54 protein-coding genes and 1 tRNA gene are annotated in these 54957 nt (G+C 65.3%); 33 read left to right on the top strand and 22 right to left on the bottom strand.

Annotation, left to right across the window (positions count from 1 at the left end; translation table 11 throughout):
* The first annotated feature begins 104 nt into the window (after positions 1–104).
* The 6 genes from hemE (at position 105) to AC3A43_RS08325 (ending at position 4521) form a co-directional block, all read left to right on the top strand.
* Positions 105–1133, top strand: coding sequence for a uroporphyrinogen decarboxylase (gene hemE, locus AC3A43_RS08350; protein ID WP_487792094.1), 1029 nt, complete (start codon positions 105–107; stop codon positions 1131–1133).
* A gap of 3 nt (positions 1134–1136) precedes the next feature.
* A complete protein-coding gene (locus tag AC3A43_RS08345; protein WP_487792093.1) occupies positions 1137–1583 on the top strand; it encodes a CopD family protein in 447 nt (148 codons plus the stop codon).
* A gap of 195 nt (positions 1584–1778) precedes the next feature.
* The gene (gene rho / locus AC3A43_RS08340; protein ID WP_487792092.1) at positions 1779–3035 is read left to right on the top strand and encodes a transcription termination factor Rho; all 1257 of its coding nucleotides are present in this window, start codon (positions 1779–1781) and stop codon (positions 3033–3035) included.
* 9 nt (positions 3036–3044) lie between these two features.
* Complete coding sequence (locus tag AC3A43_RS08335) at positions 3045–3338, top strand: antibiotic biosynthesis monooxygenase family protein (protein WP_487792091.1); 294 nt, start codon at positions 3045–3047, stop codon at positions 3336–3338.
* Between the two features lie 59 nt (positions 3339–3397).
* Positions 3398–4060 (top strand): TerC family protein, encoded by a 663-nt coding sequence (locus tag AC3A43_RS08330; RefSeq protein ID WP_487793026.1) that lies wholly within the window; start codon positions 3398–3400, stop codon positions 4058–4060.
* Between the two features lie 74 nt (positions 4061–4134).
* Positions 4135–4521, top strand: coding sequence for a DUF1489 family protein (locus AC3A43_RS08325; RefSeq protein WP_487792090.1), 387 nt, complete (start codon positions 4135–4137; stop codon positions 4519–4521).
* Here the strand turns inward: AC3A43_RS08325 and AC3A43_RS08320 are convergent.
* The 3 genes from AC3A43_RS08320 to AC3A43_RS08310 are packed head-to-tail and all read right to left on the bottom strand — an operon-like array spanning position 4518 to position 7204.
* Positions 4518–6107, bottom strand: coding sequence for an FMN-binding glutamate synthase family protein (locus AC3A43_RS08320; protein ID WP_487792089.1), 1590 nt, complete (start codon positions 6105–6107; stop codon positions 4518–4520). The genes AC3A43_RS08325 and AC3A43_RS08320 overlap by 4 nt on opposite strands.
* A gap of 3 nt (positions 6108–6110) precedes the next feature.
* The gene (locus AC3A43_RS08315; protein WP_487792088.1) at positions 6111–6509 is read right to left on the bottom strand and encodes a nuclear transport factor 2 family protein; all 399 of its coding nucleotides are present in this window, start codon (positions 6507–6509) and stop codon (positions 6111–6113) included.
* A complete protein-coding gene (locus tag AC3A43_RS08310) occupies positions 6506–7204 on the bottom strand; it encodes a dienelactone hydrolase family protein (RefSeq protein ID WP_487792087.1) in 699 nt (232 codons plus the stop codon). The genes AC3A43_RS08315 and AC3A43_RS08310 overlap by 4 nt, the downstream gene beginning before the upstream one ends.
* Positions 7205–7309: 105 nt before the next feature.
* Between AC3A43_RS08310 and AC3A43_RS08305 the strand changes: the two genes are divergently transcribed.
* The 9 genes from AC3A43_RS08305 (at position 7310) to AC3A43_RS08265 (ending at position 17907) form a co-directional block, all read left to right on the top strand.
* A complete protein-coding gene (locus AC3A43_RS08305; RefSeq protein WP_487792086.1) occupies positions 7310–7609 on the top strand; it encodes a DUF6489 family protein in 300 nt (99 codons plus the stop codon).
* A gap of 8 nt (positions 7610–7617) precedes the next feature.
* On the top strand, positions 7618–8937 hold the full coding sequence (gene mnmE, locus AC3A43_RS08300; RefSeq protein ID WP_487793025.1) for a tRNA uridine-5-carboxymethylaminomethyl(34) synthesis GTPase MnmE: 1320 nt from the start codon (positions 7618–7620) through the stop codon (positions 8935–8937).
* Positions 8938–9013: 76 nt separating this feature from the next.
* A complete protein-coding gene (mnmG, locus tag AC3A43_RS08295) occupies positions 9014–10876 on the top strand; it encodes a tRNA uridine-5-carboxymethylaminomethyl(34) synthesis enzyme MnmG (protein WP_487792085.1) in 1863 nt (620 codons plus the stop codon).
* A 33-nt stretch (positions 10877–10909) separates the two neighbouring features.
* Entirely contained in the window at positions 10910–11569 is a 660-nt protein-coding gene (gene rsmG, locus AC3A43_RS08290) for a 16S rRNA (guanine(527)-N(7))-methyltransferase RsmG (RefSeq protein WP_487792084.1), read from the top strand.
* A complete protein-coding gene (locus tag AC3A43_RS08285; RefSeq protein WP_487792083.1) occupies positions 11566–12348 on the top strand; it encodes a ParA family protein in 783 nt (260 codons plus the stop codon). The genes rsmG and AC3A43_RS08285 overlap by 4 nt, the downstream gene beginning before the upstream one ends.
* Positions 12349–13308 carry a ParB/RepB/Spo0J family partition protein gene (locus AC3A43_RS08280; protein ID WP_487792082.1) on the top strand — a complete coding sequence of 320 codons (960 nt, stop codon included), beginning with the start codon at positions 12349–12351 and terminating at the stop codon, positions 13306–13308. It abuts the gene before it with no gap.
* Positions 13309–13592: 284 nt separating this feature from the next.
* Positions 13593–14090, top strand: a complete 498-nt coding sequence (locus AC3A43_RS08275) for a DUF4402 domain-containing protein (protein ID WP_487792081.1) — start codon at positions 13593–13595, stop codon at positions 14088–14090.
* A gap of 185 nt (positions 14091–14275) precedes the next feature.
* Entirely contained in the window at positions 14276–15103 is an 828-nt protein-coding gene (locus AC3A43_RS08270) for a fimbrial biogenesis chaperone (protein WP_487792080.1), read from the top strand.
* A 32-nt stretch (positions 15104–15135) separates the two neighbouring features.
* Positions 15136–17907, top strand: coding sequence for an MSCRAMM family protein (locus tag AC3A43_RS08265; RefSeq protein ID WP_487792079.1), 2772 nt, complete (start codon positions 15136–15138; stop codon positions 17905–17907).
* A 58-nt stretch (positions 17908–17965) separates the two neighbouring features.
* Here AC3A43_RS08265 and AC3A43_RS08260 read toward each other — a convergent pair whose 3' ends face one another.
* Positions 17966–18502 carry a hypothetical protein gene (locus AC3A43_RS08260; RefSeq protein ID WP_487792078.1) on the bottom strand — a complete coding sequence of 179 codons (537 nt, stop codon included), beginning with the start codon at positions 18500–18502 and terminating at the stop codon, positions 17966–17968.
* A 70-nt stretch (positions 18503–18572) separates the two neighbouring features.
* Positions 18573–19535 (bottom strand): patatin-like phospholipase family protein, encoded by a 963-nt coding sequence (locus tag AC3A43_RS08255; protein WP_487792077.1) that lies wholly within the window; start codon positions 19533–19535, stop codon positions 18573–18575.
* Positions 19536–19697: 162 nt separating this feature from the next.
* Between AC3A43_RS08255 and AC3A43_RS08250 the strand changes: the two genes are divergently transcribed.
* Genes AC3A43_RS08250 through AC3A43_RS08240 form a run of 3 tightly spaced genes read left to right on the top strand, consistent with a single transcriptional unit; the run spans position 19698 to position 23561 of the window.
* Positions 19698–21233, top strand: a complete 1536-nt coding sequence (locus AC3A43_RS08250) for an NAD(P)/FAD-dependent oxidoreductase (protein ID WP_487792076.1) — start codon at positions 19698–19700, stop codon at positions 21231–21233.
* A gap of 25 nt (positions 21234–21258) precedes the next feature.
* Positions 21259–21690, top strand: a complete 432-nt coding sequence (locus AC3A43_RS08245; protein ID WP_487792075.1) for a GtrA family protein — start codon at positions 21259–21261, stop codon at positions 21688–21690.
* Positions 21687–23561: a hypothetical protein gene (locus AC3A43_RS08240; RefSeq protein ID WP_487792074.1), complete on the top strand. Its 1875-nt coding sequence runs from the start codon at positions 21687–21689 to the stop codon at positions 23559–23561. The genes AC3A43_RS08245 and AC3A43_RS08240 overlap by 4 nt, the downstream gene beginning before the upstream one ends.
* 4 nt (positions 23562–23565) lie before the next feature.
* Here AC3A43_RS08240 and msrB read toward each other — a convergent pair whose 3' ends face one another.
* The 4 genes from msrB to AC3A43_RS08220 form a co-directional block, all read right to left on the bottom strand.
* Entirely contained in the window at positions 23566–24051 is a 486-nt protein-coding gene (gene msrB, locus AC3A43_RS08235; protein ID WP_487792073.1) for a peptide-methionine (R)-S-oxide reductase MsrB, read from the bottom strand.
* A 43-nt stretch (positions 24052–24094) separates the two neighbouring features.
* Entirely contained in the window at positions 24095–25351 is a 1257-nt protein-coding gene (locus AC3A43_RS08230; protein WP_487792072.1) for a cytochrome P450, read from the bottom strand.
* Positions 25352–25452: 101 nt separating this feature from the next.
* Positions 25453–26706 carry an ABC transporter permease gene (locus AC3A43_RS08225; RefSeq protein ID WP_487792071.1) on the bottom strand — a complete coding sequence of 418 codons (1254 nt, stop codon included), beginning with the start codon at positions 26704–26706 and terminating at the stop codon, positions 25453–25455.
* A complete protein-coding gene (locus AC3A43_RS08220; protein ID WP_487792070.1) occupies positions 26703–27677 on the bottom strand; it encodes an ABC transporter ATP-binding protein in 975 nt (324 codons plus the stop codon). Before AC3A43_RS08220 ends, AC3A43_RS08225 begins: the two co-directional genes overlap by 4 nt.
* Before the next feature lie 49 nt (positions 27678–27726).
* Here AC3A43_RS08220 and queG point away from each other — a divergent pair, with 49 nt between their 5' ends.
* Positions 27727–28779, top strand: coding sequence for a tRNA epoxyqueuosine(34) reductase QueG (gene queG / locus AC3A43_RS08215; protein ID WP_487792069.1), 1053 nt, complete (start codon positions 27727–27729; stop codon positions 28777–28779).
* Between the two features lie 16 nt (positions 28780–28795).
* On the opposite strand, the gene AC3A43_RS08210 is transcribed toward queG, so the two are convergent.
* Both AC3A43_RS08210 and AC3A43_RS08205 read right to left on the bottom strand, forming a co-directional pair.
* The gene (locus AC3A43_RS08210) at positions 28796–29170 is read right to left on the bottom strand and encodes a hypothetical protein (RefSeq protein ID WP_487792068.1); all 375 of its coding nucleotides are present in this window, start codon (positions 29168–29170) and stop codon (positions 28796–28798) included.
* The gene (locus AC3A43_RS08205; RefSeq protein WP_487792067.1) at positions 29167–29850 is read right to left on the bottom strand and encodes an EI24 domain-containing protein; all 684 of its coding nucleotides are present in this window, start codon (positions 29848–29850) and stop codon (positions 29167–29169) included. The genes AC3A43_RS08210 and AC3A43_RS08205 overlap by 4 nt, the downstream gene beginning before the upstream one ends.
* Positions 29851–29959: 109 nt before the next feature.
* Between AC3A43_RS08205 and AC3A43_RS08200 the strand changes: the two genes are divergently transcribed.
* Both AC3A43_RS08200 and AC3A43_RS08195 read left to right on the top strand, forming a co-directional pair.
* Positions 29960–30958 carry an adenosine kinase gene (locus AC3A43_RS08200; RefSeq protein WP_487792066.1) on the top strand — a complete coding sequence of 333 codons (999 nt, stop codon included), beginning with the start codon at positions 29960–29962 and terminating at the stop codon, positions 30956–30958.
* Positions 30959–31012: 54 nt separating this feature from the next.
* Positions 31013–31270 (top strand): hypothetical protein, encoded by a 258-nt coding sequence (locus AC3A43_RS08195; RefSeq protein ID WP_487792065.1) that lies wholly within the window; start codon positions 31013–31015, stop codon positions 31268–31270.
* A gap of 3 nt (positions 31271–31273) precedes the next feature.
* On the opposite strand, the gene AC3A43_RS08190 is transcribed toward AC3A43_RS08195, so the two are convergent.
* The 3 genes from AC3A43_RS08190 to tsaD form a co-directional block, all read right to left on the bottom strand.
* Entirely contained in the window at positions 31274–32812 is a 1539-nt protein-coding gene (locus AC3A43_RS08190; protein ID WP_487792064.1) for a lipopolysaccharide biosynthesis protein, read from the bottom strand.
* 76 nt (positions 32813–32888) lie between these two features.
* Complete coding sequence (locus tag AC3A43_RS08185; protein WP_487792063.1) at positions 32889–33899, bottom strand: NAD(P)H-dependent glycerol-3-phosphate dehydrogenase; 1011 nt, start codon at positions 33897–33899, stop codon at positions 32889–32891.
* Positions 33896–34930 (bottom strand): tRNA (adenosine(37)-N6)-threonylcarbamoyltransferase complex transferase subunit TsaD, encoded by a 1035-nt coding sequence (gene tsaD, locus AC3A43_RS08180; protein ID WP_487792062.1) that lies wholly within the window; start codon positions 34928–34930, stop codon positions 33896–33898. Before tsaD ends, AC3A43_RS08185 begins: the two co-directional genes overlap by 4 nt.
* Positions 34931–34994: 64 nt before the next feature.
* Between tsaD and hemC the strand changes: the two genes are divergently transcribed.
* Genes hemC through AC3A43_RS08155 form a run of 5 tightly spaced genes read left to right on the top strand, consistent with a single transcriptional unit; the run spans position 34995 to position 39938 of the window.
* Positions 34995–35942 carry a hydroxymethylbilane synthase gene (gene hemC / locus AC3A43_RS08175; RefSeq protein ID WP_487792061.1) on the top strand — a complete coding sequence of 316 codons (948 nt, stop codon included), beginning with the start codon at positions 34995–34997 and terminating at the stop codon, positions 35940–35942.
* Positions 35939–36628 (top strand): uroporphyrinogen-III synthase, encoded by a 690-nt coding sequence (locus AC3A43_RS08170; protein WP_487792060.1) that lies wholly within the window; start codon positions 35939–35941, stop codon positions 36626–36628. The genes hemC and AC3A43_RS08170 overlap by 4 nt, the downstream gene beginning before the upstream one ends.
* A 19-nt stretch (positions 36629–36647) precedes the next feature.
* Positions 36648–37556: a mitofilin family membrane protein gene (locus tag AC3A43_RS08165; protein WP_487792059.1), complete on the top strand. Its 909-nt coding sequence runs from the start codon at positions 36648–36650 to the stop codon at positions 37554–37556.
* A gap of 50 nt (positions 37557–37606) precedes the next feature.
* Positions 37607–38809: an acyl-CoA dehydrogenase gene (locus AC3A43_RS08160; RefSeq protein ID WP_058539307.1), complete on the top strand. Its 1203-nt coding sequence runs from the start codon at positions 37607–37609 to the stop codon at positions 38807–38809.
* Between the two features lie 19 nt (positions 38810–38828).
* Positions 38829–39938, top strand: coding sequence for a CaiB/BaiF CoA transferase family protein (locus AC3A43_RS08155; protein WP_487792058.1), 1110 nt, complete (start codon positions 38829–38831; stop codon positions 39936–39938).
* 48 nt (positions 39939–39986) lie between these two features.
* Here AC3A43_RS08155 and AC3A43_RS08150 read toward each other — a convergent pair whose 3' ends face one another.
* Positions 39987–42287, bottom strand: coding sequence for a TonB-dependent receptor (locus AC3A43_RS08150; protein ID WP_487793024.1), 2301 nt, complete (start codon positions 42285–42287; stop codon positions 39987–39989).
* Positions 42288–42570: 283 nt separating this feature from the next.
* On the opposite strand from AC3A43_RS08150, the gene AC3A43_RS08145 reads away from it, so the two are divergent.
* On the top strand, positions 42571–43173 hold the full coding sequence (locus AC3A43_RS08145; RefSeq protein WP_487792057.1) for a TetR/AcrR family transcriptional regulator: 603 nt from the start codon (positions 42571–42573) through the stop codon (positions 43171–43173).
* A 134-nt stretch (positions 43174–43307) separates the two neighbouring features.
* On the opposite strand, the gene metW is transcribed toward AC3A43_RS08145, so the two are convergent.
* Entirely contained in the window at positions 43308–43895 is a 588-nt protein-coding gene (metW, locus tag AC3A43_RS08140) for a methionine biosynthesis protein MetW (RefSeq protein WP_487792056.1), read from the bottom strand.
* Positions 43895–45016, bottom strand: coding sequence for a homoserine O-acetyltransferase MetX (gene metX / locus AC3A43_RS08135; protein ID WP_487792055.1), 1122 nt, complete (start codon positions 45014–45016; stop codon positions 43895–43897). Before metX ends, metW begins: the two co-directional genes overlap by 1 nt.
* A gap of 90 nt (positions 45017–45106) precedes the next feature.
* Here metX and hisC point away from each other — a divergent pair, with 90 nt between their 5' ends.
* Positions 45107–46222, top strand: a complete 1116-nt coding sequence (hisC, locus tag AC3A43_RS08130; RefSeq protein ID WP_487792054.1) for a histidinol-phosphate transaminase — start codon at positions 45107–45109, stop codon at positions 46220–46222.
* Positions 46219–47124: a prephenate/arogenate dehydrogenase family protein gene (locus tag AC3A43_RS08125; RefSeq protein ID WP_487793023.1), complete on the top strand. Its 906-nt coding sequence runs from the start codon at positions 46219–46221 to the stop codon at positions 47122–47124. The genes hisC and AC3A43_RS08125 overlap by 4 nt, the downstream gene beginning before the upstream one ends.
* On the opposite strand, the gene AC3A43_RS08120 is transcribed toward AC3A43_RS08125, so the two are convergent.
* The 4 genes from AC3A43_RS08120 to ftsE are packed head-to-tail and all read right to left on the bottom strand — an operon-like array spanning position 47121 to position 50023.
* Positions 47121–47843, bottom strand: a complete 723-nt coding sequence (locus AC3A43_RS08120; RefSeq protein WP_487792053.1) for a lysophospholipid acyltransferase family protein — start codon at positions 47841–47843, stop codon at positions 47121–47123. The genes AC3A43_RS08125 and AC3A43_RS08120 overlap by 4 nt on opposite strands.
* Positions 47844–47848: 5 nt before the next feature.
* Positions 47849–48379, bottom strand: a complete 531-nt coding sequence (locus tag AC3A43_RS08115) for a YdcF family protein (protein WP_487792052.1) — start codon at positions 48377–48379, stop codon at positions 47849–47851.
* Positions 48376–49281 carry a cell division protein FtsX gene (locus tag AC3A43_RS08110; RefSeq protein ID WP_487792051.1) on the bottom strand — a complete coding sequence of 302 codons (906 nt, stop codon included), beginning with the start codon at positions 49279–49281 and terminating at the stop codon, positions 48376–48378. The genes AC3A43_RS08115 and AC3A43_RS08110 overlap by 4 nt, the downstream gene beginning before the upstream one ends.
* Before the next feature lie 10 nt (positions 49282–49291).
* Positions 49292–50023 carry a cell division ATP-binding protein FtsE gene (ftsE, locus tag AC3A43_RS08105; protein WP_487792050.1) on the bottom strand — a complete coding sequence of 244 codons (732 nt, stop codon included), beginning with the start codon at positions 50021–50023 and terminating at the stop codon, positions 49292–49294.
* A gap of 171 nt (positions 50024–50194) precedes the next feature.
* Here ftsE and AC3A43_RS08100 point away from each other — a divergent pair, with 171 nt between their 5' ends.
* A complete protein-coding gene (locus AC3A43_RS08100; RefSeq protein ID WP_487792049.1) occupies positions 50195–50956 on the top strand; it encodes a zinc-ribbon domain-containing protein in 762 nt (253 codons plus the stop codon).
* A gap of 31 nt (positions 50957–50987) precedes the next feature.
* On the opposite strand, the gene AC3A43_RS08095 is transcribed toward AC3A43_RS08100, so the two are convergent.
* The gene (locus AC3A43_RS08095; RefSeq protein ID WP_487792048.1) at positions 50988–52067 is read right to left on the bottom strand and encodes a YeiH family protein; all 1080 of its coding nucleotides are present in this window, start codon (positions 52065–52067) and stop codon (positions 50988–50990) included.
* Between the two features lie 88 nt (positions 52068–52155).
* Here AC3A43_RS08095 and AC3A43_RS08090 point away from each other — a divergent pair.
* From AC3A43_RS08090 to AC3A43_RS08080, 3 genes are all read left to right on the top strand, one after another.
* Positions 52156–52232: transfer RNA gene (locus tag AC3A43_RS08090), tRNA-Arg, on the top strand.
* A 205-nt stretch (positions 52233–52437) separates the two neighbouring features.
* Positions 52438–53451: a formylglycine-generating enzyme family protein gene (locus AC3A43_RS08085; protein ID WP_487792047.1), complete on the top strand. Its 1014-nt coding sequence runs from the start codon at positions 52438–52440 to the stop codon at positions 53449–53451.
* A gap of 216 nt (positions 53452–53667) precedes the next feature.
* Positions 53668–54864 (top strand): CoA transferase, encoded by a 1197-nt coding sequence (locus AC3A43_RS08080; RefSeq protein ID WP_487792046.1) that lies wholly within the window; start codon positions 53668–53670, stop codon positions 54862–54864.
* Positions 54865–54957 lie beyond the last annotated feature (93 nt).

Below are 54957 nucleotides of genomic sequence, written 5' to 3'. Positions count from 1 at the left end.
GCTGTTGGCAAAAAGGACGCCGCCGCCTAAAGCGCGGTTGTCCGCCGACCAACAAACCACCACAATCATATTTAAATATATATGAAGAGAGAAAGAGGGGCCGCGTGAAGGCGTCACCGAAGAACCTGCTGGCAACGCTGCGCGGGGCGCGGCAGGAGCGCCCACCCCTCTGGCTGATGCGCCAGGCCGGACGCTATTTGCCCGAGTATCGCGCCCTTCGCGAAACCAAAGGGGGTTTCCTCGAGCTATGCTACGACCCCGAAGCCGCGGCCGAAGTGACGTTGCAGCCGATCCGGCGCTTCGGGTTCGACGGGTCGATCCTGTTTTCCGACATTCTCGTCATCCCGCACGCGCTCGGCCAGCATTTGTGGTTCGAAGCCGGCGAAGGGCCGCGGCTGGCACCGCCACTCGTCGATAGCGCGCTGGCGTCGCTCGAGGCGGCGCCGGAGCGGCTCGAGCCGATCTATAAGACCGTCGCGCGGGTCGCAGCCTCGTTGCCGACCCAAACGACCTTCCTGGGCTTTGCAGGGAGCCCGTGGACGGTCGCGACCTATATGGTGGCAGGGCAGGGGTCGAAGGATCAGGCCGCCGCCAGACGCCTCGCATATGGCGATCCTGCGGCATTCCAGGCGATCATCGACGCGATCGTCGACCTGACAATCACCTATCTGTCGGGTCAGATAGAACATGGCGTCGAGGCGGTGCAATTGTTCGACAGCTGGGCGGGCAGCCTGTCACCCGCACAATATGAGCAATGGGTGATCGCACCGAACGCCGCGATCGTGCGCCGATTGAAGGCGCTGCATCCCGATACGCCGATTATCGGCTTTCCAAAGGGGGCCGGCGGCAAGCTGCGCGCCTATGCCGACGAAACCGGCGTCGATGCGATCGGGCTCGACGAGACTGTCGATCCGGATTGGGCCGATGCCATCCTGCCATCGCATCTGCCGGTGCAGGGCAATCTCGATCCGCTCGCGCTCGTCGCCGGCGGCGCGGCGCTCGATGCTGCGATCGACCGCATCCTTGCGGCCTTCCCGACGCGTCCCCATATCTTCAACCTGGGCCATGGCATCGTGCCCGACACGCCGATTGCGCATGTCGAGCATCTGATCGGGCGCGTTCGCGGCGGATAATTTATGGAACTGGCAGGTTTTCTGGGGGCGACGATGCTTTGGGTCAAAGCGGCGCATATCATTTTCGTGATTTTCCTGATGGCCGGCCTGTTCATGATGCCGCGCTTTTTCGTCTATCACCACCAATGCCCGGTCGGGTCCGACGAGGACAAGAAATGGATCGAGCGCGAGGATCGGCTGCGGCGGATCATTCTGAATCCCGCACTGATCATCGTCTGGATCTTCGGGCTGATGCTCGCCTTCAACGGCGATTATTGGGGCGAGGGCTGGTTCATTGCCAAACTGATCCTTGTACTGGCGCTGTCGGGCTATCATGGCTGGATGATCGGCTATGCAAAAAAGCTCGCGCGCGGGCTTCGGCCGCTGACCGAAAAGCAGCTGCGGATGCTCAACGAGGTCCCCGGGGTCGCCGCGGCGATCATCGTCATCCTCGTCGTGGTTCGCCCCTGAATCCCCATCCTCCGGGCGCTGCCCGATTGACTTGACCCCGGCCCGGTTATAGGGGCCGGTCAACCCCGCCCCGTGCGGGCGGCGCTTTTGGGCGCCGAAGCTATCTGTAACGGTCGTCCCACGGCCGGATAGGCACCGCAGGGTGCATCGATATCGACTGTATTTTTCTCCCCAAATCTATCTTGGAATCCGTCCATGCATCTTAAAGAACTCAAGACCAAAGCCCCCGCCCAGCTTGTCGAAATGGCAGAAGAACTGGGCGTCGAGGGCGCATCGACGCTGCGCAAGCAGGACCTGATGTTCTCGATTCTGAAAGAACTCGCCGAAGAGGGCGAGGAAATCATCGGGTCGGGAACGATCGAGGTTCTCCCGGACTCGTTCGGTTTCCTGCGTTCGTCCGAAGCCAATTATCTGGCCGGTCCCGACGACATCTATGTCTCGCCGAACCAGGTCCGCAAACATGGCCTGCGCACCGGCGACACCGTCGAAGGCGAAATCCGCGCCCCGCGCGACGGCGAGCGTTATTTCGCGCTGACCAAGCTGATCAGCGTCAATTTCGACGATCCCGACGTCGTGCGTCACCGCGTCAATTTCGACAACCTCACGCCGCTCTATCCGAACCAGAAGCTGTCGCTCGACACGATCGACCCGACCGTCAAAGACAAGTCGGCGCGCGTGATCGATCTCGTCAGCCCGCAGGGCAAGGGCCAGCGCGCGCTGATCGTCGCGCCGCCGCGTACGGGTAAAACCGTGCTGCTGCAGAATATCGCCAAGGCGATCACCGACAATCACCCAGAGGTCTACCTCATCGTCCTCCTGGTCGACGAACGTCCCGAAGAAGTCACCGACATGCAGCGCAGCGTGAAGGGCGAGGTTGTCTCCTCGACCTTCGACGAACCCGCGACGCGCCACGTCCAGGTCGCCGAAATGGTGATCGAAAAGGCCAAGCGCCTCGTCGAGCACAAGAAGGATGTCGTCATCCTGCTCGACTCGATCACGCGCCTTGGCCGTGCCTACAACACTGTCGTTCCGTCGTCGGGCAAGGTGCTGACCGGCGGTGTCGACGCCAACGCGCTGCAGCGTCCGAAGCGTTTCTTCGGCGCCGCGCGCAACATCGAAGAAGGCGGTTCGCTGTCGATCATCGCCACCGCGCTGATCGATACCGGCAGCCGCATGGACGAAGTGATCTTCGAAGAATTCAAGGGCACGGGTAACTCGGAAATCGTGCTCGACCGCAAGGTCGCCGACAAGCGCATCTTCCCGTCGCTCGACGTCGGCAAGTCGGGCACGCGCAAGGAAGAATTGCTCGTCGAGAAGGACAAGCTGTCGAAAATGTGGGTGCTGCGCCGCATCCTCATGCAGATGGGCACGATCGACGCGATGGAATTCCTGCTCGACAAGATCAAGGATTCGAAGACCAACGAAGATTTCTTCGACAGCATGAATCAATAAGCCGCCGCGATGGCCGTGATCGAGCATGCGTTGCTTTCCGTGCGTGCGGGCAGCGAAGCGGCGTTCGAGGCGGCCGTCGCCGAGGCGCGGCCGCTGATCGCCGCCTCGCCCGGTTTTATTTCGCTGGAAATTCGTCGCCCGACAGGAACCGGACAGCCTTATCTGCTTTTAGCTGAGTGGCGGTCGGTCGAAGATCATCGCGATGGTTTTCGGCAGTCTGAACGGTATCAGCAGTGGCGGGCGTTGCTGCACCCCTTTTATGACCCTATGCCTGTGGTCAGCTATTTCGGAGAATCGCTGTGATCTTGGAATTTTTGGTGCAAGCCGGAGCCGCGACCGAGGGATTTGGCGGGCCCGCCGGCATGTGGGCGGCGATCGTCAAGGATTTCTCGAACATCACCGAGCCGGCTGCTCTCGCCGCGTTCCTGCAGGTGTTGATGATCGATCTCGTCCTTGCAGGCGACAATGCGATCGTCGTCGGCGCGCTGGCCGCGGGGCTTCCTGCCGATCAGCGCAAGAAAGTCATCCTGATCGGCGTGCTCGCCGCGCTGGTGCTGCGGATCGCCTTCGCGCTTGTCGTGCAGCAGTTGATGGGCATCGTCGGCCTGATCTTTATCGGCGGCATATTGCTCGCCTGGGTGGCGTGGAAAATGTGGCGCGAACTGCGTCACAGCGGCCAGTCGCATGGTTCGCCCGAAATCGAAGGCGACGAACATTCGGGGCTGAAGCCTGCGAAAAGCTTTGCGGGCGCGGCCTGGGCGGTCGCCGTTGCCGACGTGTCGATGAGCCTCGACAATGTGCTCGCTGTCGCCGGCGCGGCGCGCGAGCATCCGGGCATCATGATCGTCGGCCTGATCTTTGCCGTCGCGCTGATGGGCCTCGCGGCGAATATCATTGCCAAATATATCGAGCGTTACCGCTGGATCGCTTACTTCGGCCTTGCGGTGATCGTCTATGTCGCGGTCAAGATGATCTACGAAGGCTGGATCGATCCTGCCGTCGGGATCGGCACCCTGTTCGGCTAAAAGAAAGGCCAGTCCTTCGCGGGGCTGGCTTTTTTCTTTACCGTTCCCATCTCTCTCTCATGCCCGCTCTCCACATGACCCGCGTTGCCGTCGGCTGCGCCGACTATCCGGCGCTGCAGGCGCGGATCGCCAACTATGCGCAAGGCAGCGAGGTTCGTTTCACGACGCGGTTCAAGCCCAAGCGCGCCGACGAACTGATCGGCGGCAAGCTGCATTTCATCGTCAAGCACACGCTCGTCGCGCGCGTCGAGATCTTGCGCTTCGACGATCGCAGCGACGGGCGGATCGACATCGTCTGTGTGGCGGCGCTCGAGCGCATTCATCCGCAGCCGAAACGCGCGCATCAGGGGTGGCGTTATCTGGCAGAAAGCGACGCGCCCAAGGGTGTCGATGAGGGGGATGGTCTCGCCGATCTGCCACCCGAACTCTATCGCGAACTGGCCGAACTCAGCCTGATTTAGCTAGATCGCCGCATCGCCGCGCGGAAGCTGTCGGCGCGTGCCATCGCCCAATAGCGCGCGCCTGCGACCGAATCGGGGTCGTTGAGCAGCACGCCGCGCTCATAGAATTTATAGATGCGGTCGATCGAATCCGATCGCGCCGAGTTGAGGCGCTCGTGGAGGTGGTGCGGCTGGATCTGCCAGGGGGATTCAAGCCCCATCGCGCAGCTGATGTCCCACAGGGCGTTGACCGTTGCCGCCTGGAAACGGCGCACGCGCTCGGCCTTGTCCTCGACCACCAACCCGCGCTGGCGACCGGGATCCTGCGTTGCGACCCCGGTTGGACAATGATCGGTGTGGCATTTGAGCGATTGGACGCAGCCCAAGGTGAACATGAAAGCGCGCGCAGCGTTCGACCAGTCGGCGCCGAGCGCGCAGTTGATCGCGAGTCCCGCGCCCGAATGAACCTTGCCCGACGCCGCGACCTTGATCTCTTCCTTGAGCCCGCAGCCGACGAGCGCGTTGCGCACGAAGATGAGGCCTTCGCGCAATGGCATGCCGACGCTGTTCGAAAATTCGACCGGCGCGGCGCCGGTCCCGCCCTCGGCGCCGTCGACGACGATGAAGTCGAGGCGGATGCCGGTTTCGATCATCGCCTTCATGACGGCATAAATCTCATGCGGCTGGCCGACGCATAATTTGATCCCGACCGGCTTTCCGCCCGACAATTCGCGCAGTTTTGCAGCCCACAGGATCATCTCGATCGGGGTCGAAAAGGCCGAGTGCGATGCGGGCGAGATGCAGTCATGCCCTTCGCGGACGCCGCGCGTTGCGGCGATTTCGGCGCTGACCTTGGGTCCCGGCAGCACGCCGCCATGGCCGGGCTTGGCGCCCTGGCTGAGCTTGATTTCGACCATTTTGATCTGGTCGTCCTGCGCGGTGTCGCGGAAGCGTTCGGGATCGAAGCGCCCGGCGTCGTCGCGGCAGCCGAAATAGCCGCTGCCGAGTTCCCACACGATGTCGCCGCCATGGATGCGGTGATAGGGGCTGAAGCCGCCTTCGCCGGTGTCGTGATAGAAATTGCCCATCTGCGCGCCGCGGTTGAGCGCTTCGATCGCATTGGCGCCGAGCGAGCCGAAGCTCATCGCCGAAATATTGAGCGGCGCCGCGGCATAGGGCCGCGCGCACTGCGGGCCGCCGACCGTCACGCGCTGCGTCCGGTCGGGCTCGGCCGCCGGCGCGATGCTGTGGCTCATCCACTCATATTCGTCCGAATAGACGTCGAGTTCGGTGCCGAACGGATGGCTGTCGAGTTCGCCCTTGGCGCGCGCATAGACGAGATCGCGCTCGGTGCGCGCGAAGGGGCGTCCGTCGAGCGGGCTTTCGACGATATAGGCATGGAGAAAGGGGCGCAGCGCCTCGAACAGCCAGCGGATGCGCGCGATCAGCGGGAAGTTTCGGCGCAGGCTATGGTGGCTCTGGAGTGCGTCGTAGATCGCGAGCAGCAGCAGCGGTGCCCAGAGCAATAAAGTCCAGCGCGCGGGTCCCCACCAGACCGCGAACGCCGCCGCGGCGAGGAGGGTGGGGAAGGCGATCCAGCGAAGCATCGATCAGTTCGCTTGCGTCGCGAGCATTTCGCCCATCTTCTCCCAGACCTTGTTAATCGCCTTGAGCGGCCGAACCATCACTTTGAAATCACTTATCTTTCCGTCTTCGTTCCAGGTGATGATGTCGACGCCGTTGATCTGGATGCCGTCGAGGCTGCTCTGGAACTCGAGCATCGCCTGATCGCCGTCGACGATCTCGCGCAGATAGCGGAAATCGTCGCCGCCGAGGACATGGCTTGCGGCGTGGAGGTAGGCGAAGACCTTGTCACGCCCCGCCTGTGGTGTGTGGACGACGGGCGAATGGAACACCGCGTCGTCGGCAAGCAGGTCGCGCAGCGCGTGCGGGTCGCCGCCGCCCTCCATATAGGCATGCCAGGCGGCGACGCCGGGATGACCGCTCATGCGAGATGCTCGGCGAAGAAGGCGCGGGTGCGGCCGTCGGCAAGCTGGGCGCCTGTTTCGTTGCGGCGATTGCCCATCGTCGCGGCAAATCCATGGTCGAGCCCCTGATAATCGTGGAGGGTCACCTTGGGGTGCGGATCGAGGCCTTCGTGGATCTTCTTTTGTGCGGCATGATCGACCAGATGGTCCTCGGTCGGGATGTGGAGCATCAACGGATGCGCGATGGCGTGGCTTTCGTTCAGCATCTGGTCGATCATCACGCCATAATAGCCGACCGACGCATTCACGTCGGTACGCGCCGCCGCCATATAGGCGAGACGGCCGCCGAGGCAGAAGCCGACCGCGCCGACCTTGGTCGCGCCCTGGTCGTGGAGCCAGCGGATCGCTGCCTCGATATCCTTGACCCCGTCATCGGCGTCATATTGGCCGAAATAGCCGAAGGCCTCCTGAAGCTCCGATTCGATGTCGGGGTTCAGTTCGACCCCCGGAGCGAAACGCCAGAAGATATCGGGCGCGATCGCCAGATAGCCTTCGGCCGCCCAGTCGTCGCATTTTTGCCGGATACCGGCGTTGACCCCGAAAATTTCGGGGATGACGATGATCGCGCGCGAGCTGTCGGCGTCGGGGCGCGCGACATAGGCGGGAATGTCGCCTTCGCTATCGAGCGCGGGGATGGTGAGGTTCGTCGCGGACATTGGGGAGCTCTCCTGACTCTTGCTTCTTGACGGTGAAAGCGCGAAGCTAGCGGGGCTGCGGGCACGGCTCAAGCAGCTTACCGGCATTTCGGGCGGAGACAGGCGATGAAGTTCAATATCGAGATCGATTGCACCCCCGAAGAGGCACGGCGGCTGGTCGGTCTTCCCGATCTCGAGCCGCTGCACGACATCTATCTCGATCGCGTCAAGGAATTGATGGCGAAGGGGATTACCCCCGACATGGTTCAGTCGATGGTCAAGAGCTGGGTCCCGATGGGCGAAAGCGGGCTCGGGCTCGTCCAGTCGCTGCTCGGCCAGTTCGGCGGCGGGTTGATGGGCGGCGCTGCGAAGTCGGCGGACAAGGCCGACGATGACGACAAGCCCGCGCGGGGACGCAAGAGCTGAGCCAAGACATTGTAAACGATACGATCTTTGCGCTGTCGAGCGGGACCCCGCCGGCGGCGATCGGCGTCGTGCGCGTGAGCGGGCCGCAAGCGGGCGCCGCGCTGCGGACGCTGACCGGACGCCTGCCGGCGCCGCGCCGTGCCTCGCTGTCGGAACTCAGGACCATCGATGGCGCGCCGCTCGATCGGGCATTGGTCCTTTGGTTTCCGGGACCGGCGACGGCGACGGGTGAGGATCTGGCCGAGCTGCATTTGCATGGCGGGCGGGCAGTGGTCGCCGCGGTGGAGGCGGCGCTCGGCACGATAGCCGGATTGCGGCCAGCACTGGCCGGAGAATTCACCCGGCGGGCTTTCCTCAATGGCCGGATCGACCTTGCCGAAGCGGAGGGCCTGGCTGACCTGCTCGCGGCAGAGACCGAGAGTCAGCGGGTGCAGGCACTCGGGCTGGCGAACGGTCATGTGTCGCGGGCGGTTGCGGGTTGGCAGGACCGACTGCTGACGCTGATGGCAGAGGCCGAGGCCGAGCTCAATTTTGCCGATGAGGATGATGTCGAGGTTGGCGATGTCGTTTCGCAGCGCCTGATCGCCGGGATGGGTACACTTTCGGCCGAGCTGGGCGAATGGCTGGCGCGGCCGGCGGCCGAGGTGATTGCCGAGGGATTGTCGGTGGTGATCGCGGGCCCACCGAATGCCGGAAAATCTACTTTGATCAATGCCTTGGCGCAGCGCGAGCTGGCGATTGTGTCGCCGGTGGCGGGAACGACGCGCGATGTAATCGAAACACCGCTGGCGCTCGACGGAATCGCGATGCGCTTTTCTGATACGGCGGGACTGCGCGGCGAAGGTGCCGACGTCATTGAGGCGATCGGGATCGATCGCGCGCGCGCCGCAGTCGAGGCGGCGGATATCCTGTTGTGGCTGGGGTTGCCCGGGGAAGCGCCGGATCATCCGCGCACGATCTTGATTGCCGCGCAGGCCGACCGCTGGCGCGATGATGCGGCAGCCGAAGCCGCGGCGGCGCATTGTGACCTGATCCTGTCGGCGGCGACGGGCGAGGGGATGGACAAGCTCCATCGTTATATTGTGGACATGGCGCGGACATTGTTGCCGCGCGAGGGTGAGGCGACGCTGCGTCAGCGCCAGCGCACGGCGCTCGGCGAGGCACGGGATTGGCTGACGATCGCGGCGGGATCGATCGAGACGCGCGACTTGATCCTGCTCGCCGAGCGGCTGCGTCTCGCGGTCGGGGCGCTCGACCGAATCACGGGCCGGGCCGGTGTCGAGGATATGCTCGACACGCTTTTCGCTCGTTTCTGCATCGGGAAATGATGTTCCACGTGAAACATCGTATTGGCCGTAGCATGGTGGATTCGCACGCGGCTTTGCGGTAAGGGCCGCAGCAATCATGCACAGCAGCGATATTTTCGATGTCATCGTCGTCGGCGGTGGCCATGCCGGAACCGAAGCCGCGGCGGCCGCGGCGCGGCTTGGCACGCGCGTGGCGCTCGTGAGCTTTGACCCCGCGCTGATCGGCACGATGTCGTGCAACCCGGCGATCGGCGGGCTCGGCAAAGGTCATTTGATGCGCGAGGTCGATGCGCTCGACGGTTGGATGGCTCGCGCGGCCGACAGCGCGGCGATCCACTACCGGATGCTCAACGCGTCGAAGGGGGCCGCGGTTCAGGGACCGCGCATCCAGGCCGACCGCAAATTGTATCGCGAGGCCATCCAGAAATTGCTGGCGGCGGAAGAGGCGATCACCGTTATTGCCGGCGAAGCTGCGGCGCTGAAATTGTCGGCCGATGGTGCACGCGTCGAAGGACTCGTACTCGGCGATGGATCGACCCTGACGGCATCCGCCGTCGTGCTCGCGACGGGCACATTTCTCGGCGGGCGGATGTTTCGCGGCGAGGAGCGAATGGAGGGCGGGCGCATCGGTGAGGCGGGAGCCCATCGGCTTGCCAACCAGCTCCGCGCCGCCGATCTGCCGATGGCGCGTCTCAAGACCGGAACGCCGCCGCGGCTCGACGGACGTACGATCGACTGGGCGCGGCTCGACGAGCAGCCGTCCGATGGCGAGACCTGGACCTGTTCCACGTGGAACAGCGAACGCACGGTGCCGCAGATTTTCTGTGCGATCACGCGCACCAATGCCGAATCGCACGCGATTATCGCGGCCAATCTCGATCGTTCGCCGTTGTTCACGGGCGCGATCGGAGCGGCGGGGCCGCGGTATTGCCCGTCGATCGAGGACAAGATCCATCGCTTCGCCGACCGCGACGGACATCAGGTGTTTCTCGAACCCGAAGGGCTCGATTCGTTTCTCGTCTATCCGAACGGTATTTCGACCTCGCTCCCGGCAGACGTGCAGCTTGCGATGCTGCGCACGATGGAGGGGCTCGAAACGGTCGAGATGGTCGTTCCCGGCTATGCGGTCGAATATGATCATATCGACCCGCGCGCGCTCGACCGGACCTTGCAGGTACGGGCCATAAGCGGGCTTTGGTGCGCGGGGCAGATCAACGGCACCACGGGTTATGAAGAGGCCGCGGCGCAGGGTCTGATCGCCGGCGCAAACGCCGCACTCGCCGCGCAGGCACGCGACCCGCTGATCCTCGACCGATCCGAATCCTATATCGGCGTGATGGTCGACGATCTGGTGCTGCAGGGGGTGACCGAACCCTATCGCATGCTGACCGCGCGCGCTGAATATCGTCTGCGATTGCGCGCCGACAACGCCGTGTCACGATTGACGCCCAAGGGAATCGCATTGGGGTTGGTGCGGCCCGCGACCGCCACTTTGTTTGCCGCGCGGCAGGCTGAGCGGGCGAAGGCCGAGGCCTTGCTCGACGCGCCCGTCGCGACGGCCGATTATGCGATCGTGGGGCTGGCGCTTCCGGGCGATGGCATCGCGCGCAAGCGGATCGATCTGCTCCGCTATCCCGACATGACCGTGGCCCGGCTCGTCTTGCTCGCACCCGGGCTCAATTCGATCGATCCCGCGATCCTGTCCGAGATCGCCGAAGATGCGCATTATGCGCCCTATATTGCGCGGCAGGACGCCGAGCTGCGCGCGCTCGCGGCGAACGAGTCGATCATGCTCGATCCCGCGCTTGACTATGCCGCAATCGGCGGGCTGTCGCGCGAGATGGTCGAGCGACTGACGAAGGCGCAGCCCGAGACGCTGGGGCAGGCGGCGCGGATCGACGGAGTGACCCCCGCGGCGCTGACGGCGATCATGGTACATAGCAGGCGTCGCGCGGCATGAGCCGATCGATGTTTGAAATCAGAAGGAATGCGCGTGTCGGTTGAACTGCTTGATAATGAGGACGCCGCCCGGGCCTGGATCGGCGAAGCCTTCGCGCCAACCGCCGATCAATGGAAACAACTTGAGCGCTTCGTCGATATGCTGATCGCCGAAAGCGCGCAGCAAAATCTGATCGCGTCCTCGACGATCCCGACGATGTGGGTCCGGCATATTGCCGATAGTGCGCAGCTTTTGTCGTTCGACACACGCGATGGCAATGGCCTCTGGATCGATCTTGGGAGCGGCGCGGGGTTACCCGGAATTGTTGTCGCCATATTGAGCACGCGGCCCGTTATGCTTGTGGAATCGCGAAAACGGCGCTGCGACTTCTTACGAACCGTCGCTGCCGAGCTTCGTCTCGCAAATGTCGAGGTCATGGAAGCGCCCTTGGAACGGATCGAAGCCCGGCCTGCGGCATCGATCAGCGCCCGCGCCTTTGCACCACTCGACAAGCTGCTCGACTTGTCCGCCCGTTTTTCCACCGAATCGACGCACTGGTTGCTGCCAAAAGGCCGAAACGCGGTTAAGGAACTGGCTTTGCTGCCCCAGCCATGGCAGAGAATGTTCCACGTGGAACAGAGCCGTACCGACGCCGAGAGCCAGATTTTGGTCGGGCGCGGAAAAATCACGGTTAAACAGCGAGGAAAGCGATGATCCGCATTGCCGTGGCGAACCAGAAAGGTGGGGTCGGCAAAACGACGACCGCGATCAATCTGGCGACCGCACTCGCTGCAACCGGCTGGAGGACGCTGATCATCGACCTCGATCCGCAGGGGAATGCGTCGACGGGGCTGGGAATCAAGCAATCGCAGCGCGAATGTTCGAGTTACGAATTGCTTCGCGGCGACGCGACGCTTGCTGAATGCGCCATCCCGACCGCGGTGCCGCGGCTCGACATCGTCACCGCAACGGTCGACCTGTCGGGCGCCGAGATCGAGCTGATCGAATTTCAGGACCGGCTGCACCGTCTGCAACAGGCGCTGTCGGGTGCCGAGGCCGGACAGTGGGATATTTGCCTGATCGACTGTCCGCCGTCGCTCGGCATGCTGACGCTCAACGCGCTGATCGCCGCCGAATCGCTGATCGTGCCGCTGCAATGCGAATTTTTTGCGCTCGAGGGGCTGAGCCAGCTGCTCACCACGGTCGAGCGCGTGCGCGAGCGCTTCAACCAGAAATTGTCGATCCTCGGCGTTGCGCTCACCATGTTCGACCGTCGCAACCGGCTGACCGACCAGGTTTCGGACGACGTACGCGACGTCCTTGGCCCCGTGGTGTTCGACACGGTGATTCCGCGCAATGTCCGCCTGTCTGAAGCGCCGAGCCATGGCCTGCCCGCGCTGATATATGATCATCGCTGCGCCGGATCGGCGGCCTATATCGCGCTCGCGCGCGAATTGATCGACCGGCTTCCCAACGTCCGTAAGGCGGCATAAATGGCTGATAATCAAGACGAAACCGGATCGGAATCGACTCCCGCGCGCAAGCGTCCGTCGGGACTGGGCCGCGGGCTGAACGCCTTGTTCGGTGACGTTGCGGTCGAAGCGCCGGTACTGGCGTCGCCGGGCGCTGCGGCAAAGGTGGCGCCGGTTTCGGGCGACGCGGTCCAACATGTCGGGGTCGGGTCGATCCGCCCTCTGCCCGGCCAGCCGCGCCGCCATTTCGATGAAAATGCGATTGCCGAACTGGCCGATTCGATCGGGCTGCGCGGTTTGCTGCAGCCGATCATCGTGCGCCGGTCGCCCGATGGCGATGGATATCAGCTCGTCGCCGGCGAACGCCGGTGGCGCGCGGCGCAGCGTGCGGGGCTCCACCAGATTCCCGCGCTCGTTCGCGAACTCGATGACGCCGCGACGTACGAGATCGCGCTGGTCGAGAATATCCAGCGGCAGGATCTCAATGCGATCGAAGAAGCGGGCGCCTATCGCCGGCTGATCGATGATTTCGGCCACAATCAGGAGGCGCTGGCGAAGCTGGTCGGCAAATCGCGCAGCCATGTCGCGAACCTGATGCGCCTGCTCGAACTCCCCGAGGGTGTGCAGGCGCTGGTCGGCGACGGGTCGCTTGCGATGGGGCATGCGCGCGCGTTGATCGGTGCTCCGGATGCCGAAGCGATCGCGCGCCGGGTCGCGAAAGAAGGCCTGTCGGTCCGCGCGGTCGAGGCGCTGGTCCGCGACGGCAAGGGCGGCGGTCGCAAGGCGCCACTCGAATATAAGAGCGCCGACGGTGGGCGCGACCCCGATATCGTCGCGGTCGAGCGCCATCTGTCCGAACTGCTCGGCATTGGTGTCGCGATTCAATATACCGGCGGCGGCAAGGGGGCGCTGACGCTGAAATTCGGGTCGCTCGACCAGCTGGATATGATCTGCCAGCGCCTCTCCGGCGAATCGATCTGATCGATTCCCTCGATCGGCGATGCAAATCGATCTCCGCACGCCTTTAATTGTGCCAGTCCGGGCCGTTAAAGAAGGACGGACGGGCCTCACGGCCGCCGCCATGTCACGCTAAAGCGTTGATTTTACCCGGTTACCATGCGTAGCGCGGGCCAATCCTTATTGCGCTGTTAACCAAGCTTGCTGGCAAAACCTGAACAGGTCTCGCCCTAAACAGGTCGGCGAATGGGGTGGGATATCCATTCGAAATTCGACTGCAAGTCTTAGAATTCAAGGGACCAAAACTTATGCGCAAATTTGGAATGAAGCGCGCCCTTCTGGGTGCCGCAATTGCTGCCCTCGCCATGAACGCCCCGGCGGCCCATGCGGCGTCGGCGACGGGTACGGCGAAAGCCAAGATCCTGCGTCAGATCACGCTCACCAACACCAGTGACCTGCAATATGCGACGATCATCAGCGGCGCGACCGCATCGACCGTTGCCGTGTCGACCGCCGGTACCCGGACCTGCGGCGCGAGCCTGACCTGCACCGGTACGGCGACCTCGGCCAACTTCAACGTTGCCGGCACCGACGGTGCTGTGGTGCTGGTCGGCGGCGATTCGAGCGTCACGCTCAATGGTTCGCTCGGCGGCACGATGGCGTCGACGCTGACCTATTCGTCGCCGACGATCACGCTGGGCGCCACCGGCGGCAGCTTCCAGGTCGGCGGCACGCTGAGCGTCGGCGCCAACCAGGCATCGGGCGACTATACCGGCACGTTCAACGTCACCGCCAATTATCAATAAGGCGGGGACCTGGCGGGCCGAGACCCGCCAGCGGTAAAATTGAGGTCGCCGGGCGCTCGTCCGGCGACCTCTTTTTTGCAATCGGCCTCTATGGTTAGCGAAATATCAACCATGTTGGCGCAGGCAGGATGCGACCATCGGGACGGTGTGGGCCGTGCCGGAAAACGATTGTGGGGATCGTATCCATGTTACGCTTTTTGAAGGCATTTTGCCTGTTTACCGCGGCTGCGTCCGGCGCGGTCGCTTTGCCCGCCATGGCGGCGGGCGACCTGCTCGTTGCGCCGACGCGCGTCATCCTCGACGGATCGCGCGGGACCGAAGTGGTTCTCAACAATATCGGTGCCGAACCGGCGACCTATCGCATCAGCCTCGAGATCAAGCGCATGACCGCCGAGGGCGGGCTCGACGAGATCGCCGAGGAGGATGCCCGGCCCGCCGAGCGAACCGCGCTCGACATGATCGCGTTCAGTCCGCGCCGCGTCACGCTGCCGCCCAACCAGCCGCAGGTCGTGCGTGTCGGGGTCCGCGTCCCCGAAGGAACGGCGCCGGGCGAATATCGCGCGCATATGCTGTTTCGCGCGGTCCCCGATGCGACTGCGGCGGCGACCGGTGACGCGAAGCCGGCGGGCGAGGGCGTGTCGATCGCGCTGACGCCGATCTATGGGATCACCATCCCGGTGATCGTGCGGGTCGGCGATCTGGGCGCCGAGGCGGCGATCGGCGAGGCGTGGGTCAGCGAGACCCGCGACGGCCCGGCGTTCAATTTCGACCTTTCGCGCACCGGAAACCGTTCGGTCTATGGCGATATCGAGGTCACGCGGCCGGGGACCGCCGAACCGTTGCTCGTCGCGCGCGGCATCGCGGTCTATCCCGAAGTCGGCGCGCGCAAGGTTTCGCTGCGCGTTCCGGGCGAACTCGCGGCGAAGCTGAAGGGGCCGGTGCGCATCCGCTATACCGAGGACCGCGAAATCGGCGGCGGCACGATCGACGAAGCCGAGCGGGTGGTGAAATGACGGCGTAAGGCCGGAGCGAAGCGGGCGGGACGATGATCCGCGCGGCGCTTTCCCGATGGAAACCGGCGATATTGGCCGGACTGGCGCTGGTGGGGATGGTCCCTGCCGGCGCCGCGGCCGTTGAGAAAAAGCCGGTGTCGATCGCGGCCGACATGTGGGCGCCGAACGAGGACGACAGCTGGCTGTTCGATGTGCGTTCGGGGCAGTACAGGCTGGGCGACGGGGTGCGCGGGTACCAGACGCCGCAGGGAATCTGCGTCGATCTGGCCGATGTCGTGCTCGCGCTCGATCTCGCGGTGCGTGTCGACAGGAAGTTGCGCCGCGCAACCGGCTGGGTGTTCGACGAGCGGCGCAGCCTGACGATCGATCGCGATGCGGGCGAAGTCCGCGCGGGCAGCGAGAGCTTTCGGCTGACCCCGGCGATGATCCGCGACACGCCCGCGGGTTGGTGCGTCGATCTGGATAGCCTGAACAAATGGCTGGGCGTGCCGCTGACGGCCGATCTTTCGAACGCGGTGCTGCGTATCGACACGAAGGACAAGTTGCCGTTCCAGCTCGCCGCCGAACGGCGCGCGCGCGCCGCGGGAATTCGTCCGCAAGCCGCCTTCGACCTCGCGAGCCTGCCGCAGGCAAAACGGCCGTATCAGGCGTGGGCGACGCCGTCGGTCGATGTCGTCGCTTCGGCGGGGTTCGTGTCGGACAAGCGCGGCGGATCCTATGTTCAGGCGCGCTACGAGGTGTTTGCTGCGGGCGAGGTGCTGGGGCAGAGTTTCGACGCGCGGCTGTCGTCGGATAATGAGGGTGTGCCCGACAGTTTGCGCATGCGGCTCTATCGCACCGATCCGCAGGGACAGTTGCTCGGGCCGCTGAAGGCGACGCATTATGCGGCGGGCGACGTCAGCCTTTTATCGACCGGGATCGTTGCATCGTCGGCGCCGGGGCGCGGCGCGGTGCTGACCAATCGCCCGGTCGAGCGCCCCGACAGTTTCGACAAGACGACTTTCCGCGGCGACCTGCCCGCCGGCTGGGATGCCGAACTTTATCGCAACGGGCAATTGCTCGCCTTCACCAGCCCGAACGGCGACGGGCGGTATGAATTCATCGACGTGCCGCTGCAATATGGATCGAACCGCTTCGAGATCGTGCTCTATGGCCCGCAGGGACAGATTCGCCGCGAAATCAAGCAGGTGCAGGTGGGGATGGATTCGATCCCGCCGCAGCAGACCTGGTATTGGGCGGGTTTCGCGCAGGAAAATGCCGACCTTATCGAATTCGGTAACCCGCGGCGCGGGGCGTTCCGGCGCGGCTGGCGCGGGACGATGGGAATCGAGCGCGGGCTGGGCACACGAACGTCCGCAGCGGCCTATCTTCACAGCCTGATGATCGAGAATGTCCGGTACAATTACGGCGAGGCGGCGGTGCGCCGGTCGATCGGGCCGACCTTGCTCGAGGTCGGGGGCTCTTATGCCGACAATGGTAGCGGCGCGGCGCGCGCGAGCTGGCTGGCGGCGTTCGGCGAAACCTATGTGCGCGCCGATGCGATGCGCGGCTGGGGCGGCTTCGTGTCCGATCGTTTCATCAACGGTATCCACGGCCTCTATTCGATCTCGGTCGACCAGTCGGTGAAGCTGGGGCAGACGGTGCTGCCGCTGCATTTCGACGTGCGGCAGGTCGAGCGGCGCTCGGGAATCGAAAGCCTCGAGGCGAGCGCACGGGCGTCGGCGAGCTTTCGGGCGCTGACCTTCACCGGCCAGCTCGACTGGAGCCGGACGAAGGTGCCCATCGGCCCCGATCCGCCCGACAATCTGACCGCCAGCCTGCTCGCCAATGCCCGGATCGGGCGCGTCCGCCTGCGCGGTGAGGCGCGCTTTGCGCTGTCGGGCGACAATAGCGACACGCGCATGGCGGTAATCGGCGAATGGGCGGGGAAGGGTGATGCCGAATGGCGGGCCGAAGTCGGTTACGATCGCGGGCTCGATCGCGCGCGTGCGGGCGTCGGATATACACGCCGTTTCAACAAGTTGCAGCTGACGGGGTTCGGCGAAGTGGCGAGTGACGGGTCGGTCGCGGCGTCGCTCGTGCTTGCGTTCAGCTTTGGGCCGAAATCAAATGGCGGCTGGCGCGTGTCGAGCGAAAAGCTCGCGAGCCGCGGCCAGGTGATCGCCGATGTGTGGATGGACGACAATGGCGACGGCATCCGCCAGCCCGGCGAAGCCGCGCTTCCGGATGTGCCGCTGACCGCGGGCAACGCTTATGTCGAGGCCGCGACCGATAAGGATGGCCGGGGGACGATCGACGGCCTCGAGCCGTTCCGCCCGGTGATGATCGGCATCGACGCCGGCAGCCTGCCCGACCCCTATGTCCAGCCGGCGCTGCCCGGCGTCGTTGTGTCGCCGCGGCCGGGGGTCGCGACGCGCATCGCGTTGCCGATGGTGGCGGCGGGCGAGATCGAGGGGATTGCCCGGCGCGACGGCGGCAATGTGATCGAGGGGCTCGGCGTCGAACTGATCGATGCCGAAGGACGCGTCCGCGCGACGACGATCACCGAGTTCGACGGATATTTCCTGTTCGAAGGCGTCGCCTATGGCCGCTACACGGTGCGGCTGGGCAAGGCATCGGCAGCGGCATTGCGGCTGGACGGCGGTTTTGCGATTGCCGCGGTGCCGGGCAAGGCGACCCCGCGGGTGCGGCTCGGCACGCTGGCGTTGAAGCCGCTGCGGCGCGATGTCGCGGTGCAGGGCGAGCCGTCGGCGGGCAGTAACAGCGCGCGCGGACCACCCGGCGCGGGAGATGGTGCGCGATAGAGACCATTAGGCCGCGTTGGGGTGGGAACCAGTCGTTCCGATTTGCAGATGTTGTCAGTTAACGCTCTGCATAACTAACCGCAGTTGAACGGTTTGTGTAATTTTCGAGGATGATGAATCTGGCGATTTTTCCGCTACCATAAGCTGGGCCTTCATATACGTCGCCCTTCGCTCCATCTCGGTCACCGCCAACAATCAAAGTAAGACCGTTTTGTTTGACGGTGTCTCGCGTGACGCCGGCAATTGCTTCATACCCGACGCCAAAATAATTCAAAGTGCAGCGCTTTTCGACCGGATTGTAATCAACCGTTAGCCGTCCTTTGCCGCCATCGCCCTTAAACCAGAGCTCGCCAGAAGCGATCCCGTCCGTCGCTTCAAAACCTAGCTTTGACAAATCGGCATTCGAGGGAGAGACCCCCTTTTGAACTAATTGGGGACAAAGAAAGAAAACCCCATTAATGGTCAAGTGTATGGGTGACTTTGGGGCCACCTGAGACTGTGCGGAACTAGGCATCAGAAGAGCCAACATCAAACAAGCGGCCGATTGCCGAATTCGTAAATACATCACTCCCGGTCTTCCTAGCTTGGTAATCATCTTAGATAGCGCGATTGCATAACTGGGAGCGCCAGCGTCCGCAATTGGTCGATTCCGGTCATTCGACCCATCAGCTGAGCAGCGGCTCCAGCGCATCCCATTCGCGGTCGACCGCCCGCCGTCCGGCGTCGATCGCGGCGCGAATTTTCACGGGGTTGAATTCGAGCGTTTCGGCGACTTCTTCCTCGGGTTCGATGACGCGGATCGGGGCGAAGCGGTAGCGCGCGATCTGGACGTCGAGCGGGCGGAGGATGCGCGCCGCCTGCGCGGCGCCGATGCCTTCGCCTTGCAGCGCGCGGAGCTGACCCTCGCGCGCCGCGATCAGGTCGTTGATCAGCGCGGCGCCGGCAAGATCGTTGGCCGAAACTTCGGATTGGAGGATATCGACCGCGCGCAGTCCGATCTTGATCAGGTTGGGAAAGATACGCACCGGGCCGGGGCGCGGTGCGGGGGACGCGCGCACGGCGATCACGCCGCGCGGATTCATTTCGAGCGCGGCACTGAGCGGGGTCACGTCGCGCACGCCGCCATCGACCCATTGTTCCTCGGTCCCGTCGCTCGCGCGCGTTTTCAGCGGATCGAAGAACAAAGGCATCGCGCAGCTGGCATAGACCCAATTGTGGATGCCGGGCACGCTTTCGTCGATGCTGCGATAGGTGCCGGTGCCGAGATTGACGACGCCGAGCAGCAGTTTGCGCCCGCTGGCGCGCAGCTTGGCGTCGTTCGCAAAGCCTTTGAGCAGCCGTTTGAGCGGCGCGGTGTCGTAAAGCGCATCCTCGCCGAGCAGCCCGCCGACGACGCCCAGCGGTCGCGACTTGTAGATCGAGCTGTTGCCTTTGATCCCGAGCCAGGCGTCGAGCAGGCCCGGAACATCGTCCTGTGCGACCCCCAGCGCCTGGATCGCGCCGGTCGATACGCCCGCGACGATGTCGAGCCGAACGCCGCGGTTGACGACCAGTTCGTGGACGACGCCGACCTGGAAGGCGCCTTTGGCGCCGCCGCCGCTCAATACGATTGCCAGACCGCCAGCCATGTCATGCGCCTCCTTGGCTGGTGCCCGTTTACAGCAATTCGGCGCTCTTCCCAAGCCGGCAGACCGCGCCTTCGCCAGAAACCCGGGCCGATGTTAACCAATTTTTATCCATGATTGGCCACAGGGGTAGCGAGCATGAATATGCCTGTGGGGAAGTAATCGATGTTCGAAACCTTGGGTTCGAAAAACCGTCCGACGAGTGTCGACGTTGCCATTATCGGCGCGGGTCCGGCGGGGCTGACCGCCGCCTATCAGCTGACCCAGCAGGGTTATAGCGTGACTGTGATCGAAAAGGATCCGGTCTATGTCGGCGGGATCAGCCGTACCGTCGAGCATGAGGGCTTTCGTTTCGACATCGGCGGCCACCGCTTTTTCTCGAAGAGCCGCGAGGTCGTCGACCTGTGGAACGAGATCCTTCCGCATGATTTCATCGAGCGCCCGCGGATGAGCCGCATCTATTATGAGGGCAAATTCTATAGCTATCCCTTGCGGGCGTTCGAGGCCTTGTGGAACCTGGGCATCATTCGCTCGACGCTGTGCATGGTGAGCTATGCGCAGGCGAAGCTGTTTCCGAACAAGAAGGTTCGCAGTTTCGAGGACTGGACGATCAACCAGTTCGGCCGGAAGCTCTATTCGATCTTTTTCAAGACCTATACCGAGAAGGTGTGGGGCATGCCGTGCGACGAAATGTCGGCAGACTGGGCGGCGCAGCGCATCAAGGGGCTCAGCCTCGGCGGCGCGGTGATCGACGGGCTGAAGCGCAGCCTCGGGCTCAACAAGCGTCCGAATGACGGCATGGCGACCAAGACTTTGCTCGAAACCTTCCGCTATCCGCGGCTGGGCCCCGGCATGATGTGGGACGCGGCGCGCGACAAGGTCGTGGCGGGCGGCAATCATGTGCTGATGGGCCACAGCTTCAAGCAATTGACGCAGGATCAGGTGAGCGGCCGTTGGCGGATGACCGCGACCGGCCCCGACGGCGATGTCGTGATCGATGCGGCGCATGTGATCAGTTCGGCGCCGATGCGCGAGCTGGCGGCGCGTATCCATCCGCTGCCCGCATGCGCGCTGAACGCCGCGCCGAACCTCAAATATCGCGACTTCCTGACGGTCGCGCTCAAGATTCGGTCGGAAGACCTGTTCCCCGACAACTGGATTTATATCCACGACAGCAAGGTGCAGGTCGGCCGCGTGCAGAATTTCCGCAGCTGGTCGCCCGAAATGGTACCCGATCCCGACATGGCGTGCGTCGGCCTCGAATATTTCTGTTTCGAAGGCGACGGGCTCTGGGCGGCGAGCGACGAGAAGCTGGTCGCGCTGGCGACGACCGAAATGGAAATCCTGGGTCTTTGCGATCCGGAAGATGTCGTCGGCGGCGCCGTGGTGCGGCAGGAAAAGGCCTATCCGGTCTATGACGATGATTACGCGACGCATGTCGAAACGATGCGCAGCGAGCTTGAGGCGCGCTATCCGACACTGCACATGGTCGGGCGCAACGGCATGCACCGCTATAACAACCAGGATCACGCGATGATGACCGCGATGCTGACGGTGCGGAACATCGTCGCGGGCGAAAAGCTCTATGATATCTGGGGTGTCAACGAAGACGCGGAATATCATGAAAGCGGCACCGAGGGCGAGCAGGCCGCGCTGGCTTCGGTCCGCGACGTGCCGTCGCGTGTGTCGAAGGCCGCGTAGGGCTTTGGCCGGAGGCGCTCCGATCGTGCACCCCGCCACCAAATTGATCGCGTCGGTTCGGCGCGGCGAGATCCGCTGGCTGAACTATCTGCTCGCCAGCGCTCTCGCGCTGGGCAGCGACGCGGGCCTGTTCCTGTTGCTCCTCGACTCCGGGCTCTCGCCGGTTGCGGCGTCGGCGATCGGCTATTGTGCCGGGATCCTCGTGCACTGGATGGTGTCGAGCCGGCTCGTCTTTGCCGATGGCGCCGCGGCGCGCGGGACCGGTGAACGGCATCGCCAGAAGCTTCTGTTCGTCGGGTCGGCCCTGGTCGGGCTTGCCGTCACGACGGCAATCGTCGGCGGGGGGAGCGCGCTCGGCCTCGATCCGCGGCTCGCGAAACTGCTCGCGATCATTGTCAGCTTCCAGACCACCTATCTGCTCCGCCGCCATATCGTGTTCCGGGCCGCCGCGGCATGAGCGAAACATCCGCGCCTGCCGCAGGCGGCGCGGTGCCGTCGGCTTCTCCGCCCGCACCGGGGGGCATTGCGCTCGGCGCTTGGTTCACGCCGGTCCGGATCGCGCTGATCCTCTGGGGGGCGATGAGCCTGATCACCATCGTCGCGCGATGGCAGGCGATCGGCGCGCTCGATCTTCCGGATACCGACGATGCGATGCGCATCGCGCAGGTGCGCGACCTTCTTGCCGGGCAAAGCTGGTGGGATCTGTCGCAATATCGCGTCAATCCGGCGGGCGGCGGGGTGCTGATGCACTGGTCGCGGATCGTCGATGCGCCGCTGGCGGCCGGTATTTTGCTGCTGAAACCGCTGTTCGGGCAGGCGATGGCCGAACGGATCGTGATGACATTGTGGCCGCCGATGCTCGGCGCCGCGCTCAGCGTCGTCTGCGCCCTCGGCTACCGCGGCCTGTCCGACCGGCGCATCGCCTATGTCGCGCCGCTTTTCCTGATCATGTCGGCCTATATCGTCGCGCAGTTCCGCCCGCTGCGGATCGACCATCATGGCTGGCAGATTTTCCTCGCGATGCTGATCATGGCGCAGGCGCTTCGGCCCGCGACCTGGCACGCGGGCCTGCTGGGCGGTTTGTCCGCCGCGGCGTTGCTGGCGGTGTCGATCGAAGGATTGCCGATCGTCACGCTGTTCGCCGGCCTCGCCGCGCTGCGCTGGGCGCTGCACGGGCGCGACGCGGATCGGGCGCGGCTGTGCGGCTATATGGGTGCGCTTGCGGCCGGGGGACTGTTATTCCAGTTCCTGACGCGCGGTCCCGCGGGGCTCATGGGACATTGGTGCGATTCGCTTTCGGCGCCCTATTTGGCGGCGTTCGTCGCGGCCGCGGCGGTGACTTTTGCCGCCGTTCGGGCCCGGCCGGGGCTGCCGTGGACCCGGTTTTTGCTGTTGGGGCTGGCAGGTCTTTCGGCCGCCGGCGCGTTGGTGTGGACCGAACCGCAGTGCGCGAAAGGTCCCTTCGCCACGCTCGATCCGATCGTCGTGGAATATTGGTACCGGCATGTCCTCGAAGGCCAGCCCTTGTGGGTGTCGAAACCGGCCGATGCGATCCATGTGCTGGTTCCGTCGCTCGTCGGTCTTGCCGGGTCGTTGCTGGCGTGGCGGAGCTGCGCCGCAGCCGTTGACCGCAAGAACTGGGCTACGGTGATCGTCGCGCTGGTCGGCGCGGCGGCGCTGTCGCTGCTTGTCCTGCGCAGCGCGTCGACCGCGCACCTGTTCGCGCTGCCGGGCTGTGCCTGGCTCGGGCTGCGGGCATGGGCATGGGCGCGAACGATTTCATCGCCCCTGCCGCGCATTCTGGCGTCGGCGATGGCGGCGTTGACCTTGCCGTTGATGGGCGGAATGGCGGCGGTTGCGGTCTTCGCTATGGTCCTTCCATCGCCCGAAGCCCGCGAAGACAAGGCGGCCGAAGCGATTGCGGCGGCGCATCCGTATCGCGCGGATTGCCTCGATCCGGCAGCGATCGCGGCGCTGAACCATTTGCCGGCAACGACGATCCTGACCCCGATCGATCTGGGCGCGCCGCTGATCTTTCGGACGCGGCACAGCCTGGTCGCGACCCCGCATCATCGCAACAAGGACGCGATGGCCGATGCGATCCGTGTCTTTGCCGACGATCCGGCAAAGGCCGAAGCGCTCGTCCGCAAGCAGAAGGCGACGCTGATCGTCTTTTGCCGCACCGCAAACGACTTCACCAAATATCGCCGCGCACGCCCGGATGCGATCGCGGCGCTGCTTTACGCCGGAAAGCCGCCTATATGGCTCGAAGCGATCCCGGTCGGGACGCGCGCGGGGCTGTCGGTATGGCGGGTAACGCCCGGTTAAGGGCTCAGGCGGGGCGGAAAGTGAGCGCCGCGCCGTTCATGCAATAGCGTTTGCCGGTGGGTTTTGGCCCGTCGTTGAAGACATGGCCGAGATGGCCGCCGCAGCGTTTGCAATGGACTTCAATGCGCGCATAGCCGAGATCATAATCGGTCGATGTCGCAATGCCGCCCTTCAGCGGCGCCCAGAAGCTGGGCCAGCCGGTGCCGCTGTCGAACTTGGTTTTGCTGGCATAGACCGGCAGCGCGCAGCCGGCGCACAGGAAGGTGCCCGCGCGCTTTTCCTTGTCGAGCGGACTGGTGAAGGGGCGTTCGGTCGCCGCTTCGCGCAGAACGCGATATTGCAGCGGCGACAGGCGCTTTTTCCATTCGGCATCGGACAGCTGCCAGCCGGGCTGCGCTTTCGGGCGCGACGATTTGGCAAACAGCATCGGGGCACCGATGACGGCACCGCCGAGCGCAAGTCCGCCGAGTATGTAACGACGTTCGATCATATCCTCGATACGTACGCCTTGGGCAAAGGGTTACAAGGGGGCGTCAATATTTCTCGAGTTGCACCGGCATGTGGCGATAGCCGTGGACAAAGCTTGCGTGCACGCGCTCGGGCTCGGCGAGGACGTTTACGCGCAGGCGACGGCGCTGCATTTCGGAGATGAGCGTCGTGAGCTGCAGTTCGGCGACGCGTGCGCCGACGCAGCGGTGGATGCCGTAGCCAAAGGCAAGGTGGCGCCGTGCATTCTCGCGGTCGACGACGATGCGGTCGCCATCGGGAAACACGCTCTCGTCGCGGTTCGCCGAGGCGTACCATAGAGCGATCTTGTCGCGCGCCTTGATCTCGTGCCCGAACAGCTCGGTGTCCTCGGTCGCGGTGCGGCGCATATGCGCGAGCGGGGTCTGCCAGCGCAGGATTTCGTGCATCGCGTTGATCGCGAGTTCGGGATCGTGATTCGCCTCAAGCTTCGCGCGCTCTTCGGGGAATTTGTGGAGGCCGTAGGCATAGGCCGACATCGAATTGCGCGTCGTGTCGTTGCCGCCGACGATGAGCAGGATGAGGTTCCCCATGAACTCATTCTCGCTCATATGCTTCATCGCGTCGGACTGGAGCATGATCGAAATCAAATCGTGCTCGCCCGGATTCTGTGCCTTTGCGTCCCACAATTGCTTGAAGGCGGCGCCCATTTCGAACGCCTTGCCCAGCCGCATCTGACGCTTTTCCAGCGTGTCGAAGCTTTCGATATCGCCGAGCGCGTCGGACCAGCCGGTGAGCCGGTGGCGCTCTTCCCATGGGAAATCGAACAGGATGGCGAGCATGTCGGTGGTGAGTTCAATCGACAGGCGTTCGACCCAGTCGAAGGTCTCGCCGATCGGCAGCGTATCGATCAACGCCGCGGTGCGCGCCTGGGTGTCGGCCCGCATGCGTTCGATTTCGGAAGGGCCAAAGGCGGGGGCGACGGTGCGGCGCTGCGCGGTGTGCTGCGGCGGGTCCATCGCAATGAACATCGGCATCGGGATTTCCCCTTCCTGCAGATGTTCGATGCCATCGCCGGCGACGGTGATCCCGCCATATTCCCACGACGAGGAGAAGATCTTGGGCAGCGCCTCGATATGCTGGATCGGCTTGTACGTCGTAACCGACCAATAGGGTCCGAATTTCGAATCCTCGCAGCGATATATGGGCGACTCGGCGCGTAGCTGGCGCATCGGTTCCTGCCAGCGGTCTTCGCTCCACAGTTCGGCACGGCTGACGTCGAGCGGGTTGGCGAATTCGGGGGCGGTGCGAATCTGGGTGGCCATGGGCTGCTCCTCTGCACGGCCGTCTGGCGCGGCCAATTAGGTTGCAGAGTGCCACTGTTCACAGCTTTGTCAATAGCGGGGAGGGTCGTGACGGAGGCGTCCTACCCCTTCTTCGCCCGCCGCCAGAATTTCCAGCCGCTGCCGCCGCTCAGCACGCCCGCGCGAAACAGCCGCACCGACAGGAAGATGACGAGCGCGACCCAGATCGCCTGCCAGCCGAGCGCGAGCAGATGCACCGCCCTGGCGTCGTCGGTTGCGGCGCGTGCCGCCATCGCGAGCGGCGAGGAGAAAGGAAATATCTGCGCAAAATGCGCGAGGCCGCTGCCCGGCGCGCTGGCCGCGGCGGCCGACAGGCTGAACATGCCGACCTGGAAGATGGTGATCGGCAGACTGAGCATCTGGATTTCGCGTACCGATCCCGCCTGCGCACCGACCCCGAGGAAGACCGCGCCGAGGAGGAGGAAGGACAGGATGAAATAGGCGAAGCCGATGCCAAGGAAAAAGGGCCAGCCGGTGGCCGGCATTGAGGCCAGCGCTGCCGCCGCTTTGCTCGCGCTGCCCGCCGCGGCGACCGTGGCCGGATCCATCTGCGTCGCGGCGATCAGCCCGCCGCCCATCGCAACGACCATCCAGAAAGCGATGAAGAGCACCGCGACCCCGAGCATGCCTAGCAGCTTGCCGAGAAAAACGCTTTCCAGCGGGACCGCGGCGGCGAGGATTTCGATTACCTTGTTGCCTTTTTCCTCGGCGAGCGAACTCACGGTCTGGCCGGCGAGAAGCAAGGTCAGAAGGAAGATGAGGAATACCGCACCGAAGCCGAGCGACTGTTGCACCGCGATGCTGGTGCCGCCGCGCTGGATGCTCTCGAAGCGGGGTTTCACCGGCGCGACGTCGCCCGCAGCGCGGTCGCGCAGCGCCTGGTTCGCGAGCAGCGCAAGATAGCGGCCGGCGCTGCCCTCGGCATTGCGCTCGACGATGCGGGGGTTTGCGAGCGGGCCGGTCATCACGGCATAGGTGTCGGTGCCCTTTTCGCGCGCGATCGCGAACGGGTCGGGCGCGCCTTGCCCGACGATGCGGAACTCGAGCGGCGGCGGGGTTTCACCGCGCGTAAAGGCATCGCGGAGGCGGCGGTCGGCGGCGCGCAGCGCTTCGACATCGGCGGGATCGGCGATCGCGACGATGCGGCCGGCGCCGCGGGCGCTGTCGGCGAGCTGCGAGGCGCCCATGCCGCCGGCAAGCCCCATCGCGACCATGAACAGCGGCGCGAGCAGGAAAAGCAGAAAGGTCGGGGTCGCGACGATCGCCAGAAAGTCGCGCCGCGCGATGACGAACATGCTGCGGATGAAAGGGGTCATGCGCTGGCCTCCTCTACGGCATCGTCGGTAGCGTCGGCATCGAACCCCGCATCGACCTGACGAACGATATGCACAAAGGCATCGTGCAGCGCCGGGCGGCTGATCGACAGGCCGGTGACGCCATGACCGCTCGCGGTAATCCGCGCGAGCAAGGGCTCGACCTCGGCGTCCTGGATCGCGAAATGCCATGCGTCGCCGCGGAGTTCGGCACCGGCAGGGAGGTTCGCGGCGACCAGGAGAGGGTCTCCCGCGGCGCGCGGCGTGTACCGCACCTGCATCGGCAGCAGCGCGCGCGCTTCGTCGACTGTGCCCTCGAACCGGCGCGCCGAGCGCGCGATGATCGCGATCCGGTCGCAGAGGCGTTCGGCGTGCGCCATGACATGGGTTGAAAAGAGAATCGTCGCGCCGCGGTCGCGTTCGCGTCGCACCAGCATTTCGAGCCGTTCCTGGTTGACCGGGTCGAGCCCCGAAAAGGGTTCGTCGAGAACGATCAGGTCGGGCGTGTGCACGATCGAGCCGATCAGCTGGATCATCTGCGCCATGCCTTTCGACATCTTGCGGATTTTTTCGTCGATCACGCGTTCGAGCCCGAGTTCGGTCATGAAGGTCGCGGCGCGGCGACGGCCCTCGGCCCATTCGAGCCCGCGCAGCGCCCCCATGAAGGCGATCGCCTCGCGCGCCTTCATGCCGGGATAAAGACCGCGCTCCTCGGGAAGATAACCGATGCGATGGCGCACCGACTGCGGCCGCTGCCCGCCGAGGAGGCGGCTTGTTCCCTCATCGGGGTCGATGATGCCCAGCGTCATGCGCAGGCTGGTCGTCTTGCCCGCGCCGTTCGGGCCGAGCACACCATAGATGCTGCCCGTCGGCACTTTGAGGCTCACATGATCGACCGCCTTGTAATCGCCGAAATATTTGGTGAGGCCCGTCGCCTCGACGCTGAAATCGTTCAAACTCCGGTCCCCAATCATAACCCACGCAAACTATGGCACGGCGAGGCGGCTCGCGTATAGAGCGCCAATGGTTGCCGAAGCCTTGCCTCCTCTAGAAGATCGTCTCGAAGCCGTCGCGCGCGGGCATGGCTTTGTCGCGTTCGGCATCGCCGATGCCGATGCGGCGCCGCTGACCGCCGAGCGTTTGAGCCAGTGGCTGGCCGAGGGACGGCACGGCGACATGATCTGGATGGAAAGCCGCGCGGCGCAGCGCGGATCGCCCAAAGGACTGTGGCCCGAGGTCCGATCGGTGATCGCGCTGGGCATGAGCTATGCCCCCGCGCACGATCCGTTGGCGCTGGCCGATCACCCCGATCGCGGGCGCATCTCGGTTTACGCGCAGGGCGGCGATTATCATGACGTCGTCAAAAAGGCGCTGAAGGCCGTCGCGCGCTGGCTGGTCGCCGAGGTGCACGACGCCGAGGTCAAGGTGTTCGTCGACACCGCGCCCGTGATGGAAAAGCCGCTGTCGGCGGCGGCGGGGCTCGGCTGGCAGGGCAAGCACACCAATCTCGTCAGCCGCGATCATGGCAGCTGGCTGTTCCTCGGCGCTATTTACACGACGTTGGACCTGGCGCCGAGCGACGCGGCGCGCGACACCTGTGGCAGCTGTTCGGCTTGCCAGGATGCGTGCCCGACGCAGGCCTTTCCCGCGCCGTACCGGCTCGATGCGCGGCGGTGCATTTCGTACCTCACGATCGAGCATAATGGACCGATTCCGATCGACCTGCGCCGCGGCATCGGCAATCGCATCTATGGCTGCGACGATTGCCTTGCGGCGTGCCCGTGGAACAAATTCGCCGACACCGCGCATGTGCACCGCGCCTTTCTGCCGCGCGCCGAGCTGGCTGCGCCTTCGCTTTCCGACCTGCTCGCGCTCGACGATGCCGGGTTCCGGCAGGTGTTTGCGGGATCGCCGATCAAGCGGATCGGGCGCGGGCGTATGGTTCGCAATGCAGCGATCGCGGCGGGAAACAGCGGCGATGCGCGTTTCGTTCCCATGCTGAAGCAACTGGCGAAGGACGAATCGCCGATGGTCGCCGACGCGGCGCTGTGGGCGCTCGCCGAACTGGCGTCATGACCCCGCGTACGGGCCGTCAGCGCTGGAAGGATTGCGAGCAGCTGTTCACGTCGGCGTTGCGGCCGTCGGGGGTGCGGGCGTCGACATGGGTTGCGACGGGATTGGCGCCGGCGCGCGGGGCATAGAAATAGATATCGAGGGTGCAGCTGGTGCCCGCGAACTGCAGCTTGCGGCCGGCCCCCTCGGTGACGTCGAGCCGCGGCTTGCCGAGCATGCGCCCGATGGCATCGGCGCTGCTGCCGATCAGCGCGTTATTCTGGACCGGTCGCACGACGGTCGGCGTCGACGGGGCGGGCGGCGGCGTCGCGGGACGGGGAATCGCGGGGCCGGCGCAGGCGCTGAGTGTCAGGGCAAGGCCGGAAAGAGCGGCCAGACGGCGGTTTTCGATCATATATTCCGGTCCCCATTGCGCAGATGCAGCATGTGCACGGCCATAGCCGCGCTGAGAATCGGCGCCAACAAATTGGCGACAGGCACCACGAAGCTTGCGGCAGACAGTAGCCCGAGCGACCAGCGTGCCGACCGGTCGAGCCGCGGGCGGCCGGGGTGGCGCGCGAGCACCATCGCCTCGAGGTCGCGGCCGAGGAGCAGCGCGTTGACGAACAGCGCAAAGATCGGAGTGCCGATGCCGGTGACCATCAACAGGATATAGGCGGGGAGGGCCAGCAGGTTGCCCCCGATCAGCCGGACGAGCGACGCGAGCGCCAGCATGATGTTCTGACGCCAGCCAACGTCGACCGCGCGGGCCGCCGCGCCGGGGTAATGCCGTCCCTCGACATCGGCGACGATGGCGTCGGCGAACAGGCCGACGACGACGATCGCCACGGCGCGAAAGAGCAGCCAGCCGCCCGCGACAATCGCGACCACGACCAACAGGCCCGCGATGTCGCGTTCGGCGTCGCCGAGCCATTGCCAGTGCGCGAGCCCCCAGCGCACCGCGAAGAAGATCGCTGTGCCCGACACGGCGAGGAGCAGGAAGGTGAGCGCCAGGCTCTGCGCCAGCACACGCAGCACGCGCGGATTGGGCAAATCCCTGAGCGCGAGCAGAAATGCGTGAACGGCGCGGGCCATTGGGGAGGGATGGTCGGCCGTATCGCGCCCGTCAAGCGTGAAGCTTGCCTTGGCGGGCCCCGCCGCCTAAGGCGCGCGGCAGCTTTTCCCACGCATCACAGGATTTTTCATGGCCTCCACCGCCCGTTTTGACGTCGTCGCCATCGGCAATGCGATCGTCGACGTTCTTGCCCGCGCCGACGATGCGCTGATCGCCGCCGAAGGGCTGACCAAGGGGTCGATGCGGCTCATCGACGCGGTAGAGGCCGAACGCCTCTATGCCGCGATGGGGCCGGCGGTCGAAGTATCGGGCGGTTCGGCCGCCAATACGCTGGCCGGCATGGCTGTCCTCGGCCAGCGCTGCGCCTTTATCGGCCAGGTTGCCGACGACCAGCTTGGCCATGTCTTTACGCACGACCTGCGCGCGATCGGCGTTGCCTATGAAACGCCGCCGCTCAGCGAGGGCGCGCCGACCGCGCGCTGTCTGATCCTCGTCACCCCCGACGGCCAGCGGACGATGAACACCTTCCTCGGCGCGAGCCACCTGCTCGAACAGTCGATGATCGACGAGGAATGGATCGCCGATTCGGAGATCCTCTACCTCGAAGGCTATCTGTGGGATCCCGAGCTGTCGCGGGCGGCGATGCGGCGCGCGATCGACGTGTCGCGGGCTGCCGGGCGCAAGGTTGCCTTCACGTTGTCGGATGCGTTCATCATCGACCGCCACGGCGCCGATTTCCGCAAGCTGATCGCCGAAGGCCTGTTCGACATCCTCTTCGCAAACGAAGTCGAAATCTGCGCGCTCGCCGAAACCGAGGATTTCGAAGCGGCGGTTGCGAGCGTCGCGGCGCAGGTGCCGCTGCTCATCGTGACGCGCGGCTCGCACGGCGCGATCGCGCTGACCGGCGGCACGCGTACCGAAGTCGGCGCCGAGCCGATCGACACCGTGGTCGACACCACCGGCGCGGGTGACCTGTTCGCCGCCGGTTTCCTGTCGGGCCAGGCGCAGGGCCTGCCGATCGGCGATTGTCTGACGATGGGCGCCGTCTGCGCGCGCGAAATCATCGCGCAGGTCGGGCCGCGCGCGCAGACCGACCTCAAGGCCAAGGTCGCCGAACGGCTGGGCTAGGAACCTTCGTCGGCTGCGAAGCGTCCTATGCGCTATCAGCAACAGGAGGGCTTTATGGCCGACGAAATCCACGAAACGCGCGCGCCCGACGGGACGACGCACACGACGACGATCATCGACCGCGAACCGCGGCGCGGCGGCGGGATGGGCTTTGGCCTGATCCTGCTCGTTCTGATTGCGGTTGCCGGCTTTGTCGCGTTCCAGTTCCTTGCCAATGACAAAGCTGAGACCGGCGCGATCACCGAGGCCGCGCAAAAGGTCGGCAATGCCGCCGAAAATGTCGGCGACGCCGCGCAAAAAGCCGTCGAGTAAGGATCAGGCGGGCGCTTCCGCCGTCTCGGGGTGCTTTTTGAACAGCGCCCGGTCGGCGGGGCCGAAGCCGCGCGTCCAGATCAGCCATGCGTAAATGCCGAGAATGAAGGGCACACCGATCAGCAGCTCGGCCCATTCGGGGAGCTGCGTTGCACCCCAGCCAAGCACCGCCGCGCCCGCGGTCGCCCAGACGAGCGCCCAGCGCAGGCTGTTCACCGGCGCGCCGAGGACATGCGCGAGCAGCCGCGCTTTGACCACCGAGGCGAAGCCGAGCGCGAGCATCAGCGCGAGGGCAACCGCGCCCGCATAGCTTATCGGGGGAAGCCCCATCGATTTCGCGATCAGGATCAGCGCGACGCTGAGCCCAGCCTGAAGCGCGAGCGTTGCGATGCTGATCAGCAGGTTGCGGTGGCGCGCGACATAGACAAGCGCGGCCTCGCTGACCACCGCGGTCGCCGCGACGACCTCGGCCGCGAGCAGGAAAGCGAGCGCGGCGGTGCCGCTGACGAATTCGGGGCCGACGAGGCCCATCACCGCTTCGCCCGGGATACCAAGCGCCAGCGCGACGCCGGCCTGCGCGGCGATGATCCAGAAACCGACCTGGCTGACCTGTGACGCCACGGCGGCAAGCCGGTTTTCGGCAAGGTTGCGCGTGATCACGGGCCCAAGGATCGGTTCGAAGCTGGTTTTGAGCTTTTGCGGCAGCGAGGCGACTTGCTGCGCCATGTAATAGATGCCGTAGATCGTCGGCGAGGTGAACTGGCCGAGGATAAAGAGGTCGAGGCGGCGTGTGCCCCATTCGATCGCATCGGCGGCGGCGAGCGGCGCGTTGCGCCGCGCAACTGCGATCAGGTGCGCCGGGTGCGGTTGCCAGCCGTGCGGCCCGCCATAATGACGGAGCATCGGGATCAGCGCGGTGAGGAAGGCGCCGACCATCGCGGCGGCATAGGAGAGCATCAGCCCGTCGCGTGCCGAGACGAACCAGAATCCGGCCGCCGCGGCGCTGATCACCCAGGGTTCGACGATCGCGCGGGCGCGGACGGTGGCGCCAATGTCGAATTTATAGGCGCAGGCGGCGAGCGCGATGTCTGTGCCGGCGATCGCGAAAACGAGCAGCGCCATCCAGCGGTCGGCGCTGTCGATCCCGCCCGCCGGATACATGAGCTGGGGGAAAAGGAGGAGGAGGGCGGACCCCGTCGCCGAGGCCAGAAGCGCGACGAACATGCCGTCCCACACGACGGTGCGGTGGTCGGCACCGGGCGCGCTCAATTGCTCGGCCAGGCCGCGTTTCAGCCCCAGCGTCGCGAGCTGTGCAACCAGTTCGATGACGAGCACGGCAAAGGCGAAGCGTCCGACCGCCTCGGGCCCGTACCAGCGGCCCGCCACATATAGAAAGGGCAGGCGGGCGACGAGACGCAGGATAAAACCGAAGAAATTGGTGCGACCGCCCTTGGCGAGCGCGGCCGTATCCGCATCCTGTGGGGGCAAGCCCGATGAAGGGGTGGGCGAAGAGGGCGCGGCTGCGCTGTCCGTTTGGCTCAAGCCTGGCGCCCCTTCTGCTGATCCCCGAAGCGCAGTCTAGCGAGGCAGGGGAGTGCAGGCAATCGGTCGAAGCAATTCATCGTCCTTCGGATCGCAATGGTCGGCTGAGCAGCGCCTGAACGGCTTCGGTGACGCGCGTTTCGCCGGCTACAAGGCGTGCGACGGTATCGGTAATCGGCATGTCGATGCCATCGGCGCGCGCGGCGGCGGCGACCACCGGTGCGCTGAACGCGCCTTCGGCAACGGTGCGGCGGTCGGCCATCAGGGCTTCTGCGGGTTCGCCGCGGCCGAGCCCTTGCCCAAGCGCGAAGTTGCGCGAATTCGAGGAGGTGCAGGTGAGGACGAGGTCGCCGAGCCCGGCAAGGCCTGCGAGGGTTTCGGCCTGCGCGCCGCGTGCGAGCCCGAAACGCGTCATTTCGGCAAAGCCGCGGCTGATCAAAGCCGCGCGCGCGTTGAGCCCGAGCCCCGCGCCGTCGACGATGCCGCACGCGATCGCGAGGATATTCTTGACCGCGCCGCCGATCTCCGCGCCGATGACGTCGGTCGATACATAGGGCCGGAAATGCGGACGTGCGAGCGCCTGCGCGAGGTCGGCGGCCAGGCCGGCGTCGGCGGCGGCGAGGGTAATCGCGGTCGGCAGCCCGGCGGCGACTTCGTGCGCGAAGGTCGGCCCGGACAGGACGGCATGCGGGCGCTGCGGCGCGAGATCGCGCGCGATATCGATCGGGAAGGCGAAACTGCCCGCCTCCATCCCCTTGCTGCAGAAGATCAGCGGCGCATCGCCCGCGGGCAGTTCGGCGAGGACGGCGCGCAGGAAGGGCACGGGGACGACGACGAGCAGCGCGTCGTGATCGGCCATATCGGCGAGGTCGTCGGTTGCGGTCAGTGAGGGCGAGAGCGCGGCGCCGGGCAGGAAGGCTGGGTTGCGATGATCGGCGTTGATCGCTGAGACGACATCGGCCTCGCGCGCCCACAGGCGGACGGGCGCACCGTCGGCGGCGAGAAGCTGCGCCAGCGCGGTGCCCCAGGCGCCGCCGCCGATCACGCCGAAGCGGGTGAAACGCGACGTCATGCTTTCACCGGTCATGCCTTTACCCCGGCGCCGCGGACGGCCTCGGCCGCCGGGTCGAGCGGCCAGCGCGGACGCGCCGCGACGCTGAGGTCGTCGGTGAGGCCGGCGGCGAAGCGCTCGACGCCTGCCCAGGCGATCATCGCGCCATTGTCGGTGCACAGCCACAGCGGCGGGGCGACGAAACCCTTGTCGAAGCGCGCGGCGAGATCGGTCAGCGCGGTGCGGATAGCGCCATTGGCCGCCACCCCGCCCGCAACGACGAAGGCGGTGGCATCGGGGCAGGCGGCGAGCGCGATGCGGCTGCGGTCGACGAGGCAGTCGACGACCGCCTGCTGGAACGAGGCGGCGAGATCGGGCACGCTGTGCGCGCCTGATGCGGCGGCGCGTGCGACCGCACTTTTGAGCCCGGCGAACGAGAAATGCGGTTCGGTGCTGCCGATGAGCGGGCGCGGCAAGGGAACAGCGTTGGGATTGCCGCCCTGCGCGACGCGTTCCACCGCGGGGCCGCCTGGATAGCCGAGGCCGAGCAGTTTTGCCGTCTTGTCGAAGGCTTCGCCGGCGGCATCGTCGATCGTCGTCGCGATGCGGCGGTAGTCGCCGACGCCGCGCACGAGCAGCAACTGGCAATGTCCGCCCGACACGAGCAGCAGCAAATAGGGAAATTCGAGCGCGGGATCGGCAAGGCGCGGGCTGAGCGCATGGCCTTCGAGATGGTTGACCGCGATCAGCGGCTTGTTCGCCGCGTGCGCGAGCGCCTTGCCGGTGACGAGTCCGACCATCACGCCGCCGATCAGGCCCGGACCGGCGGTGGCGGCGATCGCATCGACATCGGCCAGCGAAACGCCGGCATCGGCCAGCACGCCCTCGACGATCGGCGCGAGCCGGTCGACATGCGCGCGCGCCGCGATTTCGGGAACGACGCCGCCATAGGGGCTGTGCTCGGCTTCCTGCCCCGCGACACGGTGCGCCAAAATGCGCCGGTTGCTGTCGACGAGCGCTGCCGCGGTTTCGTCGCAGCTCGATTCAAGGCCGAGGATCAGGGTCATAATATTGCGCGTTCCTTTACCCGCCCCTTTATCGACAGGGCAACCCGCGCTAGCAGCGAAGTCGATGAACCAACTTCCTACCCCCGAAAACCCGCTGCGTATCGGTACGCGTGCCTCGCCGTTGGCGATGGCTCAGGCGCATATGGCGGCTGCGGCGCTGATTGCCAGTCATGGCATCGATATGGCGGCGCTCGAAATTGTGCCGATGACCGCAACCGGCGACCGGATTCAGGACCGCGCGCTCGCCGAGGTCGGTGGCAAGGCGCTGTGGACGCGCGAACTCGACGCCGCGCTCGATGCCGGGGTGATCGACATCGCGGTCCATTCGCTGAAGGACGTCGAAACCGTTCGCGATGCGCGCTTTGTGCTGGGCGCGATGCTCGAACGCGCCGATCCGCGCGACCGGCTGGTGGTCCGTGACGGGATCGATGCTTCGACGATCGTCGACCTGCCGCAAAATGCCCGACTGGGGACAAGCAGCCCGCGCCGCGCGGCGCAGGTGAAGCGGATACGGCCCGATCTGGAGACGGTGTTGCTGCGCGGCAATGTCGCGACGCGCCTCGCAAAGATTGCGGCGGGCGATGCCGATGCGACGCTGCTTGCGGCGGCGGGGCTCGATCGGCTCGGGATGCACGACGTCGGTACCGTGCAGGAAGCAAGCCTGTTGCTTCCCGCGGCCTCGCAGGGCGCGATCGGGATCGAATGCCGTGACGACGATGCCGTCACGCGCGCGCTGCTGACGGCGATCGATCATGCGCCGACGCATCGCGCCGTCGCCGCCGAGCGAGCGTTTCTGGCAGCCCTGGGTGGCGATTGCCGTTCCCCCGTCGCGGCGCATGCGCATTGGCGCGACGACGGCACACTACGCCTCGATGCCCAGATATTTTCAGACGATGGCGCGGAGCATGCCGCCGGGCATGTCATCGTCACCGATTCGAATGCGCCAGCTATATTGGCCGACCGCCTGCTCAGCGAGGCGCCCGAAAGCGTCCGGCGCCTGTTCGCGGCATGACCGGCCGCCCGCCGCTGATCGTCACGCGGCCCGAGCCGGGTAATGCGGCGACGGTCGAGCGGGCGAAGGCGATGGGGTTCGACGTCCGCGCGATCCCGCTTTTCGCTGCGCGGCCGCTTGAATGGGGCGTGCCCATGGTCGAAGATTTCGACGCTTTGCTGCTGACGAGTGCGCTGGCCGCCAGGCTGGCGGGACCCGGCCTTTCCCATCTATCGTCGCTCCGAACCTACGCCGTCGGCGCCGCCACCGCAGGCGCCGCCGAAGCGGCCGGATTGACCGTTGCCATGACCGGATCGGCCGATGCGCAAGGCCTTCTTGACGTCATGGCGTCAGGCGAAGTCCGCAATATATTGTGGCTTTGTGGACGCGATCGTTCCGAATTCGATGCGCGCGGCGCGGCGATCGTGCCGCTGCCCTGTTATGCGGTCGACCCCGTCCCGCCATCGCCCGAATGGTTCGACCTGGTGGCCGGGCCGGCGGTGATTCTGGCGCATTCGACGCGCGCGGCGAAGCGCATTTCGGATCTGGTCGGCGCTGCGCGCGGGCATCTGGCACTGGTCGCCATCAGTGCGTCCGCCGCGTCGGCGGCGGGCGATGGCTGGGGCGAGCGGGCCGTTGCGAAACAGCCCGGCGACGTCGCAATGTTGGCACAGGCCCATGCTTTGTGGCACAAGGGCGCAAAATAGGGTCGTTCGAAAGAGAAATATGGCAATCGACAGCATCGACACCCCCTCGTCCGCGGATGAGGCGGTCCCGGCGAGGGGGCTATCGTTCCGCGCCATCGCTCTTGGTGCATTCCTCCTGCTCCTGATCGGCATCGCCGGCGGCGGATGGGCGGTGAATCGCTGGTTGACGGGCAGTAATTTGCCACCGGCAGCCAAAACGATCGAAACGACGCAGGGCGTGCCCAACCCGCTTCTGGCCGACGGGGCCGCAAAGGGCGGCGCCAATGGCCCGCCGCTGGTGGTCGCCCCGATCGAAGGTGCCAATGCGCTTGCGGCGCGGGTCGCCGAACTCGAACAGCGACTCTCGCGCATCACGCTGGAGGCCGAATCGGCGTCGGGCAATGCGTCGCGCGCCGAAGGGCTGCTCGTCGCCTTTGCGGTGCGCCGGGCGCTCGATCGCGGTCTGTCGCTCGGCTATCTCGACGCGCAGCTGCGCCTGCGTTTCGGCGATGACCAGCCGAACGCGGTCAAGACGATTATCGATACGTCGCGCGAACCGGTAACGCTCGAACAGCTTCGCGCTGAACTCGATGCGCTGGCACCGCAGCTTGTCGGTCGTGGCGGCGACGACAATGGCAGCCTGTGGACCGGCCTGCGCCGCGAACTTGGCGAATTGTTCGTCGTGCGCGCGGCGGGAACCCAGTCGCAGCGTGCGTCCGACCGACTCGACCGTGCACGGCGCTATCTCGGCGCGGGTCAGGCTGACCTCGCGATCGCGGAGGTTGAGGCGATGCCGGGCGCGGCGGTCGCGAACGACTGGCTGATCGATGCGCGGCGTTATCATGAAGCGCGGCGTGCGCTTGACCTGATCGAGACGGCGGCGATATTGGAGCCGCGCGACAGTCCCGCTGCCGCGATGGCCCGCAAAGCGGCCGATCCGACCCCGTAGCGCGCAATCCGGTAAGGGCTGCCCGCCCTTTTTGAGAGAAAGCCCGTTCCATGGCCCTCGCCGATCCGCAGCGCATCGAAGCGCTCGACCCGCTCGACCCCCTCCAGCTCGATGCCGAGCTGAGCGAAGAGGAACGGATGGTCCGCGATACGGCGCGCTCCTATGCGACCGACGCGCTGTTGCCGCGTGTGACTTCGGCGTTTCTCGACGAAAGGTTCGACCGCGAGATCATGTCGGAAATGGGCGCGCTCGGCCTGCTCGGCGCGACGATCGATCCCGAATATGGCGGCGCAGGGCTCAATTATGTCAGCTATGGGCTGATCGCGCGCGAAGTCGAACGCGTCGATTCGGGATATCGGTCGGCCTGCTCGGTACAGAGCTCGCTCGTGATCCACCCGATCAACGCTTATGGCAGCGAGGAGCAGAAGCGGAAGTTCCTGCCCGGGCTGACCTCCGGCGAACTCGTCGGCTGCTTTGGCCTCACCGAGCCCGATGCGGGCAGCGACCCCGGCGGGATGCGCACCCGCGCCGAAAAGATCGAGGGTGGCTACCGCCTCAAGGGCGCGAAGATGTGGATCACCAACTCGCCGATCGCCGACGTGTTTGTCGTGTGGGCGAAGTCGGAAGCGCACGACGGCGCGATTCGCGGCTTTGTACTCGAAAAGGGCATGAAGGGCCTGTCGGCGCCGAAGATCGAGGGCAAGGTCAGCTTGCGCGCGTCGGTCACCGGCGAAATCGTGATGGATTCGGTCGAGGTCGGTGAGGATGCTTTGTTGCCGCATGTCTCGGGCCTCAAGGGTCCGTTCGGCTGTCTCAACCGCGCGCGCTACGGCATCGGCTGGGGCGCGATGGGCGCCGCCGAATTCTGCTATGAAGCGGCGCGCAATTACACCGGCGAGCGCAAGCAGTTCGGGCGGCCGCTCGCGGCGAACCAGATCGTCCAGCTGAAGCTCGCCAATATGCTCACCGAAATTGCGCTGGGCCTGCAGACGGCGCTGCGCGTCGGTCGGTTGATCGACGAAGGGCGGCTCATTCCCGACGCGATCAGCCTGCTCAAGCGCAACAATTGCGGCAAGGCTCTCGATATCGCTCGCGTTGCGCGCGATATGCATGGCGGCAACGGGATTTCGGCCGATTATCATGTGATCCGCCATGCGGTCAATCTCGAGACCGTGAACACCTATGAGGGCACGCATGACGTCCATGCGCTGATTCTCGGCCGCGCGATCACCGGCATTTCGGCTTTTGCCTAAGCCCCAGGGCTTAAAACCTTTGCAGGGCATCCGCGTGGTCGAACTGGCGCGGGTGCTCGCGGGGCCTTGGTGCGGGCAATTGCTCGCCGACCTCGGTGCCGAGGTGATCAAGGTCGAGCGGCCGGGGGCAGGCGACGATACGCGCCAATGGGGTCCGCCGTTCGTCACCGGCGCCGATGGCGAAGATCTGGGTGCGGCCTATTATCACAGCTGCAACCGCGGCAAGCAGAGCGTTGCGATCGACATCGCGAGCACGGAAGGGCAGGCCGAGGTGCGTGCGCTGCTGGCCGGCGCCGATGTCGTCATCGAGAATTACAAGGTCGGCGGGCTCGTCAAATATGGGCTCGATCCCGCGCGGCTCCGCGCCGATTTCGCGCGACTGGTCGTCTGTTCGATCACCGGTTTCGGACAGACCGGGCCTTATGCGCACCGCGCGGGATATGATTATATCGTCCAGGCGATGAGCGGCTTCATGTCGCTAACCGGCGACCCCGACGGGCCGCCGCAAAAGGCCGGAATTGCTTATGCCGATATCTTCACCGGCATGTATTCGGCGGTCGCGATCCTTGCCGCGCTGCGACGTCGTGACGTCACCGGGGCGGGCGCGCATGTCGATATGGCGTTGCTCGATTCACAGGTCGCGGTGCTTGCGAATCAGGCGGCCAATTATCTGGCGAGCGGGGTGGTTCCGAAGCGGATGGGCAATGCCCACGTCAATGTGGTGCCCTATCAGGTCTTTGCGACCGCCGATGGCCAGCTGGTGATCGCGGTCGGCAATGACGGGCAATATCGCAAGCTGTGCGCGATTCTGGGGGTGCCCGAATGGGCCGACGACCCGCGCTTTGTGAATAATGCCGCGCGGTTGGCGAACCGGACCGAGCTGATCCCGCTGCTCGCGGCGAAGATCGCCACATGGGATGCGCAGCCACTGTCGCTCGCGCTCGAGGCCGAGGGCGTGCCCGCGGGGCCGATCAACGACCTTGCCCAAGTGTTCGCCGATCCGCAGGTTCAGGCGCGCGGGATGCGCTTCCGTCCGGAAGGTGCCGCGATCGACGGCGTTGCGAGTCCGATCGTCATCGACGGCGAGCGCATGGTCGCCGCGACCGGGGCACCGCCACTCGCCTCATAGAAAAAGGGGCGCCGCAACGGACGCCCCTTTCCCCTTATTATCGAATAATCAGAATTTCACGGTGCCGGTGACGAAAACCTGCCGCGGATTGCCGTAAAAGGCGGTCAGCGTGCCTTCGCGGCCGAGCGCGGAGGTCGGCAGGCCGTTGGGTGTGGTGACAGGCACGCCGGTAACCGGATTGACGTTGATGAAGGTGTAGCCCGAGGTCTTATATTCCTTGTTCGTCAGATTCTTGCCGAACACGCCGAGGCTCCAGCGATCGTCGGGCGCGGTGTAGACAAGGCTGGCGTCCCACAACGCGAAGCCCTTCTGGTCGATATAGGGGTTCGGGATTTCGAACTGATAGGTCTTGCTGCGATACGACAGCGTCGTGCCGAAGCTGAGGTCGCCGTCGCCGATCGGGGTGGAGTAGGCGAGGGTGCCGCTGGCGGTCCATTTGGGCGTATTCTGCACCTCACGGAAATCCGACACGTCGGTCGGGGTGTTGATCCCGCCGACGAGGATGTTCGAGATATATTCCTTATAATCGGCCTGGATATAACCGAGCGCGGTCGACAGCGTCAGCCGGTCGCCCGCAGTCGCCAGATCCCGACCAAGCCGCGCGCGGCCTTCGAATTCGACGCCCTTGAAGGTCGCCTTGCCCGCGTTCGACACGACGCCGCAGAAGCTGGGCAGGCCGCTGACAGTGCAGGCGACCGAGCCCGGGATCTGGACGTCGGTGTAATCGGCATAGAAAGCGGCGAGCGCGACATTGACCGCGCCGTCCATCAGGCTGCCCTTGTAGCCGACTTCGTAGCTTTCGACCTTTTCGGGGCGGAAGCTCAGGAACGAGGCGACTTCGGCATCGGTCGGCGCGCCCGGGATGGCGGCGGGCGCGTTGACGCCGACGCCGCGCGGATCGAAACCGCCGCCTTTGAATCCCTGCGAATAGCTGGCGTAGACATTATGATCGGGGGTCGGCTTGAACGACAGCGAGGCGCGCGGGGTGAATTTGTTGAAGCTGCGCTTGCCGTCGAAATTGGTGCCGGGGGCGCCAAAAGCGACCCCCGCGCCGCCGAATACGGGCGACCCGCCACCGAGATAATTCTGGCGCAGGATCGACGCTTCGCGCTCGTCCCACGTATATCGGCCGCCGACCGACAGGCTGAGCTGCTCGCTGAAATCATAGGTGAAATCGCCGAACACCGCGAAGGTCTGGGTATCGACATCGGCCTCGGTAAAGGCGGTCAGGCCCGCGAGATTGTTGAAGATGCGGACGTCGAACAAGGTGTCGGCGGTTGCATCGAGATAATAGAAGCCGAGCAGGCCCTTCAACTTGTCGCCTTCGTATAGAAGCTGGAATTCCTGGCTGATCTGTTCGTTGAAGTAGAAGCCGGGAACGTCGATATCGACGCCGGGCAGCGCGTCGAAATCGATTGGGGTCGCCGACGTGTCCTTGCGCCAGGCGCTGATCGACCGGATCGTCACCGTGTCGCTCAGTTCGGCCGTGACGTTCATTGCGAGGCCGTAGGATTCGATCTCCTGCTTCGGATCGTTGAGGCCGCCGCGGCTGTCGAACACATCGTCGAGCACGGGGGCGTTTGTCAGCAGCGACGGGATCAGGCGGTGGCCGCCGCGCGGCGCGCTCTTGTCCTTCGTGTAATCGCCCGAAATGCGGATCAGCACCGGGGCGTCGTAGCCGCCGAGTTCGACGGTGCCGCGCCCCGCCCAGACATCCTTGTTATAATTTTCGAGGCCGGTGGTGAGATTGTCGCCAAAGCCGCCGCGCGACAGGCGCGCAACCGAGCCGCCGACGCGCAGCAGGTCGCCGATCGGCGCGCTGGCGGTCACGACGAGGTCGGCCTGGTCATAGGTGCCAAGCGTGCCCTTGATCTTGAGAGAGAATTCCTGCGGCAGCTGCTTGGTCACATATTTGACCGCGCCGCCGATCGTGTTGCGGCCATAGAGCGTGCCCTGCGGCCCGCGCAGGATTTCGATGCGTTCGACCTCGTAGATGTCGAGCACCGCAGCCTGCGGACGGTTGAGATAGACGTCGTCGAGATAGAGACCGACACCCTGTTCGAAGCCCGAGACCGGGTCCTGCTGGCCGACGCCGCGAATGAAGGCGCTGAGCGTCGAGTTGGTGCCGCGCGAGACCTCCAATGTCGTGTTCGGGGTCGTCTGGCCGATGTCGGTGATGTCGATCGCGCCGGCCTTTGCCAGCGCCTCGCCCGAATAGGCGGTGATCGCGACGGGCACGTCGATCAGGCGTTCGTCGCGGCGGCGCGCGGTGACAATGATCTCATTATCGCCGGCGTCGGTCATCGCGCCTTCTTCCTGTGCGAAGACGGGCGGCGCAAAGGCAATCATCGAAAGCGCGCTGGTGGCGAGGACGGCACGGCGCAGCGAGCGGGCGAAAGGACGCATGAAGACTCTCCCATGTGGCGGGCGACCCTTGGCCACCCTTTTTGGTTTTCTGGGGCTGGTGCTTGCCAAGCCGCGCCGCATCCAATAATGAAACATGAACCAAGTTTCAACTTGGAATGTGCAACCGTCGTTTTTTGCTTGCCAGTGGTGCGGAAGAGCCACGATGCAGCGACGGAGGGAGACGAGAGCCTTTATGGAGCAGCCGCCAGTCGCGACAGAGAATGCCATGAGCGATGCGCGCGACAAGACGCCGCGTACCGAACGCGGGCGTCGGACGCTGCGCAAGCTGCTCGACGCCGCGGCGATCGAATTCGGTGAACGCGGGTTTCACGAGGCGTCGATCAGCGCGATCACGCGTCGCGCGGGCACCGCGCTAGGCAGCTTTTACACTTATTTCGATTCGAAGGATGAGATCTTTCAGGCGCTCGTCCGATATATGAGCGAGCAATTGCGCGACCATGTCACGCCTTTGGTGCAAGCGGCGCCTGACGAAATCAGCGCCGAGCGTATCGGGCTTGAATCCTATCTCGGCTTCGTGCGCGAGCATAAGGAGATCTACCGGATCATCGATGAGGCGGAGTTCGTCGATTATGCGAGCTATCGCAGCCATTATGAAACGACGGTCGCGCGCGTGCGGCAGCGGCTGGAAGGTGGCGCCGAGCGCGGCGAAATCCGTCCCGACGTCAGCGAAGTCCACGCTTGGGCGATCGGCGGGATGAACGTGTTTCTGGGGATGCGCTATGGCTTGTGGGACACCGAGAGCGATATTTCGGAGATCGCGCGGATCGCCAATGATCTGCTCGCGAATGGGCTGAAAAAGCAGGATTAGCCGATCGATCCTCCCTGTACCGCAGGCATGGGGAGGTGGCATCACGAAGTGCCTGCGGAGGAGCAAGGGCGCCGGCCCCTCCACCGCTCGTTACGCGAGCGGTCCTCCTCCTCACCGCTTCGCGGCGGGGAGGATCAGGTGCGCGAAATCAGGAAGATCGCATGTTCGGCGCGCCAGCTTGCCGCGGCGTCGCTCGTCGGTTTGTCGCCGGAAAGGTGCCAGACGCGCTCGACCTTGATCCCCTTTACGCGGACGAGCTCGCGAAAATCGCTGACCGTGACATGGTGGATGTTCGGCGTTTCGTACCAGGCGACGGGCAGCAGCCGGGTCACCGGCATCCGGCCATTCCACAGCAATGCGAGCCGCACGCGCCAATGCGCGAAATTGGGAAAGCTGACGAAGGCGCGCGGCGCGATACGCAGCAACTCATCTACAACGCGGTCGGGGCGCTCGGTCGTCTGCAGCGTCTGCGACAGGATCGCGTAATCGAAGGCATCGTCGGGATAATCGGCGAGGTCGCGATTCGCATCGCCCTGAACGACCGACTGGCCGCGCGCGATCGCCGCGGTGACGTTTGCCGGATCGATCTCCAGCCCGCGCGCATCGACACCCTTGTTGCGCAGCGCAACCATCAACTCGCCATCGCCGCAGCCGACGTCGAGCACGCGCGACGCCACGGGGACCGCATCGGCGATGATCGCGAGATCGGGGCGCAACGCCATCAGAAGCCCGTTCCCAAGGCGCCCGCAACGAGGTGGTCAAGGGCGGGGACGTCGAGCAGGAAGCTGTCGTGGCCGAAGGGCGCCGACAGTTCGACGAAGCTCGCCGCGGCGCCGACGCTTTGCAGCGCCTGGACAACGCGGCGCGATTCGGAGGTGGGGTACAGCCAGTCGGTGTCGAAGCTGACGAGGGTGAAACGAACATCCTTCGCCGCGGCAAACGCACCCGCGAGCCGTCCGTCGTGTGGATCGGCGAGGTCGAAATAGTCCATCGCGCGCGTGATGTAGAGATAGGCGTTGGCGTCGAAGCGGTCGGTGAAGGCAAGCCCCTGATGCCGCAGATAGGATTCGACCTGAAAATCGGCGTCGAAGCCAAAGCTTTTGATGTCGCGCGCCTGCAGGCGGCGGCCGAACTTCTCGGTCAGCCCTTCTTCGGACAAATAGGTGATGTGCGCCGCCATGCGCGCGACCGCGAGGCCCTTGGTGGGCGCGCGCGCGCTGCCATAATATTGGCCGTCCTGCCAGTCAGGGTCGGCCATGATCGCCTGCCGCCCGACCTCGTGGAACGCGATATTCTGCGCCGAATGCCGCGCCGCGCTCGCGATGACGAGCGCTGAAGCGAGACGATCGGGATAGGTCGCGGCCCAAGCGAGCGCCTGCATCCCGCCCATCGATCCGCCGACGACGGCATGAAGTCGCGCGATGCCGAGGTGATCGAGCAACATGGCCTGCGCGCGGACCATGTCGGCGATGGTGATGACGGGGAACTGCATGCCGAGCGGCGCCCCCGTCGCCGTATCGGGAGAGGCGGGACCGCTCGATCCCATGCAACTGCCGAGCACATTGGCGCAGATGACGTGGAAACGGTCGGTGTCGATCGGCTTGCCGGGGCCGACCATGCGCGCCCACCAGCCGGGCTTTCCGGTCGCGGGATGATCGCTCGCGACATATTGGTCGCCGGTCAGCGCATGACAGATCAGCACCGCATTCGACTTGTCGGCGTTGAGCACGCCATAGCTTTGATAGGCGATCGTCACCGATCCCAGAACCTGCCCGCTGTCGAGCGGCAGCGGTGCGGCAATCGTCACGCTATGATGCCGGATATCGTGGAGCAGGCTTGCCATCGTGCGGCGGGGCTAAGCGGGCGCGCGCACCGTGTCAACGTGCTGGACTAGACGCTGGACTTGGGGCGCGCAGCCGTTAAACGGCGCGGCATGACCGACAGCAACAGCACGCTTACTCCGAAGCCGTGGATCAGCGGCATCGCCCCCTATGTTCCCGGCAAGTCAGCGGGCGCCGATGGCCGCCCGTTGATCAAGCTGTCCGCGAACGAGAATCCGCTCGGCACCGGCGAAAAGGCACGCGAGGCGTTCCGCGCGTCGCTCGCCAGCGCGGATGCGCTGTCGCGCTATCCCGACCCCGGCGCGGCGGAATTGCGCGAAACGATCGCGGCGAAATTCGGGCTCGATCCGGCACGGATCATCTGCGGTAACGGGTCGGACGAATTGCTGCATCTCGCGGCGGGCACCTATGCCGGCGTCGGCGACGAGATCCTGTACGTTCGCTATGGCTTTGCGGTGTACGAGATCGCGGCGCGGCGTGTCGGCGCGGTGCCGGTCGAGGCCGACGACAAGGATTATGCGACCGATGTCGATGCGTTGCTGGCGGCGGTGACCGACAAGACGCGCGTCGTCTACCTCGCCAACCCGAACAACCCGACGGGTACGCTGGCAACGCGCGAAGAGGTCGCGCGGCTTTACGCGGGACTGCCCAGGAACGTCCTGTTCGTGATCGATCAGGCCTATTCCGAATATCTGTCGGAGGCCGAGGATGATGGCGGGCTCGAACTGGCGAAGACGCAGCCCAATGTTTTCATCACGCGCACCTATTCGAAGATCCACGGGCTGGCGGCCGAGCGCATCGGCTGGGGCTATGCCGCCGCTGAGGTGATTTCGGCGCTGCACCGCATTCGCCTGCCGTTCAACGTCACCCGCGCGGGGCAGGCGGCGGCGATCGCCGCGCTCGGCGACGATGATTTCGTGAACGCCAGCCGCGACCATAATGCGAAATGGCGCAGCTGGCTGGCGGGGGAACTCGAAAGCCTTGGCAATCATGGCATTCGCGTTGTGCCGTCGGCGTGCAACTTCCTGCTCGTGCTGTTCGAGGGCGATGTCGGCGCCGAGACGGTGTATAACCGGCTGATGGAGGCGGGATATATCGTGCGCTGGCTGCCGGGGCAGGGGCTGCCGAATGCTTTGCGCATGACGATCGGCACCGAAGACGAGACGCGCGGACTGGCGGCGGCGATCCGTGCCGCGCTGAACGGCTGATGGCGTTCGAGCGCGTCGCGATTATCGGACTGGGCCTGATTGGCTCTTCGATCGCGCGTGCGATCAAGGACCGGCTGCCGCATGCGGTGGTGACCGGCCATGACGCCAGCGCCGAGGTGCGCGCAATCGCGCGAGACCTCGAGCTATGCGATGCGATTGCCGACGACGCCATGAAGGCTGTTGCCGACGCCGACCTTGTCATTCTGGCGGTCCCGGTCGGCCGCATGGCCGACGCGGCGGCGGCGATTGCGACGGGACTGAAGGCCGGCGCGATCATTTCCGATGTCGGTTCGTCGAAGGCCGGCGTCGCCGAAGCGCTGGCCAAGGCGCTCCCCGGGCATGTCGTCATTCCCGCGCATCCGGTGGCAGGGACCGAGAATAGCGGCCCTGCGGCAGGCTTTGCGACGTTGTTCGAGGGCCGCTGGTGCATCGTGACGCCGGGCGCCGATGCGCCAGAGGACGCCGTGGCGGCATTGACCGGATTCTGGCAGGCGCTGGGCGCCAAGGTCGATATCATGGATGCGGCGCACCACGACATGGTGCTCGCGGTGACCAGCCATTTGCCGCATCTGATCGCCTATACGATCGTCGGCACCGCGAGCGAGCTCGAAGAGGTCACCGAGAGCGAAGTGATCAAATATTCGGCGGGCGGTTTCCGCGATTTCACGCGCATCGCGGCGAGCGATCCGGTGATGTGGCGCGACGTATTTTTAGCGAACAAGGATGCCGTGCTGGCGACCTTGCAGCGCTTCAACGAGGATCTGACGGTCCTTCAGCAGGCGATCCGCCGCGGCGATGCCGACAAGCTTGAGGAATGGTTCACGCGCACCCGCGCGATCCGTCGGTCGATCATCGCCGAAGGGCAGGACGATCCGGCACCCGATTTCGGGCGGAAGCATTAAGCCACGGCGTTTCCGGCAAGCAGCGCTTCGGGCGGGTTCAGCGCATTGATCGCGACCCGCACGCGCTCTTCAGCTTCCTCGCGCGGCAGACCGGCGGGGATCGTCTCGCCGATCTTGTAGGTGATCGTGCCCGGCCATTTGACCCAGCGGCGCGGTGGAAAGGCGAGGCCGCTGTTCACCGCGACCGGGATCACATCGACCCCGAGAAGGCGGTACATCCCGGCAAAGCCCGGGCGCAACTGCGGCGCCTCGCCATGCGGGACGCGCGTCCCTTCGGCGAACAGCACTAGCGGCCGGCTCGCGGCGAGCGCGGCCTTGGCTGCGCTGAGCATCGCGCGCATCGCCTTGCCGCCGCCATCGCGGTCGACGGGGATCAGGCCGTAGAAACGCGCCGCCTGCCCCCAGACCGGGATCGAAAACAGCTCTTCCTTGGCGAATACCGCGGGATGCTTGAACAGCCCCGGCTGTTCGACCGTTTCGAATGCCGATTCATGCTTGAAGACATAGAGGACGGGGATATCGGGCATCTCGCCCTCGACGATGATCGTCTGTCCGAGCAGATAACGGCAGAACAGCCGGTGTGCCTTCGCCCAGATGCGGACGAAGAAGATCGTGCCGCGGTGCGAGATGGGCAGCGCGACGACTCCGCCGATCGACGAGATGGCGCTCATCACGAAGAAGGCGATCCAGAACAGGATCGAGCGGATCAGGGCAATCATGTATTTCACAGGCCGAGCAGTCCGCCCGCCAGTCCGGCCAGATATTTATGATATTCGCGAAACAGCGTCGCGAAATTGGGCTGGCTGCGCACTGCATCGGGCAGGATGGTCACCTTGTCGCCGACCGCACGGCCGATTTCATATTCGGCGCGGCGCATATGCCAGTCGGTTGTGATCAGCCGGATGCTCTTATATTTGCGCCGCTGGGTCCAGGTCGCGACCTCGGTCGCGTTCGAGCGCGTATCCTCGGCCTCGAACCCCAAAGCGATGCAGCAGTCGAACAGGTCGATCGGGCGTTTGTAGGTCACGGCGAGTTCGCGCGGTTTCACTTCGCGCGCGACGCCGCTGATCAACAGGCGCTTGGCATCGCCCGCCTCGAGCCGTTCGAGCGCGCGGTCGATCCGCCCGGGTCCGCCGGTGAGCACGACGATCGCGTCGGTTTTTTGCGCGCCGGCGGGCAGCGGCAGCAGCAGCGCGAACCACGCGAAACCGAGCACCCAGGCCAGGAAAAAAAGGGAAATCAGGCGCTTTATCATAGAATCTTCTTGAGCGCCGCGAGCAGGGTCTGGCGCGCGGTCAGGGCTGCGAGCGCGATAGCCAATAGCGGGAGCGCCAGCAAGAGCGCCCAGCCTGCGGGACCGAAGGATGCGGTCGCGGCGAGTCCCGACGTGACACCCGACCATTGCCAGCCGATCAGGAGCAGGATCGCCGCGGCGACGATGGTACCGAGCGCGATGCCATAGGCGGTATCGATCGCGATGCGGCGCTGGAACAGACGGGTGATCTGGCGGTCGGTCGCTCCGATCAGGTGCAGCATCTCGATCGTCGGAAAATGCGTTGCGAGCGCCGCGCGCGCGGTCATGATCACCACCGCTGCGCTGGCCAGCGTCATCAGCACCACCATGCCGCCGGCGATCCAGGCGAGCGAACGGATCAATCGGGCGACCGGGCCAAGCCATTCGGCGTGCGGGATGATCCGCGCACCCGGCGCTTCGCGCGCGACCAGCGCCTGCAACTGGCGCATATGGCCGGTGCGATCCTCGCCGACGAAATCGATGTCGACCAACGCGGGCAGCGGAAGCGATTTCAGCACCGGATCGTCACCTTCGGCGCTGCCGAACCATTGGCCGAGCGTCGCCTGCAACTCTTCCTGTTCGACCGACCGCGCCGAAAGAACGAAGGGCTGGGCGGCGGCGGCGCGGCGAAGTGCGGCGGCCTGCTGCGCGCGCGTCACCGGATTGGCGGTGACGATCTGGACCGTGACGCGCCCCGCGATCGCGGCACCGATCGCGTTCGCCGAACGCGCAAGCCCGACCCCGGCTGCGGCGGCGAGCAAGGTCAGCATCATCAGGATCGCGATCACCCATGGCGTCGGACCCGACAGGCGGCGGTCGGGAAGCAGGCGGCGATGCTGGACGGGAACGCGCGGGATGATCATGCCCGGCCCATCAGCTTCGGTTTGCCGGCGGATAGCGCAGCGCCCCCGTGGGATCGGAAAGCCGGCCCTTCTCGAGCCGCATCATTTGCGCATTTTCGATGCGGCTGATCAGATGGATGTCGTGGGTCGCGACGACGACGGTGGTGCCAAGGCGGTTGAGTGCCTCGAACAATCCCAACAATCGCATCGCCATTTCGGGATCGACGTTACCCGTCGGTTCGTCGGCGACGAGCAATTGCGGCCGCGCGATCACCGCGCGCGCGATCGCGACCCGCTGTTGCTCGCCGCCCGACAGCGTCGCCGGGCGCGCCTCGGCGCGGTCGCCGAGCCCGATCCAGCTCAGCATTTCGCCGACCGGACCCGACAGATCCTCCTCGCTCACGCCGGCGATACGCAGCGGCAGCGCGATATTGTCGCGCGCCGACAAATGCGGGATCAGCCGGAAATCCTGGAACACGACCCCGATCCGGCGGCGAAATCCCGGCAAGCGCTGGCGCGGCATCGCGACCAGATCTTCGCCGAACAGGCGGACGATGCCGCGGCTGGGACGCTGCGCAAGATATAGCATCTTCAGCAGCGAGGTCTTGCCGGCGCCCGACGCGCCGGTGAGGAAATAGAAGCTGCCCGGCTGGAGGTTGAAGCTGACATCGCTCAAAACCTCGGCATCGGGGCCATAGCGGAGGCCGACGCCGTCGAATTCGACCATCGCGCCGCCCGGCCGTGCCGGCGAGCCGTCCGTCATGGCGTCACCCGTACATGGCGTTGCGCCATGGCCGGTCTGCGGAACAGGGGAGCATCGGCGCTCATGCTGATGCCTGTTACACGGCTGTTCGGCGACGTAAAGCGGCGAGTAGGAGCGGCATTGCTACGCGGCGCTTGCAACGCCGCGAATCAGCGTGTTTAGAGGAACCTTATGATCCTCGCCTGTCCGTCCTGCCATACGCGCTACGTCGTGCCCGATACGGCAATCGGACCCACGGGCCGCACGGTGCGCTGCGCCAATTGCCGTCACAGCTGGTTCCAGGAGCCCTCGGCTTCCGCCGCAGCGGCGCCGGTTTCCGCGCCTGACCCTGCGTCGGCGCCCGAGCCCGCGTCGGTTTCGGACGCCGCGACCTATTCCGATCCCCCCGCGCCCGTCGCCGAAGCAGCCGCTCCGCCGCCGGCCTTTGCTGCCGCTCCCGTCGATCCGGCGCCGCGTCCGGTCCCCGCCGCCGCCGAAGCGCCGCTGCCCTTCCGCCGCCCGCGGCGCAACCCCGCTAAGCGCTGGACCGCCATAGCGGCGAGCGCCGCGGTGCTGATGCTCGCCGCAACCGCGGGCCTTTATTATTTCGGTCTGCCGAGCTGGGCCCAGGGGCTGGGCCTGCCGGGAATGGCCGCCGAACCCGATCTGGTGATCGAACTGCCGCCGAACCAGGATCATCGCGAACTGGCCGACGGCACGATCTATTTCGCCGCGTCGGGGGTGATCATCAACCCGACCGACCGCGAACAGCGCGTTCCGCCGATCCTCGCCGAACTGCGCGATGCGCAGGGGACGATCGTTTATAGCTGGACGATCAAGCCGCCGGTACGGATGCTGCCGCCCAACGAAAAGGTCAATTTCAGCGAGGCAAAGCTCGATATTCCGCGCCGCGCAACGCAACTGACGGTCAGCTGGGCGCTACCCAAAAGCTGAAATTCAAGCCTGTCGCGCTGACGGCGCGGCGTCACAGGCAGAGCGCGGCGGCGAGCGAGAGCAGGAAGCTGGTCAGCGTCGCGACGATGATCGGCGCGAAACTACGCCATCCCTGATCGAGCAACAGATGCAGCCGCGCCTTCATCGCCGTCGCGACGATCGCGAGCAGCAGCAGCGCCTGCGCCCCGGTGGCCGCGGCGCCTTGTACCGGCTTCGGAATAGCAATCAGCGAATTGACCGCCGCAATCGCGAGAAAACCGACGATGAACCAGGGCAGGCGCAGCGGGATACTCGTCTTCCCATCGCTTTCACCGCTGCGGCCGAGCCAGAATGCGACGAGCATCAGCATTGGTGCGAGCAGCGCAACGCGGGTCAGTTTGACGATGGTCGCAACTTCGCCCGCCTGCGGGGAGAAAGAGAAGCCGCCGCCGATCGCCTGCGCGACGTCATGGATCGACGCGCCGATCAGGAACCCCGCTTGCGCATCGGTCAGGCCAAGTTCGGCGGCGAGTATGGGGTAGAGCGTCATCGCAAAGGCGCTGGCGACGGTGATCCCGACGAGCGTGAGGGTGAATCGCGCCTGATCGACGCGCTTGTCGCCAATCAGCGAATAGAGCGCGAGCGCGGCCGAGGCGCCGCAGATCGCGGTTGCGCCGCCCGCAAGCAGCGCGGCGTGGCGATCCTGCGCAAACAGGCGTGCGCTCGCCACCGTGACGAGGATGACCGCGAGCATGATCAGCACGAGCAGCGCGAACGGAAGCGGACCGAGTTCGACGAGCTGCTGCGCGGTGATCCGCGCGCCGACAAGCACGATCCCGATGCGCAGCGCGGTCTGCGACATGAGATCGAGCCCGGCGTGGGTGCGTTTGTCCTGCGACAGGAAGCTCAAGGCGAGGCCGATCAGCAATCCCATCAGCACCAGCGGCGCGCCATAGTGATCGGCGAGCCATGCCGCGGCGAGCGCGGCGATGGCGGTGACGAGGATGCCCGGCAGATAATCGCGCCCGCGGCGCCGCGCGGGCGGATTCGCCTCGAGCTGCATCTCGCCATAAAGGTCGGCCGCCATCGGCCAATAGGGTTCGGACGACTTCACCAATGCTCCTTGGCCCATGCGCCGGCCCCGCTTGGCATATCCGCGGCAAGCGGTCGATAGGCCATTGCTGGCACGGCGCGGGCTTGCTAGAGGCCGCGCTCTGTCCGCACCCGTAGCTCAGCTGGATAGAGCGCTGCCCTCCGAAGGCAGAGGCCAGGGGTTCGAATCCCTTCGGGTGCGCCATTTCTCTTTATATTTCAGTATCTTGTATTGCTTCGATAAACGACTTCGGAGCCGGCCCCTGGCCGCATTGTTACTCTGGTGGCATTTCGCGGGTGAAACGGCGGTGTTCGAATATCGGCCCCGAATCGAAGCCGTTGAATCTCCATATTATTGAGCGCTAGAGATTGGCTGGATGCGGGCTATCGTCGCCCGGTTGGAGAAGAATATGACCCGTTCGGTCCTGTCGCTTATCCTTGGCACCTCGCTGCTCGTTGCGCTTGCCGCGTGCGGCGAAGACGGCGGATCCGGGGAAAAGCAGGTTGCCGTTGCCCCTCCACGCCAATGCCCGACAATCGCCGACGTGCCGGTGAAGCTTGCGGGCGGCCGTTTCGAGATGGGCGAGGACGATGTCTACGCCGAGGAAGGGCCGGTACGGCTAACGACGGTCGCTGGCTTCTGGATCGACCCGCATGAGGTCACGAACCGCCAGTTTGCCGCTTTCGTCGAGGCAACCGGCTATAGCACCGTCGCCGAAAAGCCGGTCGATCCGAAGCAGTTTCGGGTCCCCGCCGCGCAGATCCCGCCCGACATGCTGAAGGCCGGTTCGGCGGTGTTCACACCGCCCGATTTTCCGTCGAACAATTATTCCGACTGGTGGAAATATGTGCCCGGGGCGAACTGGAAAAAGCCTTATGGCCCGAAGGGTCCCGACCGGGTCGCGAACGAACCGGTTGTTCACCTCGCGTGGGACGATATGATCGCTTACGCCAAATGGGCCGGCGGGCGCATCCCGACCGAGGCCGAATGGGAATATGCGGCGAGCGCCGGCCGGCGATCGAAAAATGTCCAGCCTGCCGAGGCGAACAGCTGGCAGGGCGCTTTCCCCAACTACAACGCCGAAACCGACGGTTTCAAGGGCGTGGCGCCGGTGGGCTGTTACAAGCCGAACGCGAACGGGCTCTACGACATGGTTGGCAATGTCTGGGAAGTGACCGCCGATTTCTTCAAGCCCGGTCACAATCCCGACGACCAGAACAATCCGAAGGGTCCCGACGCGAACAACGCCTATGACCCGCTCAATCCCGGCATGCCGTCGCGCACGGTGAAAGGGGGAAGCTATCTGTGTGCGCCCAATTATTGCCAGCGTTACCGCCCGGCCTCGCGGCAGGGCCGCGACCCCGGGCTCGGAACGAGCAATGTCGGGTTCCGCCTGGCCTATGATAAGGCGCCGGGCGCCTGATCTTTTCGGCCCATCCGATGTGGCTTCGGATCTGTCGATTTATTTTTATATTTTATAATAATAACTTAGTCTAAAATTCCGGGGCCCTTGCGCTGAATGATTCGGACCTTTAGTACCCGCTGCGAAGGCACAGGCCGGGGGTTTCGACATCCTTGGGCGCGCCAAATGGCTTCCCACGGCGGTTGATGCCGGGGATTTCGCGGGAGACGGGGCCGGATGTACGACCTGCTGGCCGGCCTGTCGGTGATCGAAGCATCGTCCTTCGTCGCCTCTCCGACCGCCGGACTTTACTGTGCGCAGATGGGCGCCGAAGTGATCCGTGTCGACCAGATCGGCGGCGGGCCCGATTTTCGCCGGTGGCCGGTGACCGGCGCCAATGACTCGCTTTATTGGGAAAATCTGAACCGCGCGAAAAAGTCGGTTGCGCTCGACCTTGGCCGGCCCGAGGGGCGTGAACTGCTTCAGGCGCTGGTGCGTGCGACTGGCCAGTTCGTCACCAATTTCCCGGTGGGCGGTTTCCTGTCGCATGACGTCCTCGCCGAGGGACGCGTCGACCTGATCACGGTGCGCGTGATGGGCTGGGCCGACGGCTCGCCCGCGCTCGACTATACCGTCAACAACAGCGTCGGCTATCCGATGCTTACCGGCGCCGGGCCCGATCCGGTCAATCATGTGCTGCCGGCGTGGGATCTGCTCACCGGCGCCTATGCTGCCTTTGCCCTGCTCGCGGCGATCCAGCGGCGGACCACGACGGGAGAGGGGGGCGAGGTTCGCCTGCCGCTGTCCGACGTCGCGATCGGCACCGTCGCCAACCTCGGCGGGGTGGCCGAGGTGCTTTACACCGGCGCCAACCGCCCGCGCCTTGGCAACGCCGTTTACGGCCTGTTCGGACGCGATTTCGTGACCCGCGACGGCCAGCGGACGATGATCGTCGTCGTCACCCCGCGCCAATGGGCCAATCTGATTGTCGCGCTGGGTCTCGGCGAAGCGATTGCAGCGGTCGAAGCGGCGCGCGGCGTGTCTTTCGCGACCGACGACGGGCTTCGTTTCACCCATCGCGACGCGCTTTATCCGCTGTTCGAAGCCGCAATAGCAAACCGCGAGCACACCGATCTGGCCGCCGCTTTCGACGCCGGCGGCATCGTCCATTCGCCCTATCGCACGATGCACGATGCGGTGCAGGATCCCGCGCTGGTCGCCGATAACCCGATCTTCGGCGCGGCCGAAAACCCCAGCGGTTTCGCCTATCCCGCCGCGGGCGCCTTTGCGACATTGCCGCAGCACGAGCGCCAGCCGCCGCGCCCCGCGCCGCGCAACGGCGAGCATAGCGAAGAAATACTCGGCAGCCGCCTTTCCCTTCCGTCGGGTGAGATCGCCCGCCTGATCGACGCTGGTATCGTCGGCGTCGGCTGAACCATGGAGAAAAACTGACATGCCCCTGCGCCGCGCCGCCATTGTCGCCCCGATTCGTACTGCCGTCGGCAAGTTCGGGGGTTCGCTTTCGTC

Source organism: Sphingopyxis sp. Soil_C_28 (genome assembly GCF_057657055.1).
Note: the sequence above shows the minus strand (reverse complement) of the source record. Positions and strands in the feature narration are given on the sequence as shown.

Excerpts from the sequence above, each read along its gene's own strand:
- AC3A43_RS08345 (WP_487792093.1), top strand. The coding sequence starts at position 1,137 with ATGGAACTGGCAGGTTTTCTGGGGGCGACGATGCTTTGGGTCAAAGCG.
- rho (WP_487792092.1), top strand. The coding sequence starts at position 1,779 with ATGCATCTTAAAGAACTCAAGACCAAAGCCCCCGCCCAGCTTGTCGAA.
- AC3A43_RS08335 (WP_487792091.1), top strand. The coding sequence starts at position 3,045 with ATGGCCGTGATCGAGCATGCGTTGCTTTCCGTGCGTGCGGGCAGCGAA.
- AC3A43_RS08330 (WP_487793026.1), top strand. The coding sequence starts at position 3,398 with ATGTGGGCGGCGATCGTCAAGGATTTCTCGAACATCACCGAGCCGGCT.
- AC3A43_RS08325 (WP_487792090.1), top strand. The coding sequence starts at position 4,135 with ATGACCCGCGTTGCCGTCGGCTGCGCCGACTATCCGGCGCTGCAGGCG.
- AC3A43_RS08320 (WP_487792089.1), bottom strand. The coding sequence starts at position 6,107 with ATGCTTCGCTGGATCGCCTTCCCCACCCTCCTCGCCGCGGCGGCGTTC.
- AC3A43_RS08315 (WP_487792088.1), bottom strand. The coding sequence starts at position 6,509 with ATGAGCGGTCATCCCGGCGTCGCCGCCTGGCATGCCTATATGGAGGGC.
- AC3A43_RS08310 (WP_487792087.1), bottom strand. The coding sequence starts at position 7,204 with ATGTCCGCGACGAACCTCACCATCCCCGCGCTCGATAGCGAAGGCGAC.
- AC3A43_RS08305 (WP_487792086.1), top strand. The coding sequence starts at position 7,310 with ATGAAGTTCAATATCGAGATCGATTGCACCCCCGAAGAGGCACGGCGG.
- mnmG (WP_487792085.1), top strand. The coding sequence starts at position 9,014 with ATGCACAGCAGCGATATTTTCGATGTCATCGTCGTCGGCGGTGGCCAT.
- AC3A43_RS08285 (WP_487792083.1), top strand. The coding sequence starts at position 11,566 with ATGATCCGCATTGCCGTGGCGAACCAGAAAGGTGGGGTCGGCAAAACG.
- AC3A43_RS08280 (WP_487792082.1), top strand. The coding sequence starts at position 12,349 with ATGGCTGATAATCAAGACGAAACCGGATCGGAATCGACTCCCGCGCGC.
- AC3A43_RS08275 (WP_487792081.1), top strand. The coding sequence starts at position 13,593 with ATGCGCAAATTTGGAATGAAGCGCGCCCTTCTGGGTGCCGCAATTGCT.
- AC3A43_RS08270 (WP_487792080.1), top strand. The coding sequence starts at position 14,276 with ATGTTACGCTTTTTGAAGGCATTTTGCCTGTTTACCGCGGCTGCGTCC.
- AC3A43_RS08265 (WP_487792079.1), top strand. The coding sequence starts at position 15,136 with ATGATCCGCGCGGCGCTTTCCCGATGGAAACCGGCGATATTGGCCGGA.
- AC3A43_RS08260 (WP_487792078.1), bottom strand. The coding sequence starts at position 18,502 with ATGATTACCAAGCTAGGAAGACCGGGAGTGATGTATTTACGAATTCGG.
- AC3A43_RS08255 (WP_487792077.1), bottom strand. The coding sequence starts at position 19,535 with ATGGCTGGCGGTCTGGCAATCGTATTGAGCGGCGGCGGCGCCAAAGGC.
- AC3A43_RS08250 (WP_487792076.1), top strand. The coding sequence starts at position 19,698 with ATGTTCGAAACCTTGGGTTCGAAAAACCGTCCGACGAGTGTCGACGTT.
- AC3A43_RS08240 (WP_487792074.1), top strand. The coding sequence starts at position 21,687 with ATGAGCGAAACATCCGCGCCTGCCGCAGGCGGCGCGGTGCCGTCGGCT.
- msrB (WP_487792073.1), bottom strand. The coding sequence starts at position 24,051 with ATGATCGAACGTCGTTACATACTCGGCGGACTTGCGCTCGGCGGTGCC.
- AC3A43_RS08230 (WP_487792072.1), bottom strand. The coding sequence starts at position 25,351 with ATGGCCACCCAGATTCGCACCGCCCCCGAATTCGCCAACCCGCTCGAC.
- AC3A43_RS08225 (WP_487792071.1), bottom strand. The coding sequence starts at position 26,706 with ATGACCCCTTTCATCCGCAGCATGTTCGTCATCGCGCGGCGCGACTTT.
- AC3A43_RS08220 (WP_487792070.1), bottom strand. The coding sequence starts at position 27,677 with ATGATTGGGGACCGGAGTTTGAACGATTTCAGCGTCGAGGCGACGGGC.
- queG (WP_487792069.1), top strand. The coding sequence starts at position 27,727 with ATGGTTGCCGAAGCCTTGCCTCCTCTAGAAGATCGTCTCGAAGCCGTC.
- AC3A43_RS08210 (WP_487792068.1), bottom strand. The coding sequence starts at position 29,170 with ATGATCGAAAACCGCCGTCTGGCCGCTCTTTCCGGCCTTGCCCTGACA.
- AC3A43_RS08205 (WP_487792067.1), bottom strand. The coding sequence starts at position 29,850 with ATGGCCCGCGCCGTTCACGCATTTCTGCTCGCGCTCAGGGATTTGCCC.
- AC3A43_RS08200 (WP_487792066.1), top strand. The coding sequence starts at position 29,960 with ATGGCCTCCACCGCCCGTTTTGACGTCGTCGCCATCGGCAATGCGATC.
- AC3A43_RS08195 (WP_487792065.1), top strand. The coding sequence starts at position 31,013 with ATGGCCGACGAAATCCACGAAACGCGCGCGCCCGACGGGACGACGCAC.
- AC3A43_RS08185 (WP_487792063.1), bottom strand. The coding sequence starts at position 33,899 with ATGACCGGTGAAAGCATGACGTCGCGTTTCACCCGCTTCGGCGTGATC.
- tsaD (WP_487792062.1), bottom strand. The coding sequence starts at position 34,930 with ATGACCCTGATCCTCGGCCTTGAATCGAGCTGCGACGAAACCGCGGCA.
- hemC (WP_487792061.1), top strand. The coding sequence starts at position 34,995 with ATGAACCAACTTCCTACCCCCGAAAACCCGCTGCGTATCGGTACGCGT.
- AC3A43_RS08170 (WP_487792060.1), top strand. The coding sequence starts at position 35,939 with ATGACCGGCCGCCCGCCGCTGATCGTCACGCGGCCCGAGCCGGGTAAT.
- AC3A43_RS08165 (WP_487792059.1), top strand. The coding sequence starts at position 36,648 with ATGGCAATCGACAGCATCGACACCCCCTCGTCCGCGGATGAGGCGGTC.
- AC3A43_RS08160 (WP_058539307.1), top strand. The coding sequence starts at position 37,607 with ATGGCCCTCGCCGATCCGCAGCGCATCGAAGCGCTCGACCCGCTCGAC.
- AC3A43_RS08150 (WP_487793024.1), bottom strand. The coding sequence starts at position 42,287 with ATGATTGCCTTTGCGCCGCCCGTCTTCGCACAGGAAGAAGGCGCGATG.
- AC3A43_RS08145 (WP_487792057.1), top strand. The coding sequence starts at position 42,571 with ATGAGCGATGCGCGCGACAAGACGCCGCGTACCGAACGCGGGCGTCGG.
- metW (WP_487792056.1), bottom strand. The coding sequence starts at position 43,895 with ATGGCGTTGCGCCCCGATCTCGCGATCATCGCCGATGCGGTCCCCGTG.
- metX (WP_487792055.1), bottom strand. The coding sequence starts at position 45,016 with ATGGCAAGCCTGCTCCACGATATCCGGCATCATAGCGTGACGATTGCC.
- hisC (WP_487792054.1), top strand. The coding sequence starts at position 45,107 with ATGACCGACAGCAACAGCACGCTTACTCCGAAGCCGTGGATCAGCGGC.
- AC3A43_RS08120 (WP_487792053.1), bottom strand. The coding sequence starts at position 47,843 with ATGATTGCCCTGATCCGCTCGATCCTGTTCTGGATCGCCTTCTTCGTG.
- AC3A43_RS08115 (WP_487792052.1), bottom strand. The coding sequence starts at position 48,379 with ATGATAAAGCGCCTGATTTCCCTTTTTTTCCTGGCCTGGGTGCTCGGT.
- AC3A43_RS08110 (WP_487792051.1), bottom strand. The coding sequence starts at position 49,281 with ATGATCATCCCGCGCGTTCCCGTCCAGCATCGCCGCCTGCTTCCCGAC.
- ftsE (WP_487792050.1), bottom strand. The coding sequence starts at position 50,023 with ATGACGGACGGCTCGCCGGCACGGCCGGGCGGCGCGATGGTCGAATTC.
- AC3A43_RS08100 (WP_487792049.1), top strand. The coding sequence starts at position 50,195 with ATGATCCTCGCCTGTCCGTCCTGCCATACGCGCTACGTCGTGCCCGAT.
- AC3A43_RS08095 (WP_487792048.1), bottom strand. The coding sequence starts at position 52,067 with ATGGGCCAAGGAGCATTGGTGAAGTCGTCCGAACCCTATTGGCCGATG.
- AC3A43_RS08085 (WP_487792047.1), top strand. The coding sequence starts at position 52,438 with ATGACCCGTTCGGTCCTGTCGCTTATCCTTGGCACCTCGCTGCTCGTT.
- AC3A43_RS08080 (WP_487792046.1), top strand. The coding sequence starts at position 53,668 with ATGTACGACCTGCTGGCCGGCCTGTCGGTGATCGAAGCATCGTCCTTC.